Origin of the sequence: Thiomonas sp. X19, from assembly GCF_900089495.1 — a bacterium.
Lineage (GTDB): Bacteria > Pseudomonadota > Gammaproteobacteria > Burkholderiales > Burkholderiaceae_C > Thiomonas_A.
In genome coordinates this window covers 1,501,255-1,557,110 of sequence record NZ_LT605203.1, presented here as the reverse complement: position 1 = coordinate 1,557,110, position 55,856 = coordinate 1,501,255, and the positions used below count along the sequence as shown (strand labels likewise).

Here is a 55,856-nt window from a genome sequence, read left to right as displayed (position 1 = left end):
CGACAGCGCCTGGGACCAGGCGGCACGCGCGCGCATGTCCACCGTCTACATGCCCGGCGACAAAATCACCATGCTGCCCGACGCGCTGGTGCAGAGCTTCACCCTGGCCGAAGGCAGCAGCCGCCCTGCCGTGAGCCTGTATGTCACGCTGGACGCGAACCTCGCCATGCAGAGCCACGAGACGCGGGTGGAGCGCGTGCCCATTGCCGCCAATCTGCGCCACGATCTGCTGGACGCCGAAGTCACGGAAGCTGCGCTGAATGGCGTCGGCGCCGCACCCGGCTTTGCCTTCGCCACGGAGCTGGCGCTGCTGTGGCGCATCGCGAACAAGCTCAAGACGGGGCGCGAAGCGGTGCGTGGCCGGCCCGAGCGCCCGGGCGGGGTGGACTACGGCTTCCGCGTCACCGGCCTGGAGCAGGGCGAAGACGCGGCGCGGGTGGACATCGTGCCGCGGCGCCGCGGCGCGCCGCTCGACCTCATCGTCGCCGAACTCATGATTCTGGCCAACGCCACCTGGGGCGGCTGGCTGGCCGAGCTGGGCCTGCCCGGCATCTACCGCAGCCAGAGCGGCATGGGCGCCAACCTGCGCACCCGCATGGGCACCAAGCCGGCGCCGCACCAGGGCCTGGGCGTGGCGCAATACGCCTGGTGCACCTCGCCGCTGCGGCGCTACACCGACCTGGTGAACCAGGGCCAGATCATCGCCGCCGCGCGCCATGGCCGCACCGCCCTGCTGGCCGTGCCCTACAAGCCGAAGGACGCGCAGTTGTTCGCCATCGTCGGCGCGTTCGAAGACGCCTACAAGGCTTACGCCGATTTCCAGAACGGCATGGAGCGCTACTGGACCCTGCGCTATTTGCAGCAGGAAGGCATTGCCGAGCGCGAAGCCGCCGTGCTGCGCGACGGGCTGGTGCGGGTGGACGGCCTGCCGCTGGTGCTGCAGGCGCTGGGGGCGCAGGACCAGCCGCGCGGCACCCGCGTGCGCGTGCAGTTCGGCCAGCCCGACCTCATCACGCTGGAGCAGCCGTGCAAGGTGGTCGAGGTGCTGCGCGACGTGTCGGCTGCGGCTGGCGATGCGGCTCCAGCGGATGAGCCAGCCGAGGAAGAAGACGCCGCCCCCCTGGCCACGGGCCTGCATCTGGCCGTGGACGAAGCCGAGGTTGAAACCGAGGTCGCAGCCGAGCCGGGCGCCGACGCCGCCGTCAACGATGCTGCGGGGGCCCCGGAGGCGGCAAAGGATGCGGGTGCGGCCGGCGCCGCGGCCGGCGCCGCCTCCGCCGCTGCCTGATCCAGCCGGCCACCTCACCGATCTGCCCCGCGGCCAGCGTCACCCGCCCTTCCCCGCCAGCCCCTTGCGCATGTCCTCGCTCCGCGCCATTCATCTCAGCAAACTGCAGTGGGCGCTGCTCATTTCGGTGGCGGCGCACGCGGCGCTGCTGGCGCTGAAGGTGGGCGCGCCCGAGACCTTCAACCGCATGTTCCAGGACACGCCGCTGTCGGTGGTGCTGGTCAACCAGTCGTCCGCCGAAGCCCCCGAAAAACCGCAGGCGCTGGCCCAGGTCAACCTCGCCGGCGGGGGTGACGCGGCCAAAGGTCTGGCCACCACGCCGCTGCCGGCAACGGCCACCATGGCCGATGGCAACGCGCTGCAAAACCAGAGCCGCTCCCTGGCGCAGGACGAGCAGAAGCAGCGTGAACTCATCACCCAGGTGAAGAGCCAGATGGTGCAGTTGCAGCGCGTGGCCGCGCAGCAGACCAAGCCGGCGGCTGCGCAGGCGCTGGAAGATCAGCGCAAACGCCTGCTGGACCTGCTCGGCGCCATCGAGCGCCACATCGACCAGCAAAACGCCAAGCCGCGCCGCCGCTTCGTCGGCCCCAACACCCGCAGCGTGCCGTATGCGCTGTACTACGACCACATGCGGCAGAAAATCGAGCATCTGGGGACGATCGATTTTCCGCAACGCGACGGCAGCAAGCTCTACGGCAAGCTCATCATGGCCATCACCGTGGATGCCTCGGGACGGCTGGTCAAGAGCGAGGTGGTGCGCGGCTCGGGCAACCCACAGCTCGACCGCATGGCGCGGGCCATCGTCAACGCAGCCCAGCCCTATGGCCGCTTCAACGCCGCCATGCGACGCGATGCCGATCAGCTCGTCATCGTCGCCGGCTTCGACTTCACCCGTGAAGGCGGCCTGGAAACCCACATGCAGGCGCAGCCGGGGCAAGACGGCAGCCCCGCGCCATGAGCAGCCCGACCCCGCGCACACCCATGCCCATCGCCACGCACCTGCCCGACCTCTACGCCGTGCTCGGCAACCCGGTGGAACACAGCAAGTCGCCACGCATCCATGCGCTGTTCGCGGCGCAATGCGGGCTGTCCTTGCGCTATGAAAAGCGCCTGGTCGCGCTGGACGGCTTCGCGCACGGGCTGCAGGCCTTTCGTGCCGAGAGCGGGCACGGCTGCAACGTCACCGTACCGTTCAAGTTCGAGGCCGCGCGCGCTGCCCGCCGCCTGTCGCCACGCGCGGCCCTGGCCGAGGCCGCCAACACCCTGGGCTGGGGCGATGACGGCGAACTCTGGGGCGACAACACCGACGGCATCGGCCTGGTGCGGGATCTGACACGCATCTTGATGCGCGCGCCCGGAAGTCGGCAGGCGGCCAGTGCTGAAGCCCATCCGCTCGCGGGCAGAACGATGTTGCTGCTGGGCTCGGGCGGCGCCGCCAGCGGCGTCCTGGGCGCGCTGATCGAGGCCGGCGCGCAAGCCATTGCCGTGTGGAACCGCAGCGCCGACAAAGCCCACCTTCTGGTCGCGCGCCATGCCGGCGTCGCCCGCGAACATGGCGTGGCGCTCGCGGCCGTGACCGAGCCCGCGCCGGGGTTCGATCTCGTCATCAACGCCACCGCGTCCAGCCTGGGCGGCGCCACGCTGGAACTGCCGCCCGGCGTGCTGCGCCCCGGCATGTTGGCCTACGACCTGATGTACGCCGCGCAAGCCACCGCCTTCATCGCCCAGGCCCGCAAGGCCGGTGCCGATGCGCAAGACGGCCTGAGCATGCTGGTGGAACAGGCGGCGGAGAGCTTCTGGCTCTGGCACGGCGTGCGCCCCGACACCGCACCGGTTCTGGCCACGCTGCAGGCCGAGTTGCGCGGGCGTTCGGACTGACCGCCCCCTTTGCATCCCCAACTTCTCGCAAACACGCACCTGTCCTGCCATGGCCGAGCCATCCAAACGCTCCAGCTTGCGCCCCATCCTGTGGCTGTGTTTCTGGGCCATCGTCGTTCTGCAGGGCTATTTCGCGTTGCGCATTGCGCTGTGGACGGTGATCCCGCCGTCGAGCACGGCCTTCATGCGCGCCGCGCAGTTGCGCATTCTCAAGGGCGACCCAGGGGCGTCGCCCCAGCCGGCTGGGCGCCAAGACAGGCTGAGCGCGGCCCAGCGTTGGCTCGACGCGCCTTGGCTGCACGACTGGGTACCCTACGACCGCATCAGCCCCTGGCTCAAGCGCTCGGCCGTGGCCTCGGAAGACGCCACATTCTTGACCAACGACGGCGTCGACTGGACGGCCATTCAGCAAGCCTGGCAGAAAAACCACAGCCGCCGCGACGAGCGCCTGCACCGCATCATCGGCGGTTCGACCATCACCCAGCAACTGGCGAAGAACCTGTTCCTCTCACCGCAGCGCAGCTATGTGCGCAAGGCGCAGGAGCTGGTCATCGCCTACATGCTCGAAGGCATTCTGGGCAAGCGCCGCATCCTGGAGATCTACCTCAACAGCGTGGAGTGGGGCGAGGGCATTTACGGTGCCGAAGCGGCCGCGCAGCATTATTTCCATGTGTCGGCGGCGCGGCTGTCGCCTTCGCAGGCCGCGCGCCTGGCGGTGATGCTGCCGGCGCCGCGCTTTTTCCAGAACCACTTGTACGGTCCCTACATCAACGGCCGCACCGGGGTGATCGCCGCGCGCGCCTACCAGGTGCAGATTCCGCGCTGAAGCGCGGGCAGCGGCACTCAGGTTTTGGCAAGTTGCGCAAAGGCGGCGTCGGCGGCGTCCAGCGTGGCGGCAATGACGTCCGGCCCATGCGCGGCGGAAACAAAGCCGGCCTCGTACATGCTGGGAGCGAGATAGACCCCGCGGTCGAGCATGGCGTGGAAAAAGCGCTTGAAGGTTTCGACATCGGCGCCGGCAACGTCCGGGTAGTTGCGCGGCAAGGTGTCGGCGAAATAGAAGCCGAACATGCCGCCTTCACTGTCGGTGCGGAAGGTGATGCCGTGGCGCGCCGCCGCGGCGTCCAGCCCCTGCATCAGTTGCCGGGTGGTGGCAGCCAGACGGTCGTAAAAGCCGGGACGCTGGATGATGCGCAACTGCGCCATGCCGGCGGCCACGGCCACCGGGTTGCCCGACAGCGTGCCAGCCTGGTAGACGTTGCCCAGCGGCGAAAGCTTGTGCATCACATCGGCGCGGCCACCGAAAGCCGCCAGCGGCATGCCGCCGCCAATCACCTTGCCCATCACCACCAGATCGGGCTTGATGCCGTAGACCTGCTGCGCTCCGCCCAAAGCGACGCGAAAGCCGGTCATCACCTCGTCCCACACCAGCAGCGCGCCATGCTCGGTGCAGAGTTCGCGCAGGCGCTGATGCCACGCTTTCGAGCCACGGATGAAGTTCATATTCCCGGCAATGGGCTCGACCATGACGCAGGAAATCTCATGCCCGCGCGCTGCGAACAAGGCCTCGATCTGCGCGATGTTGTTGAACTCCAGCACCAGGGTGTGCTTGGCCAGATCGGCCGGTACGCCGCCGGAACTCGGGTTGCCGAACGTGAGCAGGCCAGAGCCGGCTTTCACCAGCAGGCTGTCGGCGTGGCCGTGGTAGCAGCCCTCGAACTTGACGATGGCGTCGCGCCCGGTGAAGCCCCGCGCCAGGCGGATGGCGCTCATCCCGGCCTCGGTGCCGCTGGACACCAGGCGCACCATTTCCACGGCCGGCATGAGCCTGCAAATGGCTTCGGCCATGTCGATTTCGTCGGCCGTCGGTGCACCGAAGCTCAGCGAGCGCGTGGCGGCGCGCTGCACCGCCTCGATGACTTCGGGATGGGCGTGGCCGGCGATCATCGGCCCCCAGGAGCCGATGTAGTCGATGAAGCGCGTGCCCTCGGCGTCGATCATGTACGGGCCTTCGGCGCGGTCGATGAAGCGCGGCACGCCGCCCACCTGACGGAAGGCGCGCACCGGGGAGTTCACCCCGCCGGGAATGGTGCGCTGGGCGCGGTCGAAAAGTTGGGCGTTGCTGGACATGGCGACTGCAAGAAAACGCCGCCCGGGGCGGGCGGCTGATTGGGAGAGAAAGGACGAGGCAGGAGGCTTACTGCAGACCCACCGGAGAGATGGAATCGTCGTCGGCCGCGGGGCTGGTCTGAGCCCAGAAAAAACGGTCGGGAACGAGATGGCCCATGCCCGGGCGGTAGGCGAAATCCAGGCTCTGGTCGAGGAACTCCAGCCCCTCATGCACCGCCTGATCGAGCTTGGCGCCCGTGCCCAGCAACGCCGCCACGGCGGCCGAAAGCGTGTCGCCGGCACCGGAGAAACCCGCATCGAACATCTCGAAGCGCTCGCGCAGCAACTGGCGACGCGGGCTCAGCAGCACGTTCTCCACATGGTTTTCGGGTACCAGAATGCCCGTCACCAGCAGGTATTGCACCCCCATGCCCTGCGCCTGATGCATCAGCGCCTCGGGCGTGGGCGGCTCTTCGCGCTCGACGTCGGGGAACAGGAACTGGGTGAGGGCCGTGATGTTGCCGCACAACACGCGGGTCTGCGGCAGCACCAGTTCCTGCATGGCCTTGATGTATTCCTCGGCCTGGCTTTCGTCGAACACCTGCAGATTGCCGACATAGGTGACCAGCGGCACCTGGGAGTAATCGGCCAGGAGTTCGGCCACGGCGCTGACCACCTCGACACTGCCGAGGAAGCCCACTTTCCAGGAGGCCAACTCCACGTCTTCCAGCACGGCGCGTGCCTGCTCGATCACGGCGTCGGCCTCGATCTCGACGATGTCGAAAATCTCGGCCGTGTCGCGCACCCAGATGGACGTGGTGACCGGCAGAGCGTGGCAACCCACGGCAGCGCAAACCGCCTGGTCCGCCGCCAGCCCTGCGGCACCGCTGGGGTCGGCGGCGTTGAAGGCCATCACGGCTGGTGGAGATTCGGGAGCTTCGGTCGGATTGGGCATGATGGGTTCGGGTGATGAAGCAAACGGGGGCGGCCAAACCCACAGCCGCGCTTGGTATGCAAGACGCCACAGCCCTGCACAACCTCTTCATAGAATGATTGAATCTTATGCCAGAGGGCGATACGCTGTGACACAACCTGACTACAAAACCTGGATGTGCTTGATCTGCGGCTTTATTTATAGCGAAGAAGAAGGCCATGCAGAAAGTGGCCTGGCCGCTGGCACACGCTGGGCAGACATCCCGATGAACTGGACTTGTCCGGAATGCGGGGCGCGCAAGGATGACTTCGAAATGGTGCAGATCTAGCTTCAAACTTCAAGCAGCTGCACGTCTTGACCCCTGCGTGCGGTTTTCTGTGCATTCACATCACCGCATATTCTCTGGAGACCCTGCTTGAGCACGGCCAATGGTTCATTCAAGGTGTTGGTGGTCGATGACAGCAACACCATCCGCCGCAGCGCGGAAATTTTCCTCAAACAGGCTGGCTACCAGGTGCTGTTGTCGGAAGACGGATTCGACGCCTTGTCGAAAGTCAACGACACCCTGCCCGACATGATCTTTTGCGACATCCTGATGCCGCGCCTTGACGGTTACCAGACCGTGGCCATCATCAAGCGTAGCCCGCGCTATGCAGGCATCCCGGTGATCATGCTTTCGTCCAAGGACGGTGTGTTCGACAAGGCTCGCGGCAAAATGGTGGGCGCAGAGGCCTATCTCACCAAACCCTTCACCAAAGACCAACTGCTCCAGGCGGTCGATCAATATCGCAACACTCCCTCAGGCGCCAACGCCGCACACCCATGAGCATCCAAAAAATTCTGGTCGTCGACGACTCCCGCACTGAGCTTTATTTTCTATCCGATTTGCTGAGCAAGAACGGTTACACCGTGAGCACCGCCGAAAACGGCGAGCAGGCGATGAGCGCGCTGGCCGCCGACAAGCCCGATCTGATTCTGATGGACGTGGTGATGCCGGGCCAGAACGGCTTTCAGCTCACGCGCCAAATCACCCGCAACCCGGCGTTCAGCGAGGTTCCGGTCATCATCTGCACCAGCAAGAACCAGGAGACCGACAAACTCTGGGCCATGCGCCAGGGCGCGCGCGACTTCGTCACCAAGCCCGTGGACCCGCATGATCTGTTGAGCAAGATCATGGCGCTGTCCTGAGCCGCGCCCACCACACGCCCTTGCCCCTCAGTCCAAGACATGGCACGCAGCAGTCTGATCGAATTCCAGAGCCAGCTTGCATCGCGCCTGCAGGCCGCGCAGTTGACGCAGAGCGAGTCGCGCTGGCTGGCTGTGGTCGCTGGCCAGCAGCGCATCTTGTTGCCCTTGTCGCAAGCGGGCGAAATCTCGGCTTATGAGCCCCCCATGCTTTTGCCGCATGCTCAAGCCTGGTTCGCCGGCCTGGTCAACTTGCGTGGCGTGTTGTGCGGCGTGGTCGACCTCGCGGCTTTTCTCGGTGCGCGCCTCGCCAGCAGCCCGCGCAGCAATGCCCAAAGCCGCTACATCCAGTTCACACCCCAGCTCGAAATCAACGCCGTGCTCCTGGTCGATCAACTTGCCGGCTTGCGCACCCCCGGACAATTTGTCATGGACGAGCACTCCCCCGCCGCCACGGAGCCCTGGCTCGGCCCGGGACTGCTCGACGCCTCGGGGCTGACCTGGCGCGAGCTGAACCTGGCCTTGCTGGCGGATGACCCCCGATTTCTTGCCGTGGTCTAGTGCGAGGTGCTCTGCATCGCGCCCATGCACTGACCGCCACTGACTGCCCGACTGCCTTCCCCGCTCACATTTCACACTAGACGTAACGCCGGAGTTCCCATGGCCCTGTTTCCCCTGTTCGGTTCCAAAAACCCCGTCGAGGCCCCCACGGCCATCGCCGAATCCAGCGTCTCCATATCGTCAACCGTCCAGATGGATCAGGACATGCAAGAACAGCGTCCACATCAGGAGACGCAAAACGCACTTCCCGTGATCGGCCACCTGCCCTTGCCCCAGCAGCAACGCGTGCTGGTCCTGCTGCTCATCGTCGCCGTGATCCTCGTCGGCCTGGGCTTGGCCGTGACTTTGCGCGTTGCCTCCAGTTCGGCCAAGTTGTTGGATACCACGGGCGACGCCATGATGCAGTCGCAGCTTGTCGCCAAATCCATCAGTGCATCCTTGCTGGGCTCGGAGAGCTCATTCGGTGAACTCAAGACTGGTGCCAATGCTTTGAGCACCGACTTCCAAGCGCTTGGCGGTGGCAATCCAGCTGCCAGTTCAGATCTGGCCGCGATTCAACCCTTGGTCGACGGCATGGTGAAGAACGCGCTGTCCGTGGTCAAGCTTGAACCGGTGCTGACACAAACGAACAAGTCCTTGCGCGCCGTGAACCGGCAGTCCGACAGCCTGCTTGAAACGACCGAAACCATCTCGTCGCTGATGCTGCAGGAAAACGCGCCGGCGCCCAATATCGCCGCGGCCAGCCAGCTCAATATGCTGACCCAGCGCATCGGCAAATCAGCCAATGAATTTCTGTCCTTCGAAGGCGTCAGCCCCGAGGCTGTTTTCGCCCTCGGCAAGGATCTGAACACCTTCAACGACTTGTCCAAAGGCCTGCTCGATGGCGACCCCAATCTGCAGCTGACCGCCGCCAAAACCCCGCAACTGCGCGCCCAGTTGCAAAACCTGGTGAAGCGTTTCGGCGAGACCCGCCAGCTCACCACCAGCATTCTGTCCAATCTGCAGGGCTTGAGCAGCGCGCGCATTGCTCAAGCCTCGGTGGTGAAAGACTCGGTGCCGCTGCTGGCCAAGCTGCAAACCTTGCAGAGTGAATACGCGTCGCATGCCGGCGTGAGCACACAGGCCCTGTTATTCCTGATTGCGATGGGGGTGCTGGCGCTGCTGGCGCTGGCTGGTTTGGCCAAGCTGTATGTGCAGGAAACGCGTCAACGCGCGAACCAGTCCGAGATGCAGCGCCAGTTGGCCGAACGCCAGGAGCTCGATGCCCGCCGCACCAACGAGGCCAACCAGTCGGCCATTTTGCGATTGATGAACGAACTGCAGAACGTGGCTGAAGGCGACCTGACCCAACAGGCAACCGTGACCGAGGACATCACCGGCGCCATTGCCGACTCGGTGAACTACACCGTGGAGGAGTTGCGCAATCTGGTGTCGCAAGTGCAATCCACCGCCGACCAGGTGAGCTACGCCTCATCACGGGCGCAAACCACGTCGGGCAACCTGCTCAAGACCTCCGAGCAGCAACTGGTGGAAATTCGTGAAACCGGCCAGTCGGTGCTGGATATGGCCGAGCGCATCAATGCCGTCTCGGCGCAGGCGCAACGGTCATCCGACGTGGCGCGCCAGTCACTCACCGCTGCCGAACAGGGCCTGCAGGCGGTGCGCAATTCCATCGACGGCATGAACGCCATCCGCACCCAGATCCAGGACACCTCCAAGCGCATCAAGCGCCTGGGCGAGTCGTCACAGGAAATCGGCGAAATCACCGAGCTGATTTCCGACCTGACCGAACAGACCAACGTGCTGGCGCTGAACGCCGCCATTCAGGCTGCTTCCGCGGGCGATGCCGGCCGTGGCTTCTCGGTCGTGGCCGAGGAAGTGCAGCGCCTGGCCGAGCGCTCGGCCGAAGCCGCCAAGCAGATCTCGGCGCTGGTGCGCGCGATTCAGACCGATACGCAAGACGCCGTGGCCGCCATGGAAAAGAGCACGCAAGGCGTGGTGGAAGGCGCCAAGCTCTCGGACAACGCCGGCACGGCGTTGTCCGAGATCGACCGCGTGTCGCGCCAGCTTGCCGAGCTGATTCAGCGCATTTCCGAGCAGACCCTGACCGAAGCGCAGTCGGCCAACAAGGTGGCCGGCAACATCCAGCACATCTTCGCCGTGACCGAGCAGACCAGCCAGGGCACGCGCTCCACCGCCGACCTGGTCGGCGAACTGGCACGCGTGGCCGAGGCGCTGCGCGAATCCGTGTCACGCTTCAAGATCGCCTGATCCGCCGCATCCTGCCTGCCAACTCCAGCCCGTCCAACGATCTCCTCTTCCTGCGCGCCCCAAGGCATGAACCTCGCTGTCTCGACACCGCTTCCCTCCCCGCAGCCGGACCCGGGGCCCCTGGCCTGGGTCATCGAGCAAGTGCGCGAGAACCTGCTCGCCGCGCAAGCTGCGGTGCGCAAGCAACTGCAACTGCGCAGCTTGGCCCAGAGCGACGACGCCCAGCCCGCAGCGGGTCATCTGCTGCAGGCGCGCCATCAGGTGCACCAAGCCGCGGGGGCCATCGACCTGCTCGGCTATTTTTCGGCGGCGCGCCTGGCCCAGGCGGCGGAGCGGGTGCTCACCCGTTTCATCGAACAACCGGCCGATTTCGACACCTCGGTCCAGGCCACGCTCGAATCCGGCCTGTACGCCCTCCTCGATTACCTTGAAACCCAGCGCGGCGGCAAGCGGGAACCGGCGCTGAAGTTGTTCAAGCAATACCGCGCCCTGATGGAACTGGCGGGTGGCGAGACCGCCCATCCGGCCGATCTTTGGGACATCGACTGGACCTGGCCCGATCTGCCTGATGTCACGGCGGCAAGCCCGATGCTGCAGCCCAACGACCGCACCAACTACGAGCGTGCCCTGCTCGACCTGCTGCGCCAGCGTGATCTGCCTCAGACGGCGCGCGCGCTGCAATCCGTGGCGCGGCGCGCCGCGGCAAGCGCAAGCGGGCATGAGCAGGCCCTGTGGTGGTTGGCCGAGGGCTTTCTTGAAGCTCTGGCCCTGGACCTACTGCCTGTGGACGTGTACGCCAAGCGCTTGTGCAACCGGCTCAATCTGCAGCTCAAGGGCCTCATGGCCGGGCAGCAGCAGCCATCCAGGCGCCTCGCCCATGAGCTGCTCTTTTTCTGCAGCCAGGCCCTGGCAAAGGCGCGTGCGCAAGGCGTGCAAGTTGAAACATTGAGCGCCATCCAGGCCCGCATGCGTCTCCCCGTTGCGGGGGTCGTGGACTACCAGCGCACCTACTTCGGCCTGGTCGATCCGTCACTCATCCAGCAAGTGCGCAAGCGTATCGGGCTGGTCAAGGAGGGTTGGTCGCAGCTCAGCAACGAAGATTTCACCCGCCTCGGCAAGTTGGTGGAAGGCACCCAGTTGCTGGGACAGGCGCTGCGCGAGATCGCCCCCGGCGCCGAGTCCCTGACCGCCACCATCGAGCACATGGTGCGCGCCGTCTCCGAGCGCCGCGACCTGCTGACTCCCGAGCGCGTGATCGAGGTGGCGACCGCCCTGCTGTTCCTGGAAGCCTCGTTCGGCCATTTCCAGGCTGACGATGCTGAATTCCTGCAGCGCGCCAGCGAACTCGCTCGCCGACTCGACCGCAGCGCCGAAGGCGTGGCCGCCGGCACTTTCGCACCATGGATGGAAGAGCTCTACCGCAAGTCGTCCGAGAGCCAGACGATGGGGACGGTGGTGCAGGAGCTGCGCCACGACATGAGCACCGTCGAGCGCCTGCTTGACGCCTATTTCCGCGATCCGGCCACCCAGTCGGAGCTCGCGCCCGTGCCCAAGCTGCTGGCGCAAATGCGGGGTGTGCTGTCCGTGCTCGGCATGGACGTTGCGGCCCAGGCGCTGGGGCATATTCGCCAGACGGTTGAAGACCTCATGCTCAGTCCCCCGGACGAGCACCAGGCCCGCGAACCCCGAGGCGTGTTCGATCGCCTCGCCGGGAACATCGGCACCCTGGGTTTTCTTGTCGACATGCTGGTGTACCAGCCCGAGCTGGCGAAATCCCTGTTCAGTTTCGATGCGCAGAGCGGCGAATTGCGCGCCATCGTTCCCAGCGCTCCGCACACCGCACCGCCCAGTACGCACCAGGACTTGCAGCACCAGGCGACGCAACTCGCCGACGCGCTCGACCACGGGCTCGACCCCGCGCAAGCTGCCGGCCAGTTCGAGCGTCTGCGCATGGAGGCTGCGCTGGCACAAGAAAGCACCCTGTCAGCCAAGCTGGCGCAGGCACGCGAACTGCTCGGCTCGGGGCAAGATGTCTCGGCCGCGGCCGAACTGCTGCGCGCCCCGTGGACGCAGGCAGCAGATGCCGCCACACCCGTTGCAACGGCCACACCGGTCACACCCGCCACTGCGGCGCCCGACGCGCCGGCCGCACCAAGCTTCGACGCCCCCACAGAGCCTGGTGGCGCAGATGGTGACGACGACCTGCTCGACATCTTTCTCGAGGAGGCTGACGAAGTCATCGCCGCAGGCCGGATTGGCGTGGCCCAGCTCTCCACCAACCCTTCCGACGACGGCACGCTCACTGCGGTGCGCCGCGCTTTCCACACACTCAAGGGCAGCTCGCGCATGGTCGGGCTCACCGATTTCGGCGAAGCCGCCTGGGCGCTGGAACAGGTCTTCAACCAGGTGCTGGCGGAGCAACTGCCCATCACAACACCCGCGCTCGAACTCGCGCAGCACACCTTGACCGAGCTGGACGCCTGGACGCGCGCCCTGCGCACGGGCACGGCTGCGCAGCATTCGAGCACCGCCATCTGCGCCGCAGCACGCCGTCTGCGCGGGCTGCCCGCGGAAGGCGCCGCGGTTGCGGCGCCGCTGACAGCGGCAACGGCAATGGCCAGCGCCGCAAGTCCGGTTGAAGCACAAGCACGAATGCCCGAGGTCGAGATTCCCGATCCCGACTTTGTCGATACTTGGTCCACAGGCTTACCTCCAGTTGTTGAAGAGGATGATGCTGGCGAGGATCAGGCTGCGACCCACATGCCGATGCCCGTCGCTGAGGCGAATGGTTTCACCGACGCATCGGCAAACTTCGAGCTGACGCCGTGGACCGCGCCTGAACAGCCGGAGCAGCAAGCCGTAGACATTGCGCTGCAGCTGCAACCCCTGGACTTGCCGGCGCTCGATCTGCACCTGCCTGACGCCGCGCTCCTGGATCTCGACTTCACTCCCACGGCTGCCGAGGCCCCGGCGGTGAAGCCGGCGGAGCCCGCCGCCGGCCATGAGCATGCAAGCGCTACGCCAGCAAGCGAAGCCTCTGCCACGGTTGAAATGCAGGAACTTGATGCGCTGGCCTTCGACCGTCTGTTCCCCGGCGCGCCCGGCTTCGATTCACAACCTTCGACCGCGCCGACCGATCTTCTCACGCCGCAAGCATCGACCTTCGTCCATCGGCCCGACGCTGCCGGCGAGGCCGCAGACACGCCCAGCGCCGCAAATGCGGAACAACACGACGCGGCACAAACCGCTGCCCATGTTGCGCAGCCCACGTCGCCGCCGCATGTCCCCCATGCGCCTGACGCACCGCTGGCGCAGGTCTACACGCTCGACGTCCATCGCCCCACCCAGCCGACTCCGGACGAGAACATCAAGGTCGTCGGCGATCTGCGCATCCCCATCCCGCTCTACAACATCTACTTGAACGAGGCCGACGAACTGGTGCGCCGACTCGGCGCCGACATCGCCGCCTGGTCATTGCAGCCATCCAGCCTCGTGACTGAAGACGTCACCGCCCTGGCCCATCAACTGCGCGGCAGTTCCCGTACCGTGGGCCTGCAAAGCGTGGGGCAGTTGGCCGAGCAGATGGAAGAGGCGCTGCGCTTGCAGCACGGCCACCCTGCCGCATTTGGATCGGCGGACGTCGAACTGCTGGTTCAAGCCACCGAAGAAATACGCCGCCTGCTGCACCAGTTCGCTGCAGGTTTCCTGCGCCCAGCCCAGCAAGATATGGTCGAGGCACTGCAAGCGCTGGTGCACCGTATGCAGCATCTCGGCGCCCAACCCAAGGCTGACGCGCACGAAGCCGGCACGGCGCAAAGCGGCGATGGCGCTGATGACGGTGACAGCACCGCGCATGCCGATGTGGAAGCGAATGTGGCGGTGACGAAGCACGCTGGGGACGTGGCACCCATTGCGGCAAGCGAGCTTGCCGAGGCCCTGGAAGAGCTGGGCAGCGCAGTTGCGCCCATGGCGCCCTCTGAAAGTACGATGACGGCCGCCGCCGACCCCACCCAGCGCGACAGCATCGACCCCGAGCTTTTCCCCATCTTCGAGGATGAGGCTTCCGAGTTGCTGCCTGGGCTTTCAGCTGCGCTGCGGCAATGGGAAAACAACCCGCGCGACCTCGCCGCGCCGAAGCAGGCCATGCGCCTGCTGCACACCTTCAAGGGCAGCGCGCGCATGGCTGGAGCCATGGCGCTCGGCGACCAGGCGCACAGCCTGGAGTCCGACATCGAAGCTCTGCTGAGTCTGGACACCGAGGCGCTGATCGAGTCCGATCTGATCGAACTCATCGCGCGACAAGATGCGATGAACACCCGCTTCGAGCGCCTGCGTGAAGCCAGCAGCCGCGGCGAAGCCGAACTGGGCGAGATTCACATCGAGCAGGGCTTGCAGGATGAAGCCGTGGAGCAGGCCACTGCGGCTCTGCACGCCACGTCTGCAGCGGCCGCTGCCCAAACCTCGCCGCCGGCGGCGAAGGTGGCCGCAGCATCCACATCCAATGCGCCAGAAGGCAAGGCAGCACCCCAGCCTCTGGCGATGACGCAGGCCGCACCCAGCGCCGGCCGGGTCGCCGCGCAGCCGGTGCGCGTGCGTGCCGCCCTGCTCGACCGCTTGGTGAACCAGGTGGGCGAGGTCAGCATTGCCCGCTCCCGCCTGGACAACGAGTTCGGCCTGATCCGTTCCAGCACCCGCGACCTCGGCGACAACCTCGAACGCCTGCGCACCCAGGTGCGCGACATCGAGTTGCAGGCCGACGCGCAAATGGCGGCGCGCGCGCAATCCGCACGCGAAGATGGCCGCGACTTCGACCCGCTCGAGTTCGACCGTTTCACCCGCTTCCAGGAACTCACCCGCATGATGGCCGAGTCGGTGAACGACCTGGCGCTGGTGCAGACCACCCTGAGCCGCACGCTGCAATCCACCGACGACAACCTGGCCCGCCAGGCACGGCTCACACGCGAGTTGCAACGCGACCTGCTGCGCACCCGCATGGTCGAGTTCGACAGCATTTCCGAGCGGCTGTACCGCACCGTGCGCCAGGCCGGCAAGGACGCCGGCAAACCCGTGCGCCTGGACATCCTCGGCGGCAATATCGAAATCGACCGTGGCGTGCTCGACCGCATGGCCGGCACCTTCGAGCACATCCTGCGCAATGCCGTGGCCCACGGGCTGGAGAGCGCCGCAAAGCGCGAAGCTGCGGGCAAGCCGGCTGCCGGCACCATCACGCTCAAGCTGCGCCAGGAAGGCAGCGAAGTCGTGGTGTCCATCGCCGACGACGGCGCCGGGCTTGACTATGCCGCGATCGAGCGCAAGGCCCGCGCCACCGGCCTGCTCGGCAGCGACGAGACTGCCGACGAAGCCCACCTGCGCGAACTCATTTTCCGCCCCGGTTTTTCCAGCATGGAACAAACTTCGGAGATCGCCGGGCGTGGTGTCGGGCTGGACGTGGTGCGCACCGACACGCGCGCCCTCGGTGGCCGTGTCGAGCTTGAATCCAAGCCCAAGCTGGGCAGCACCTTCACCTTGGTGCTACCGCTGACCACGGCCGTCACCCAGGTTGTGCTGCTGCGCGCCGGCACCAAAGTGTTTGCCGCTCCCGCCAGTCTCGTGGACCTGGTGCTGCGTCTGAAACCGGCCGATGTGGCAGCCGCGGCCGCACGCCAGCAACTGCTGCATGCCGGCCAGGATCTGCCCTTCTTCTGGCTCGGCGCCCTCACGGCCGACTCGGGTGCGAGCACCGAAGCCCCCGGCCGCACCATTCCGATCGTGCTCATTCGCAGTGCGGCGCAGCGCCTGGCGCTGCAAGTCGATGAAGTGCTGGGTAACCAGGAAGTGGTGGTCAAGAACCTGGGGCCGCAGCTCTCACGCGTGTCCGGCGTGGCCGGCATTTCCGTGTTGCCCAACGGCAATCTGGTGCTGATCTACAACCCCGTTGCGCTGGCCGCGGTTTATGGCGAACAAGCTGTGGGCCTGATGGCACAGGCCGCGAGCGCGCAAACCGCAGCAGCGCCTGCACCCACGGCGCCGTCGCCATCGTCCTCCACGCCTGTTCTTGCCGGGACCGCCGCTCCTGCCGTGCCGGCGCACGCTGCCGGCAACACCGTGCTGGTGGTGGACGACTCCATCACCGTGCGCCGCGTCACCCAGCGTTTCCTCAGCCGCAACGGCTACACCGTGGTGCTGGCCAAAGACGGGTTGGACGCGCTGGAGCAGTTGCAGGGCGCGTTGCCCGACGTGGTGCTCACCGACATCGAAATGCCGCGCATGGACGGCTTCGACCTCACGCGCAACATTCGCGCCGACGAACGCACCCGCCACCTGCCGGTCATCATGATCACCTCGCGCATTGCCGACAAGCATCGCAACTACGCGCAGGAACTGGGCGTGAACCACTACCTCGGCAAGCCCTATTCGGAAGACGAACTCCTGGGCTTGATTCGGCGCTACATGGCCCAGACCCTGCTGCACTGACGCTGGAGCAGGCCTGGTCGGCGCGCCGCAGCGGCGTGCGCTGCCGCCTCGAGCGAAGTCAACTCAGCTCCGGCTTTTGTCCTTCACCACGGCATAGCGCTGCAAGGTGCGGGCGCGGGCCTCGGCATGGTCCACCACTGGGGTGGGATAGTTCACGCCCAGCCGCACGCCAGCCTGTTGCAGCGCCAGCGGCGCGGCCAACCACGGGGCATGGATGTCCGCGTCCGACAGGCCCGCAAGCTCGGGCACGTAGCGCCGGATGAAGCGCCCTTGGGCGTCAAATTTCTCGCTTTGCGCTACCGGGTTGAAGATGCGGAAGTACGGCTGCGCGTCGCAACCCGTGGAGGCCGCCCATTGCCAGCCACCGTTGTTGGCCGAGAGGTCGTAGTCGTTGAGCTTGAGGGCGAAATAGCGTTCGCCCAGGCGCCAGTCCAGCCCCAGGTCCTTGGTGAAAAAGCTGGCCGCCACCATGCGCAGCCGGTTGTGCATATAGCCCGTGGTGTTCAGTTGGCGCATGGCCGCGTCCACCAGCGGGTAGCCGGTGCGGCCCTCGCACCAGGCGGCATGTAAGGCGGGGGCGTGGTCCCAGGCGATGCGGTCGTACTCCGGCTTGAAGGCATGGCCCACCACCTGGGGGTGGTGGTGCAGGATCTGGACGTAGAAATCGCGCCAGATCAGCTCGCTCAGCCAAGTGGCAGCTCCCTGGCTGCCGGCCTGCGCCCGCTGCCAGGCCGCACGCGCCAGTTCGCGCACGCTGATGGTGCCAAAGCGCAGATGCACCGACAGATAGCTCGTGCCCTTGACGGCGGGATAGTCGCGCGCCTGGGCGTAAGCGTCGATGCGCGGCAGGAAGTCCGCGAATAGGGCCTGCGCCCCGCTGGCCCCTGCAGGCAGGCCCGGAGGCAAGCTGGCGGCCGCGAAGCCCAGTTCGTGCAGGCTTGGCATGGACTGCGCTGCCGAAACGGGCCAGAGCTGATGCGGCAGGCGCACCGCGTCGCGCGCCGCCAGGTCTTGCGGCCCCACGCCCTTGAGCCACGCATTTTTGTAGGGCGTGAATACGCTGTAGGGCTTGCCCTGGCCGGTCAGCAGCGCGTCGGGCTGCAGCAGAACCTGGTCGTGAACGCCGTGAAACTCCACCCCCTGGCCGGCGAGCAGGCCGGCAACCTCGGCGTCGCGCTGTACGGCGCTGGGTTCATCGTCGCGGTTGGCGTACACCGCCCTCGCGCCAATGCGGGCGGCCAGGCGCGGGATGCAGTCCACCGCCCGTCCGTGCTCCACCAGCAAGGCCGAACCCATCTGGCGCAAGGCCAGGTCCAGTTCGTGCAGGCTTTGGTGGATGAAGGTCAGGCGCCGATCCGCCTTCGCGCCCTGCTGCAGCAAGGGCTGGAGGATGTCGGTATCGAACACGAAGCCGAACGCCACTTGCGCGCCCTGCGCCAGCGCGCGATGCAAGGCGGTGTGATCGCTCAGCCGCAGATCGCGCCGCAGCCAGACCAGATTGGGCCCACGCACCTGGGAAGCGGTCTGGGTAGGCGGCATGGACATGATGGTTGTAGCCTGCTTGGCAATCGTGCGCCGCGATAATATGGCGGCATGAATCCCCGTGCCGACGCCTCCAATCTGAGCCACCAGTTTCTCATCGCCATGCCCGGCATGGCTGGCTCCACTTTCTCCGGCAGCGTCATCTATGTCTGCGAGCATTCATCGCGCGGCGCGCTCGGCCTGGTGGTGAATCGCCCGACCGACATCGCCCTGAAAGACTTGTTCGACCGCGTCGACCTGCCGCTCGACCAACCTCAGCTCGCGTCGCAGACGGTGTATTACGGTGGCCCGGTGCAAACCGAACGCGGTTTCGTACTGCACGATCCCACCGACAAGAGCTACGCCTCCACCCTGCCCATCCCCGGCGGCCTGCAGATGACCACCTCGAAGGACGTGCTGGAGCACATCTCCGCGGGCGATGGCCCGGCGCGCTTCTTCGTCGCCCTGGGCTACTCGGGCTGGAGCGCCGGGCAGTTGGAAGACGAAATCGCCCACAACGGCTGGCTCACCGTGGAGGCAGATGCCGCCATCGTGTTCGACATTCCGGTGGAGCACCGCTTCGAGGCAGCCATGTCGCTCATGGGCATTTCCACCTTGAGCCTGTCGCAAACGGCCGGACATGCCTGAAACCCTGGCAGCCGCCGGCAGCGGCAGCCCGCCTGCCGCTGTCATCACCGGCGTGGTCATGGGTTTCGATTTCGGCGAAAAGCTCATCGGCGTGGCCATCGGCAACACCATCACCGCCAGCGCCCGGCCGCTGCAAAGCGTGCGGGCCGAACGGCGCGAGGCCAAATTCGACGCCATCGGCCAGCTCATCGCGCAATGGGAGCCGGTGCAGCTCGTCGTCGGCCTGCCCCTGTCGCGCGAAGGCGGGGAACAATTGCGCACCACCCAGGCACGCCGCTTCGCCAACCAGTTGCACGGCCGCTTCAAACTGCCGGTGGCGATGGTCGACGAGCGCTACACCTCGCGTGGCGCCGAAGACGCCGGCGCGCAGGATGTGGATGCGGAATCCGCCCGCCTGATTCTGGAACAATTTCTCCAAGCCACGCCATGACGATGCCCAACCCGCCCGACGCCGAAGCCCTCTACGCGCACCTGCTGGCGTTGGTGCGCGTCTGGGCGGTGCAGCAAAGCGCGGAGCCCGCCATCGTCGGCATCTACTCCGGCGGCGCCTGGCTGGCCGAGCGCCTGCATGCCGATCTGGCGCTGTCCACTCCTTTCGGCGTGGTCTCGTCCACCTTCCATCGCGACGATTTCGCCACCCGCGGCCTGCACCCCAGCGCCAACCGCACCACCCTGCCCTTCGACGTCGACGACCGCGCCATCCTGCTGGTGGACGACGTGCTCTACACCGGCCGCACCACCCGCGCGGCGATCAACGAGCTGTACGACTTCGGCCGTCCGGCACGCGTGGACCTGGCCGTGCTGGTGGACCGCGGCGGGCGCGAATTGCCTATCTGCGCCCAGCTTTGCGCCGCCCACATCGAGCTGCCCGCAGCCCACATGCTGGCGCTGGAGCGCGACGAAACCCAGGCCGAGGCCATGCGCCTGGCCTTTCGCCTGGAGTCCAAGGCTTGAACACGATGCCCCCTCAACTCAACAGCCACGGCGAGTTGCGCCACCTGCTCAGCACCGAAGGCCTGCCGCGCGAGGTGCTGCTGCGCATCCTCGACACCGCCCAGGGCTTCGTCAGCTTCGGCGACCGCGAGGTGAAAAAAGTCCCGCTGCTGCGGGGCAAGAGCGTGTTCAACCTGTTTTTCGAGAATTCCACCCGCACCCGCACCACGTTCGAGATCGCGGCGCAGCGGCTCTCGGCCGACGTGTTCAACCTCGACATCCAGCGCTCCAGCGCCTCCAAGGGCGAGTCGCTGCTCGACACCATCGCCAACCTGGTGGCGATGGACGCCGACATCTTCGTCGTGCGCCACGCCCAGAGCGGCGCGCCCTACCTCATCGCCCAGCACACCCCGCCGCATGTGCATGTGGTCAACGCCGGCGACGGCCGCCACGCCCATCCCACGCAGGGGCTGCTGGACATGACCACCATCCGCCACTACAAGCCCGACTTCACGGCGCTCACCGTGGCCATCGTCGGTGACATCGTGCATTCGCGCGTGGCGCGCTCGGCCATCCACGCCCTCACCACCCTGGGCGTGCCGGAGGTTCGCGCCGTGGGACCGAAAACCCTGGTGCCCGGCGACCTGCGCCCGATGGGCGTACGCGTGTGCCACGACATCCGCGAGGGACTGCGGGACGCCGACGTGGTGATGATGCTGCGCCTGCAGAACGAACGCATGTCCGGCGGACTGCTGCCCTCGGCCAGCGAGTTCCACATGATGTACGGCCTCACGCCCGAGCGCCTGGCGCTGGCCAAGCCCGATGCCATCGTCATGCACCCGGGCCCGATCAACCGCGGCGTGGAAATCGACTCGTCGGTGGCCGACGGCGGCCAGAGCGTCATCCTGCCGCAGGTGCGCTTCGGCATCGCCGTGCGCATGGCGGTGCTGTCCATCATCGCCAACGCCAGCGCCTGAGGCCGCCATGACCCATCCCCATCACATCCTCGTCCGCGGCGGCACCCTCATCGACCCGGCCAGTGGCCTGCAAGCTGCCGGCGATGTCGCCATCGCCGGCGAAACCATCGTCACTGTCGGCCGCGCGCCCGAGGGCTTCGTGCCCGACCAGACCATCGACGCCCGCGGCTGCCTGATCATGCCGGGCCTGGTGGATCTGTGCGCCCGGCTGGGCGAGCCCGGCGGCGAGGCGGCCGGGCTGCTGGATTCCGAACTCGCGGCAGCGGCTGCCGGCGGCGTCACCCGCGTGGTCTGCCCGCCCGACACCGACCCCGTGCTCGACGAACCCAGCCTGGTGGAAATGCTGCGCTGGCGGGCACGGCGCATCAAGCGCTCACGGGTGTACCCGCTCGGCGCGCTCACCGTGGGGCTCAAAGGCGAACGCCTGGCAGAAATGGCCTCGCTGGTGAAGGCCAGTTGCATCGGGCTGTCCCAGGCCGACATGCCGGTGGCCGATACGCAACTGCTTTACCGCGCCCTGCAATACGCTAGCACCTTCGGCTACAAGGTCTGGCTGCGCCCGCTGGATGCCCACCTCGGCCGCGGCGTGGCCGCAAGCGGCGCCTACGCCCAGCGCCTGGGCCTCGCGGGCGTGCCGGTGATGGCCGAGACCATCGCCCTGCACACCCTGTTCGAGCTGGTGCGCGCGACCGGCTGCGCCGTGCATGTCAGCAAACTGTCGAGCGCCGCCGGCGTGGAACTCCTGCGCCGGGCCAAGGCCGAGGGGCTCCCGGTGACGGCCGACGTGTCGATGCACAACCTCCTGCTCACCGACCTGGACATCGGCTATTTCGACGCGCGCATGCGGCTCGACCCCCCGCTGCGCCAGGAAGCCGACCGCGCCGCGCTGCTGCAAGGCCTGGCCGACGGCACCATCGACGCCCTGTGCTCCGACCACACCCCGGTGGGCAGCGACGACAAGATTCTGCCCTTCGCCGAGGCCACGCCCGGCGCCACCGGACTCGAACTGCTGCTGCCCGCCGTGCTGGCTTATGCGCGGCAAAGCCGGCTCGGTCTGCCCCAGGCGCTGGCGGTTGCCACCAGCCGCGCCGCAGCGGCCGCCAGGCTGGCGCCCTTGCAACTGCAGCCCGGTGCGGCGGCGGAACTCATCGTCGTCGACCCCGAAGCCCGCTGGCATGCCACCCCGGAGCAATTGCGCAGCGGCATCAAACACACCCCACTGGCCACGCTGGAACTCAGCGGCCGGGTACGCACCACCATCATCGACGGACGCATCATCTTCGATGCTCCGGCCGCTAACGCGTTGCGCAATGAGCGCAACAACCCATCGCACGGCGCGCAGAACACACCCTCGGGCGCTGCAACCCACCCCGATCCCGCCGCATGAGGGGCGCGCTGCGCCTGGTGTGGATGCTGTTGCGCATCGCCGTGCTGATGACCCGCGGGGTCATCAGCCTGCGGCGCTTTTCCATGCGCACGCCGCAACAGCAGCAAGACGCCATCCGCGATTGGTCGCAGCGCATGCTGCGTGCGTGCCGCGTCGAGATTGAAACGCGAGGCCAGCTGCAGCCGCCGCCCTGCCTGCTCGCCATCAACCATGTCTCGTGGCTGGACATCATCGCCCTGAACGCCATCCAGCCCACCCGCTTCGTCGCCAAGTCCGACATCGACCGCTGGCCCCTGCTCGGTACGCTGGCGCGCGGTGCGGGCACGCTGTTCATCGAGCGCGAACGCCCGCGCGACGCCATGCGCGTCATGCACCACATGGCCGAGGCGCTGCGCCAGGGCCAGCGCCTCAGCGTCTTCCCCGAAGGCACCACGTCCGACGGCCGCGAAATCCTGCCGCTGCACGCCAACCTGTTCCAGGCCGCCGTCAGCAGTTGCACCCCGGTGCAACCCGTGCTGCTGCGCTACCTCGACGCGCGCAGCGGGCGCTATGCCCGCGCTCCGGCCTATGTGGGCGACGAAACCATGCTCGGCACCCTCTGGCGCATGGCTTGCGCCGGGCCGCTGCGCGTCCAGATCCAGTTCCTGAGCGCACTTGAAAACACCGACCGCCGCGCCCTGTCCGAGGCCGTGAAGTCAGCATTGAGCCAGGCTCTGGCGAGCGCGCACAACGCCGCGCCTGGCAAGCATCACCCTCTACAATCGCCGCCTGCCTCGCCGTAGTTCAATGGATAGAACGGGCCCCTCCTAAGGGCCAGATGTGGGTTCGATTCCCGCCGGCGAGACCATGCTCGAGCCAAGCACCCAGGCCCAGGGGAACCGCACGATCAAACCCCCACTTGCCCCGGAATCGGCGGCACGTCGATGCGCACGTCCCCGCATTGCGCACGATGCCGCAGCGCATGATCCATCAGCACGATGGCCAGTAGTGCTTCGGCGATGGGCGTGGCGCGTATGCCCACGCAAGGGTCGTGGCGGCCGAAGGTTTCCACCACGGTGGGCTGGCCCGCGCGGTCGATGGAGCGACGCGGCAAACGAATGCTGGAGGTGGGTTTGATGGCGATCGACACCGTCACCGGCTGGCCGCTGCTGATGCCACCCAGCACGCCGCCGGCGTGGTTGCCGACGAAGCCTTGCGGCGTGAGTTCGTCGCCATGCTCGCTGCCTCTTTGCGCGACACTGGCAAAGCCGGCGCCGATTTCCACGCCCTTCACCGCGTTCAAGCCCATCATGGCATGGGCGATGTCGGCGTCGAGCTTGTCATAGAGCGGCTCGCCCCAGCCTGCCGGCACGTTCAGCGCCTCCACGTAAAGCCGCGCGCCGCAGGAGTCGCCGGCCTTGCGCAGCTTGTCCATATAGGCCTCGAGCTCGGGCACGATGACGGCGTTGGGGGCGTGGAACGCATTGCCGGGCACGTCGTCCCAGTTGACGAAGGGAATGCTCACCGTGCCCACTTGCTGCATGCAGCCACGCACCTGAATGCCATGATGCGCCTGCAGCCATTTTTTCGCGATAGCCCCGGCAGCGACGATGGGCGCGGTGAGCCGCGCCGACGAGCGCCCACCGCCACGCGGGTCGCGCAGGCCGTATTTGCGCCAGTAGGTGTAGTCCGCATGGCCAGGACGGAAGGAATCGAGAATGTTGCCGTAGTCCTTGCTGCGCTGGTCGGTGTTGCGGATGAGCATGGCGATGGGCGTGCCGGTGGTCTGGCCCTCGAACACGCCGGAGAGGATTTCGACCTGGTCGGCCTCCTGCCGCTGCGTGACGTGGCGCGAAGTGCCGGGACGACGACGGTCGAGGTCGGGCTGGATGTCGGCCTCCGACAGCGCCATGCCGGGCGGGCAGCCGTCGACGACACAGCCAATCGCGGGGCCATGGGACTCACCAAAGGTGGTGACGGCGAAGAGCAAACCGAGCGTGTTTCCGGACATGCGGGCATTGTAGGCAGGCGCTCCCGGCGGCCAAATGGTCACGCCCAGCCGAGCAATCGCGTGCCTTGATAGAACGCCAGCGACACCATCCAGGCCAGGCCCAGCGACCAGCCCAGACTGAGCCAGGTGTAGGCATTGCTTTTCGACTCGCTGCGCAATGCGGCCACCGTGGACAGGCAAGGCGTGTAGATCAGCGTGAACAGCATGAAACTGTAGGCCGCGGCGGGGGTGATTTGCGCGGCAACGGCGTGCTGCAAGGCGTCGCCCTGCAGGCCGTAGATCACGGCCAGCGAGCCAATGACGATTTCCTTGGCGACGAAGCCGAAGATGAGGGCGATGATCAGTTCCGGCGGAATGCCCAGCGGCGCGAAGGCCGGATGCAGCGCATGCCCCACCCAGCCGGCCAGGGTGTGGGGTCCGGCGGTAGGCTGACCCGGCGGCAGGTTGGTCAGCATCCACACCAGCACCACGCCGATGACGATGAACTTGGTGGCGCGGTGCAGGAAGTGGTGAATTTCGCCCCAGGCACGCAACAGAATTTGTCGCATCGTGGGCAGGCGGTACGGCGGCAGCTCCAGCACGAAGGGTTCGTTACTGGGGTAGCGCTGCTTGAACAACAGGGCCGAGGCGAACGTAGCAGCGAAGCTCACGCCGTAAAGGCTCAGCAGCACCCAGGGCGCCACGCGCGGCGAGAACAGCGCGGCAATGATGAACAGGAACACCTGCAGCCGCGCCGAGCACAGTGAGAACGGAATGATGAGCATGGTGAGCAGGCGCAGGCCGCGCGAGCGCATCACCCGCGTGCCCATGAGCGCCGGCACATTGCAGCCGAAGCCCATGAGCAGCATGACGAAGCCGCGCCCGTCCAGCCCCATGCGCGACATCAAGCTGTCGGTGAGGAAGGCGGCGCGCGAGAAATAGCCGCTCTCCTCGATCAGGGTCATGAACACGAAGAACAGCATGATGACCGGCACGAAGGCCGCCACCGTGCTCAAGCCGTTGTAGATGCCGTCGAGCAGCAGGCCGCTGAACCAGGCCGGTGCTGCGGCCAGGGTCGGCGCCAGAACCTGCACGCGCAGCTGGTCGAACACCCAGCCCAGACCCTCCTGCAGCGGTGCGCCGAGCGTGAACACGGCGTTGAACACCAGTGCCATGAAGGCCAGGAATAGCGGCGGCCCGATCCACGGATGCATCACCCAGTGGTCGATGCGCTGGGCCCAGGTGTCGGGCAGGCGGGTTGGCAGTTGCACGGCCGCCGATAGCGCCGCCCGGGCACCTTCTTGCCCGTCCCGCCGCTGCTCGAGTCCGGCACGGGCTTGCTCGAGCGCAAGGGGGGTGGAGGTCTCCAGGGCCTGCCCCAGCAGTTGCAGCGCCTGGGGATAACCGCGACCGTATTTGGCGCTGAGGCTGGCCACCGGCACACCCAGCGCGGCTTGCAGCTTGACGGGGTCGATGCCCACGCCATAACGCTCGGCCTCGTCGGCCATGTTCAACAGCACGATGCAGGGAAAGCCGCTGTCACGGACCTGCACGGCCAGGGCGAGTTGACGGTCGATCTGCGTGGCATTGATGACGACGGCGACGAGATCCACGCTCTGGCTCTGCAGAAAACGCTGCACCGCGTTTTCGTCTTCGGTCAGGCCTTGCAGATCGTAGATGCCGGGCAGATCGACGATCTGCGCCATGTGGCGGCCCAGAGGTATGCGCGCAGAAGCGAGCTCGACCGTCAACCCGGGCCAGTTGCCGACCCGCGCCGAAGCACCGGTGAGCCGGTTGAACAGGGTGGACTTGCCCGTGTTGGGCATGCCCACCAGGGCGATGCGCTTCATGCTCGGGGCGACGCGATCGACGGCACGGGGCGCGAGGCGCCCGCGGACGCTGTTTGCATCACGTGAGACGGAACGACCTCGACATGGCGCGCGTCGGCACGGCGCAGGAAGAGTTCCGTGGTGCCAATACGCACATGGATGGGCCCGCGAAAACGGGCCTGGCGCAACACCAGCAGTTGATTGCCGGCGCGCAAACCCAGTGCGGCCAAGCGGTGCATCAGTGCGCCTTCGGCACGCACCTCGGTGACGATGGCCAGTGCGCCGGGGTGCAGCGATGCGAGCGTGTTCATGGTGGCTGGACGGTTTGCCGGTTGCGCGCGAGGCCGAGAGCGCTCCGCGGTGTTGAATCATGCCAAGAGAATGCGAATGATTCTTATCCTATCAGGGCCGTCAGCCATACGCCATGATTCCGGTCAAACAAAAGGGGCTTGGCGGCAATCCCGCTCACCTGCCCTGCGGGTTAGGGCCTGTTCACGCTATTGCTGCACCCGAAGTCGACCGCGCCTGCAAGGCCTGCAAAAGCTTGGCGTGAATGCCGCCGAAACCACCATTGCTCATCACCAGAATGTGGTCGCCGGGTTGGGCTTCACGAGTGACGTCGGCCACCAGCGCACCGAGATCGGCATGCGCGCGCGCACGCGGTCCCAACGGGGCCAAGGCCTCCGCCAGATCCCAGTCCAATCCCCCGCTGTAGCCGAAGCTCAGGTCAGCCTCTTGCAGGGCTTCGGGCAACCGGCTCTTGATGATGCCCAGCTTCATGGTGTTGGAACGCGGCTCGAACACCGCCAGGATGCGGCCGCGCCCGCGGGTGCCGCGGCGCAAACCGGCGATGGTGGTGGCGATGGCCGTGGGGTGATGGGCAAAGTCGTCGTACACCGCCACGCCGCCGGCTTCGCCACGCCATTCCATGCGGCGCTTGACGCCGCCGAACACACTGAGTGCCTCGCAAGCAAGCCCTGCCGACACGCCAGTGTGGCGCGCAGCGGCAATGGCGGCGAGGGCATTGGCGCGGTTGTGCGCGCCCATCAGGCGCCAGCGCACTTCGCCTTGGCGCTGGCGTTGCCAGAACACGCGGAAATCCTGTTCACCGCCTTCGGCGCTCCAGCCCTGCTGGGCGGTGGCGTCAAAATGTTCCACCGCGCTCCAGCAACCCCGCGCCAACACCCGATCCAGCGCCGCACTGCCGGCCTGCACCAGCAGTTTTCCGCTGCCGGGCACAGTACGCACCAGGTGGTGAAACTGGATTTCGATCGCCGTCAAGTCAGGAAAGATGTCGGCGTGGTCATACTCCAGATTGTTGAGCACGGCGGTGCGCGGACGGTAATGCACGAATTTGGAGCGCTTGTCGAAAAACGCGGTGTCGTATTCGTCGGCCTCGACCACGAAAAACGGGGCCTCGCCAAGGCGCGCGGTCTCGCCGAAGTCCACCGGCGCGCCACCAATGAGAAAGCCCGGTTTCAAACCAGCATGCTCCAAAATCCAGGCCAGCATCGAGGTGGTCGTGGTTTTGCCGTGGGTTCCGGCCACGGCCAGGGTCCAGCGTCCGGCCAACACATGCTCGGCCAACCATTGCGGGCCGCTGGTGTAGGGCTGGCCGGCGTCGAGAATGGCTTCCAGCAGCGGGTTGCCGCGCGACACGGCGTTGCCGATGACCCAGAGGTCGGGCTGCAGCGCCAATTGATCGGCACCGTAGCCCTCGATCGACCGGATGCCCAGTTGTTCGAGCTGCTCGCTCATGGGGGGATACACATGGGCGTCGCAGCCTGTGACCCGATGACCGCAAGCCTGCGCCAGCGCGGCGATGCCGCCCATGAACGTGCCACAAATACCGAGAATATGGATATGCATCGGGCCATTGTAGAAAGCGCCCAGGCCGGTTCCAGGCCATGATTCCCCAGCAAACTCCGAGCAGACGCGTCAGCCGACATAGGCGGATACACTGCCCCGCATGAATGCTTTACGGGAAGAACTCGCGGCCACTGCCGCCCGGCTCATCGTGGAAGATGGGCTGGATTACCTCACCGCCAAGCGCAAGGCCGTTCACCAACTGTTGGGCGCCGGCGCCCACCCCGAGGCGCGGCCTGACAACGACGATGTGCAGGCCCAGGTTCAGCTGTATCTGGCCCTGTTCCATGGCGATGAACACCCCAGGCTGTTGTGGAATCTGCGCCGCGCCGCGCTGCGACTGATGGAGGAATTCGCCGAATTCAGGCCGCATCTGGCTGGCGCCGTATGGAACGGAACCGCCACCGCGCACTCTGCCCTGCATCTGCTGCTGTTCTCGGACGACGCCAAGGCCGTGGAAATCCACTGCATCAACCGCAACATCCCTTACCACGTGGGCGAGGCGCCCCACTTCGCCGGCAAACAACCCGTGGAACGACTGGATTTTGAATGGCCTTTGCACGCTGATGGAGTTTCCACGAAGCCTTCCACCGTGACCGCCACCCTAAGTCTCTATCCGCTCAAAGACGAGCGTGGCGTCCTCCTGCGCGCCTCCCGGTCCAGCAGCAAACAAGCCGAGCGCGGCACGCTGCAGGCGGTGCGCGCACTCGTCGCGGCCGGTCCCGTCTCAACGAACACAGAAGGAGTTCAACTTTGAAACAGACGAAAACTTGGGCGTTGACCATCCTGATCGCGAGTATCGGCACTGCGGGCGCCTATTGGTTGACCGCGCGTCAATCCGCACGCGAGGCGGCTGAACGTTCGCTCGCCTCGGTCACCCAACTCACGTCCGCGGCCGACGCGGCAATCAGAGCCGCGCCAGGCGATGCGCATGCCTTGTTCGCCAGTTCGCTCGACAATCTGGCGGGCCAGAGCGTCAAACTCAGCCAGTACAAAGGCAAGACCCTGATCGTGAATTTCTGGGCAAGCTGGTGCCCGCCCTGCATTGCGGAAATGCCCGAGTTGTCGCGCTTCTACAAGGATCATGCCGGCAAGGGCGTCGAAATGGTGGGCATTGCAATCGATAATCCAACTTCAGTCCGCCACTTCCTGAAAGAACACAACGTCAGCTACCCTGTCCTGCTGGGCGGCATGGGTGGCGCGGACTTGAGCATCAAGCTTGGCGACAGCCAAGGGGGCCTGCCGTTCACGGTTGTCATTGCGCCGAATGGCAAGATCGTCTACCAAAAACTGGGGCAGACCTCGTACACTGAGTTACAAGATCATTTGCCTGGAAAACCATCATAAATCGCATTAATTTGGCTCGAAAGCATGAATTCTCCACGCATCCTGGTGTTGCACGGCCCGAACCTGAATCTGCTGGGAACGCGTGAGCCCGAGGTCTACGGCCATATCACGCTGCCCGACATCGACCAGGGCCTGGCCACGTTGGGCAGGGAACTCGGGTTGGACGTGCAAGTTTTCCAGAGCAACCATGAAGGCGCCTTGATCGACCGTCTGCATGCTGCACGCGCCGATGGCACCTGCTTCGTCATCATCAATCCTGCTGCCTACACCCATACCAGCGTGGCCCTGCGAGATGCGCTGGCGGCCATCGACAAACCTTTCGTCGAGGTGCATCTGTCGAACGTCTACCGCCGTGAAAGCTTTCGCCACCAGTCCTATTTCTCAAGCCTCGCCGAGGCTGTGATCAGTGGTTGCGGTGCGCTGGGCTACAGCCTTGCGCTGCGCTACGCTGCTGACAAGTTGTCGGCAAAAGCCTGAATTTGGTAGGATTCCGATCCCAATTCGCCACAAATCACAGCGACACCATGGATTTGCGCAAACTCAAGACCCTTGTCGACCTCGTCTCGGAATCGAACATTTCGGAACTCGAAATCACCGAGGCTGAAGGCAAGGTTCGCATCGTCAAAACGCCGCCGGTTCTTGCCCAACAGGCCCCGGTGCAGTACATCGCCGCACCCATGTCCGCACAACAGGGCGCCCCCATGGCACCTGCCACCGGCATCGCCGAAGCGGCAGCGTCTGTGCCCCCTGCGCCCAGCGGCAAATTGATCAAATCGCCCATGGTCGGCACCTTCTACCGCTCCTCCGCGCCGGGCGCCAAGCCGTTCGTCGAAGTGGGCGACACGGTGAAGCAAGGGCAGGCGGTATGCATCGTCGAGGCGATGAAAATTCTCAACGAAATCGAGTCGGACATCGACGGCGTGGTCAAGGAAATCCTGGTCGACAACGGCCAGGCAGTCGAGTACGGCCAGCCTTTGTTCGTGCTTGAGTGATGTCGGTGTTGTCGGCACCCGCTGAACCTTGCCGTACAGCTCGCCCCCACGGGGCTTTTTTCTTGCATGCCAACGCGTCACGCTGAGGCCGAAGCCACCATGTTCAAAAAAATCCTGATCGCCAATCGCGGTGAAATCGCGCTGCGCATTCAGCGTGCCTGCCGTGAACTGGGCATCAAGACCGTGATGGTCTATTCCGAAGCCGACCGAGACGCGAAATACGTCAAATTGGCCGACGAAGCCGTGTGCATCGGCCCGCCCCCCTCCGGCCTGAGCTATCTGAACATGCCGGCCATCATCTCCGCCGCGGAAGTGACCGACGCCGAGGCCATCCATCCCGGCTACGGTTTCCTCTCCGAGAACGCGGATTTCGCCGAGCGCGTGGAGCGCTCGGGCTTCACCTTCATCGGCCCGCGACCCGATTCCATTCGCCTAATGGGCGACAAGGTCTCGGCCAAGCAGGCCATGATCAAGGCTGGCGTGCCTTGCGTACCCGGATCGGAAGGCGAGTTGCCCGACGACCCGCGCGAGATCACGCGCATGGCGCGTGCCACCGGCTATCCCGTCATCATCAAGGCGGCGGGCGGCGGCGGTGGGCGTGGCATGCGCGTGGTGCATACCGAAGCCGCGCTGCTCAACGCCGTGGCCACGACCAAGGCGGAGGCGCAAGCCGCCTTCGGCAATGCCGCGGTGTACATGGAGAAATTCCTCACCAACCCGCGCCATATCGAAATTCAGGTGATGGCCGACGAACATGGCAACGCGCTGTGGCTGGGCGAGCGCGACTGCTCGATGCAGCGCCGTCACCAGAAGGTGCTGGAAGAGGCTCCGGCGCCGGGCATCGCGCGCAAACTGATCGAGCGCATCGGCGCGCGTTGTGCCGATGCCTGCCGGAAAATCAGCTATCGCGGCGCCGGCACCTTCGAGTTTCTCTACGAGAACGGCGAGTTCTATTTCATCGAGATGAACACCCGCGTGCAGGTGGAGCATCCCGTCACCGAGCTCACCACCGGGGTGGATATCGTGGTGCAGCAAATTCTGGTCGCGGCGGGCGAAAAGCTCACGCTGCGCCAGCGCAGCATCGTGGTCAATGGCCACGCCATCGAGTGCCGCATCAATGCCGAAGATGCCGTGAAGTTCACGCCCAGTCCCGGGCGCATCACCACCTGGCATATGCCGGGCGGGCCAGGCGTGCGGGTGGATTCGCATGTCTACGCCGGCTATTTCGTGCCGCCGAACTACGATTCGATGATTGCCAAGATCATCGTCCATGGCGCCACGCGCGAACAAGCCCTGGCGCGCATGCGCACGGCCTTGTCGGAAATGGTGGTGGACGGCATTGCCACCAATATCCCACTGCACCGCGAACTCCTGGTGGACGCACGCTTCCTGGAAGGCGGCACCAATATCCACTATCTGGAAGAGTACATGGCGGCCCGCCACGGCTAAGGTCACGGCCCCGGGCCGTTGCCCACGGTTTCCCTCCTCTCCAACCGCTCCTGCCATGGCCTACCGTGAAGTCACCATCCCCGCCGACGACACCCAGGCCGAGGCCCTTTCCGACGCGCTCATGGAACACGGCGCCCTGAGCGTCGCGGTGGAAGACCAGGAAGCCGGCACCGCAACGGAACAAGCGCTGTTCGGCGAACCCGGCATGCCCACGCCCCGCGAGGCCTGGCAGCACAACCTCGTGCGCGCCCTGTTCAACTCCGAAGCCGATGCCGATTCAGCCTTGCTGGCCCTGCTGGGCGATGGTTTGTTGGCCGATTTGCGGGGTGTGCAACAGGCCGAAATCCACGACCAGGACTGGGTGCGCCTGACCCAGTCGCAATTCCAGCCCGTGTGCATCGAGAACCGCATGTGGATCGTGCCGAGCTGGCACAGCGCGCCAGCCGGTGCGCAGTTGGTCATCCAGCTCGATCCGGGGCTGGCCTTCGGCACCGGCACCCACCCCACCACCCAGCTCTGCCTGGGCTGGCTGGTGCGACAAGCACCCCTCGCGGGGTTGGATGTGCTGGACTACGGCTGCGGCTCCGGCATCCTGGCCATTGCCGCCGCGCAACTGGACGCGCAGTCGGTCAGCGCCGTGGACATCGACCCTGCCGCCGTGAGCGCCAGCCAGGCGAACGCCGCAAGCAACGGCGTGGCGCTGGCGCATTGTTGCCATGTCGACGAACTCCCCGCGCAGCACTTCGACGTGGTGCTGGCGAACATTCTGGCCGCGCCGCTGCGCCTGCTCGCCCCGATGCTGGCAGCGCGTGCCAGGCCCGGAGGCTGGCTGGTGCTTTCGGGCATTCTCAGCCGACAAGCCGACGTACTCATCGCCGCCTACGCGCCGCACGCACGCCTGCAAGTGCATGCCGAACGCGACGGCTGGGTCTGCCTGGCGGGCACCACGCACGCCACGTTGAGCGCGGCGCCGGCGTGAGGGCGGCGCACCTGCCCGAAACGCGTCCTGCGGGCAGGCGTGTTACCTGCCCGCTGCTGTTTTTATACTGAGCGCCCATGCCTCTCGCCACTCGCTGCCCGCATTGCGGCACCGCTTTCAAGCTGGTGCGCGACCAGTTGCTCCTGCGCCAGGGCTGGGTGCGCTGCGGCCGTTGCGGCGAAGCCTTCAACGCGGCCGATCATGCGTTCGAGCATGCCTTTGAGCGGCCCCATGCCGTACCCGCGGGCCCCGAGCCTGCAGCGGAACTTCGGCCCACGGCGCCCTCGCCAACGCCGGCTGAGGCTGAGGCGCTCCCGAACGCCGAGACGGTTGTGTCCCCGGCAGCGGCGGCCCAGCCGTCCATCGGCGCGGCCTACCACGCCGCCATCACTGCAGCCTTGCCGGCGCAAGCAATCCCCGTGCGTCCTGGCGTGGAGATCACCAGCAGATCGCCCTGGCAAAGCGGTGCCTTCGCTGACTCGGTTCCCGTCCCAGCCTTTTTTGTCTCCGCCGATCCCGCACGGCCCGACACGGATGACCGGACGCCGGTTCCACAGGCTGCGCCCCAGGCAAGCGAACACGAAACAGTTGCTGAACCCCTCGCCATACCTGAAGACCTCATCCAGGCGGAACAGGACGAAGAGGACGGACAACAGCAGATCGAGGCTGCGGCCGAAGAGTCGCTGGAGCTGCCCTCAACGCCGGGCCCAGATGACGCAGCTTGGGCAGAACACGAAGTTTTTCCGGCCATTGAACAGGCGCAAACGCCAAGCAGCACGGCAGCCCTGGACGCGGCACCCGAAGCCGGCGCCGCGCCCGATCATCCGGGCGGGATCGAAGGCTCAGACGACGAGGAGCTTGCCAGCTTCTCGGCCGAAGCCGAGGCGGCATTGCGAAACGATGGCGCAGCAGCCGGCGCACCCCCGCCGCCCGCGCCATTCGAAGAGTTGCTGCGCGCCGCCAAGGAAGAGGCCCTACTCGCAGCAGCCGATCGAGCACCCGAGGCAGCACGCCACGGTGCAAGGTTCGAACTGGAGCCCTTGGCCGACAAAACCGACGCGCAGGCCGCAGCAGGCGCAGGGGAAACGGACTCGCGCTTCGACCTCGGCGCCGTGTTGCACTACGAATTCGGGCCCGACACCGGAGCCGGAACGGAAATGGGAGCCGAGACTCGGGAACCTGAACCATCCCTGGATGCCGTGACGCCCCATGCCGATGGAGCCGCGGCTGCCCAGCCCTTCATGTCGGATGCGCTGGCGAGCGCCGCGCCCAATCTTCTTGATGGCGTCGTGGCCGAACCCGGGTTCCTGCGCCAGGCGCGCGCGCAGGAACGTTGGCAGCAGCCTGGCGTGCGTGCCGGTCTGGCTGTGGTGGCCATGCTGCTCATCGTCATGGGTGGCGCGCAAGCGGCTTGGACCTGGCGCGACGCACTGGCCGCGAATTGGCCGCAAACCCGTCCCGTGCTGGTGCGGCTCTGCGCCGTGGCCGGCTGCAGCTTGACGGCACCGCGCAGGCCACGCAGCCTGGTGATCGACACCTCGTCCATGTCACCGGGGAGTGATGGGCTGCTGCAGCTCGACGCATCGCTGCGCAACCGCAGCGGCGAGGCCGTCGCCTACCCTGCGCTGGAACTCACACTGACGGGAACGCAGGATCAGATCGTGGTGCGCAAAGTCATTCAGCCTGCGCAATACCTGGCCACCGGCAAGCTGGCAAACGATGCCGCCGCCCTGCAGCAACGGGTGCGACGGGGCCTGGCTGCCGACGCCGAGCTGCGCATTCAACTCAAGCTGCAATTGCGCAAGGACGAAGCCAGCGGCTACACCCTGTACGCCTTCTATCCCTGAGGACGCCCACCTGCCTCGCCATGCCCGGCAGTCGCGACACCGTGCGCCGTCAGATTCGCGCGAGGTCGTCGAGCGCGGCGAGATAAGCCGGGCTGCGCATCAGCGCATCCCAAGGTTGCGGCGGACGCGAGGCCAGCAGGGCCAGGCGTCGCGGCTCGCTGGCTGCATCGGCCTGCCATTGCCCGCTGACGAGCGCCTGCTGCAAACCTCGCAGCACCGCGTCGATCGGGCCCCCCTGGTCCACCTGACTCTGGTTGCACAACAAGGCAAGGTCGCAGCCGGCGTTCAGCGCCTGGACCACGGCGGAGGTGTCGTCATCCGCCTGGGCGCGCGCGCCCTGCATGCTCAGGTCGTCGCTGATGATGGCACCGTCGAAACCGAGTTGGCCGCGCAGAATGTCTTGCAACCAGCGCGGGCTGAAGCCCGCCGGGTTGGCATCCACCTTGGGGTAGATCACATGGGCCGGCATCACCGCCTGCAGGCCGTGGCGCAGCCAGCCATAAGGCGCGGCGTCGTGCTGCAGGATGTTGCGCAGGCTGCGCGTGTCGCGCGGCGCATCGACATGCGAATCCGCCTGCGCCCAGCCGTGGCCCGGGAAATGCTTGGCGCAATGCGCCAGGCCGGCGCGTTGCAGGCCGGCCATCAAGCCTTGCGCCAGCAGGCTGACGACGCGCGCATCGGCATGGAATGCGCGGCTGCCGATCACACCCGAACGCCCCCAGTCCAGATCGAGCACGGGCGTGAAGCTCAGGTCCACGCCGCAGGCACGCAACTCGGCCCCCAGCACCAGGCCACAGGCGCCAGCCACCTGCACCGCAGTCATGGCATCGCGCATCCACAAGCGGCCGAGTTCGGCCATGGCCGGCAGCAATGTGAAGCCGCCTTCACGGAAACGCTGCACGCGGCCACCTTCATGGTCGACCGCCACCAACAGATCGGCACGGACGGCCTTGATGCTGGCAACCAGGGCGACGAGTTGCTCGCGCGAAGCCCAGTTGCGGGTGAACAGGATGACGCCGCCGACCAGCGTGTTTTTCAGACGTCTGCGCTCATGGGGAGCGAGCGTGGTGCCGGCGATATCGATGATGAAAGGGGCTGTGTGCATGCTGTTTGAAAAGATGGAGGGTTCAATTCGGAAGGGAGACTTCGGCAATGACAAAGGCCACGGCGGTGAGCACTTCGTCGGATACGGACACATGAAAACGTAGCTGCCGCGCCGCGCACCAGACAGCGAGTTCGCCATGCAGAACCATGCTTGGGCGCCCTCCGGTGGCGTTCAGAATTTCGCAAGCGCGCCAGGTCATGGGCATGTGGATGCCCAGGCCGATAGCCTTGGAAAACGCCTCTTTGGCGGCGAAGCGCGTGGCCAGATAACGCTCCCCGCGCGCCGGTGCCCGCGCGTGTCGCTGGCCGAAGACTTCGAGTTCCTGCTGGCCCAGAATGCGCTCGGCGAAGCGCTGGCCGTGGCGTTTCCAGGCGCTGCGGATGCGACCGATCTCGCAGACGTCGGTGCCGATGCCGTAGATGCTGCTCATCGCGATGCGGCTGCGGCGCGCGCCAAGCTGGCACGCACGATGGCCGCCTTGAAATCGCGCACCGACTGCTCCATGCCGACGAACAGCGCGTGGCCCACCAGCGCATGGCCAATGTGCAGTTCGCTCACCTCGGGCATGGCGGCAATGCTGCCGGTGCTGGACAGCGTGAGCCCATGCCCCGCATGGGTTTGCAGGCCAAGTGCGCGCGCCGCGGCCATACCCTGTTGCAGGCGTTCAAGCTCGTGCTGCGCAAGGGCTGCATCGCCCGCCTCGCAGGCATTGGCGTAGGCGCCGGTGTGCAATTCCACACAGGGCGCACCGGCGCGGGCCGAAGCCTCGATTTGCGCGCGGCTGGCTTCGATGAACAGGGAAACCTGGCAGCCAGCGGCCGCCAATCGGGCGCAGACGCCCTGCACGCGATGAAACTGGCCAGCGACATCGAGCCCGCCTTCGGTGGTGATTTCCTGACGGCGTTCAGGCACGAGGCAGACGTTCTCGGGCTGGACTTGTTCGATGATGCCCAGCATCTCATCGGTCACCGCGGCCTCGAAGTTCAGCGCCACCCCGATCTCCGCCTTGATGCGCTGCACGTCCGCGTCGCGGATATGGCGGCGGTCTTCGCGCAGATGGAAGGTGATGATGTCGGCACCGCCATCCACGGCCGCGCGGGCGGCAAGCACAGGGTCTGGATGGCTGCCGCCGCGGGCATTGCGCAAGGTTGCGATGTGGTCGATATTCACACCCAGCAAGGGGCCTGACACTGCGGCGAAAACGTGGGGATTCATAGCTGGTGGAGGTCGATCAGCAACTGCCGAGTGCGCAGCGGCTGGGTGCCGAGATGATAGTGAAGCAGTTCGCGCATCAGCGTCTTGGCGGCACGCGCCGCACCGGCTTGCGCCCAGTCGCCCGACTCCATCGCCAGCAACTGCGCCCCCAGGTAAAGGCCGCCCCCAAGCCGGGCCGAATCAAGCTCGGCATGGGAACCGTCCGTGGGCTTGGTGGGCAGCACCCCGAGTTGCGGGTCCACGGTGTAATAGGCATCGGCGCGCACCGGCTGGTCCGATTGGCTTTCACGGTCGAGCGGCGGGAGATAGCCCAACTCGCGCAGCAGGCTGATCTCGAAGCGCCGCAGCATGGGCTCGACACCCGCCGTCAAGCCACGCGGGTCTGCACCCAGTTGCATCACGGCGGCGTGGTAGGCGTCGAACAAGGTCTCGTGCGCGTCCTCGCGCGCGAGCAGGCGCACCAGCAATTCGTTGAAGTAAAAACCGCACAACAGGGGCAGCCCGGCCAGCGGCGCCACGCCTCCGCTCCAGTCCGCACGGGTGAGCGTGCGCACCTCGCCGCGCCCGCTCCAGCTTGCGGCAAAGGGCTGAAACCCCAGCAGCACCGTGCGCAGTTGCGAAGTTGGCCGCTTCGCCCCTTTGGCCACCAGCGCCAGGCGACCGTGATGGCGGCTGAACACGTCGAGAATCAGGCTGGTTTCCTTCCACGGGTGCGCGTGCAGCACATAGGCGGGCTCGTCATGCGCCCGCTCGATGCGCCCGCGTGGGCGGGGCTTGTGCGGTGTTGTCCCGATTGGAGTGGCGGCAGCGTTCAACTCCGCCTGGGGTGCGGCGGGCAAGGCGTGCGGCAAAAGCAACGGGTCCATGAAGCAGGTCGCTGGCGTTGAATCCGGTCAGGCTCTGGCACGCGCGAACGAAGCGGCTGAACGCATGGCGCCAGGCTAGTCTTCGTAGCCGAAAGCGCGTACGGCGCGCTGGTCGTCGGCCCAGCCTGAGCGTGTTTTCACCCACACCTCCAGGAACACAGGGGCGTCGAACAGGCGCTGCATTTCCATGCGAGCTTCCGTGGAAATCCGTTTGAGCCGTTCGCCTGCAGCACCGATGACCATGGCCTTATGGCCGTCGCGCTCGACCACGATGGCGGCGGCGATGCGGCGCAGATCACCCTCCTGTTCGAAGCGCTCGATCAGGACCGCGCTGGTGTACGGCAACTCGTCCCCGGTCAGGCGGAACAGTTTTTCGCGCAGAATTTCGGCGGCGAGAAAACGCTCGCTGCGATCGGTGAGGGCGTCGGCGTCATAGCCCCATTCGCCTTCGGGAAGATAGGGCGCAATGATGGCCAGGAGGCGCTTCGCATCGGCCGGTTTGCGCGCCGACAGCGGCACGATCTCGGCCAGATTTTTGTGAGCGCCAAGGCCTTGCAGCCAAGGCAGCAGCTTCTCGCGGGATTGCACGCGGTCGAGCTTGTTGGCCACGAGGATGACGGGCTTGCCGGGTGGAATCAACGCGCCCACGCGCTCATCCTCGGGGCCGAGTTGCCCAGCTTCGATCACCCACAAGACCACATCCACCTCGGCCAGCGCCGCTGTCACGGTGCGGTTCATCGCACGGTTGAGCGCGCGCGTGTGGCGCACCTGAAAGCCGGGCGTGTCGACGAAGGCGAACTGCACCGAACCCTCGGTGTGCAGACCCAGCAGGCGGTGGCGCGTGGTCTGCGCCTTGTCGGAAGTGATGCTGAGTTTTTGCCCGATCAGGCTGTTGAGCAGGGTCGACTTGCCCACGTTCGGCCGCCCGACGATGGCGACGGTGCCGAAGCGCCTGGGCAGCGGCGGGATGACGGCGTCGGGTTGCATGCTGGTGTCACTCACGGTTTGGGCGGCGCGCCGGGACGGCAAGGCTTGCGCCCGGAGGGAATCTCTGACTGCAGGCGCTCGATCATCTGCTCCGCTGCCTGTTGCTCGGCTGCGCGTCGGCTGCCGCCGTCGCCCTGGGTACGCAAGTCCAGTTCGGCCACTTCGCACTGCACCTGGAAATGCTGCAGATGGGCCGGGCCGCTGGTGGCTGTGACGACATAGACCGGCACCTTCAATTTTCGACCTTGCAGGATTTCCTGCAGGCGCGTCTTCGCATCCTTGGCGCTGGCCTGGGTATCGAGGTTGCGCAGACGGTCGCGGAACAGTCGCTCGGCCAGGTCTTGCGCCGCGGCGAAGCCACCATCCAGGAACACGGCGCCCATCACGGCCTCCAGCGCATCGGCCAAGATGGACGGGCGCATGCTGCCGCCGCTGCGCAACTCGCCTTCGCCCAACAGCAGACAGGCGCCTAAGCCGAGTTCTTGCGCCAGACCGGCCAAGGTTTCTTCACGCACCAGGCTGGCTCGCCAATACGAGAGGTTGCCCTCGCTGGCCTGGCCATCGCCATACAGCAACGACGCAATGGCCAGGTTGAGCACGGAGTCCCCGATGAACTCAAGCCGCTCATTGTTGTGCGCGCCGTGGCTGCGGTGGGTCAGTGCCTGACGCAGCAGTGCCGGATCGCGAAACGCGTAGTGCAGGCGCGCTTGCAGGTCAGCGTCGGACGACATGCGTTGGGGCCCGTGCTTGCGTTGCCGGAAAACCTCGCCCGGTGCCAGCTTGGGTGCAGCAATCAGTTGGAATGCCCTGCGAACTTCAGCAGCAGATAAGCTGGGCCGAACAGGTGGATTTCCTTGTTGTAGGCATAGGAAACAACCACGCGGCCGTTCACTTTGGTGATGTCGAGATCCTTGCCGGACACCATGCTGATGTAGTCGACCGAGGCCGTCTTATCGAATGAGGTGCGGATATCGCCCACCGTCGGCCCAGCCTTGGCAGCCTTGTCCACCGCATTTTGCACGGCGAAAGACTCCTGCACCGCAGGCACGGCCTGCATGCCGACCACCACCAGGAAGGCAATGATCGCCCCCCAGAAGATCAGGCCAATCAGGGTGATGCCACGTTGTTTTGAAGCACGGGTCATATCAACCACCTTATTGGAAAAACATTGCCAAACACCACGGAGCGGTCAATGAATGGGGCCGATATTCTTCAGCCCGCCAAAATTCATCCAGACAAAAAAGGCCTTGCCCACAATATTGCGCTCGGGCACGAAGCCCCAGTAACGCGAATCCAGTGAATTATCGCGGTTGTCGCCCATGACGAAATACATGCCGGGTGGAACCTTGCAGACAAAGCCTTCGGCGTTGTAATGGCAGTTGCCGCGATGAGGGAAATTGTCGGGGCCGCCGATGACATAGGTCGGCGCTTGCGGATTGATGAGAATGCGGTGTTCGGTTTTGCCCAGCATCTCCTGGTACTGCTGGTAATACACCATGGAGCGGGGATCGAACCACTCGCCATCGGCCTTCTCGGCGACCGGCACGCCATTGATGACCAGATGCTTGTTCTCATACGACACCGTATCGCCCGGCGTGCCGACGATGCGCTTGATGTAGTCGATGGCTGGATCTTTTGGCAGGCGAAACACGATGACATTGCCGCGCTGCGGACTTTCGCCGGGGGTGATGCGCTCGTGCACCAAGGGCAGACGCAGGCCGTAGATGAATTTGTTCACCAGGATCAGGTCGCCCGGCACCAGCGTGGGCTCCATCGACCCGGATGGAATTTTGAACGGCTCGGCCACGAAGGAGCGCAGCAGGAAGACGAAGGCAATGACAGGGAACAGCCCGGCCGTCCATTCCAGCCACCAGGGCTGGCGCAACAGGCGTTCGCGGGTGGCAAGGATTTGCTCGTCGCTCAGGCTGGCGTCGGGGGCGATGCCCTGCTTGTGCAACTCGTCGCGGCGTGCGCGCAGCCCTGTGGATGCAGCATTGGCGGCGGCGATGCGCTGGCGGGAAAAACGAAATTTCTCGGCAATCCAGAAAACGCCGGTGACCAGCAGGAGGATGAAGAGAAGGAGGGTGAAATTAACGGCCGGTGCTTCCATGTGAACAGGGTGTGTGCTTTAGTTTTCGACTTTGAGAATGGCCAGAAACGCTTCCTGAGGGACTTCGACAGTGCCGATTTGTTTCATGCGTTTTTTGCCGGCTTTTTGTTTTTCCAGCAGTTTGCGTTTGCGCGAAATATCGCCGCCATAGCACTTGGCCAGCACGTTCTTGCGCAGGGCTTTGATTGTCTCACGCGCAATGATGTTCGCCCCGATCGACGCCTGCAGGGCCACGTCGAACATCTGGCGCGGAATGAGCTCGCGCATTTTTGCCGTGACCTCGCGCCCGCGGTACTGGCTTTGGGCGCGGTGCACGATGAGCGAGAGGGCGTCGACCCGCTCGCCGTTGATCAGGATATCGACCTTCACCACGTCGGCGGCGCGATATTCGAGGAAGTGGTAATCCATCGACGCATAGCCGCGCGAGATGGATTTGAGCTTGTCGAAAAAGTCGAGCACGATTTCGGCCAACGGCATCTCGTACGTGAGTTGTACCTGGCGGCCCATGTAGGCCATGTTTTTCTGTGCGCCACGTTTGACGTTGCACAGCGTCATGACCGGACCCACATAGTCTTGCGGCATGAACAACTTGACGGTCACGATGGGCTCGAGGATCTGCTCGATGCGCCCAACCTCGGGCATGCGCGACGGGTTATCCACGGTCAGCTCCGTGCCGTCGCGCAACTGCACCTTGTAGACCACCGAAGGTGCGGTGGTGATGAGATCCATGTCGTACTCGCGCTCCAGGCGCTCCTGCACGATGTCCATGTGCAGCAGCCCGAGGAATCCGCAGCGGAAACCGAAGCCCAGCGCCGACGAGACCTCCGGCTCGAACTGCAGCGCGGCATCGTTGAGCTGCAACTTTTCCAGCGCGTCGCGCAGCGCCTCGTACTGGTTCGACTCCACCGGGAACAAACCGGCGAACACCTGCGGCTGGACCTCCTTGAAGCCCGGCAGCGCGGCTGCGGCCGGACGCTGTGCCAAAGTGACGGTGTCGCCCACGCGCGCGCCCTTGAGCTCCTTGATGGCGGCGATGATGAAGCCCACCTCGCCCGCCTCCAACTGCTGACGCGCCAATGACTTGGGCGTGAACACGCCAAGTTGTTCGCATTGATACTGCGCGCCGGTGGCCATCAACTGGATTTTGTCGCGCAACTTGAGCACACCGTCGACCACGCGCACCAGCATCACCACGCCGACATAACTGTCGTACCAGGAGTCGATCACCAGCGCCTTGAGCGGCGCGTCTGGGTCGCCCTTCGGCGCCGGTATGCGGGCAATGACGGCCTCCAGGATGTCGTCGATGCCCATGCCGGTCTTGGCGCTGGCCAGCAAGGCGTCGGAGGCGTCGATGCCGATCACTTCTTCGATCTCCCGGCGCGCACCTTCCGGGTCGGCCTGCGGCAAATCCATCTTGTTGAGCACGGGCACCACTTCCACGCCCAGTTCGATCGCGGTGTAGCAGTTGGCCACGGTCTGCGCTTCCACGCCCTGGCTGGCATCCACCACCAGCAGCGCGCCCTCGCAGGCCGACAGCGAGCGACTGACCTCATAGCTGAAGTCCACATGCCCAGGCGTGTCGATGAGGTTGAGCCGGTAGGTCTGACCGTCGCGCGCCTTGTAGGACAGGGCCGCGGTCTGCGCCTTGATGGTGATGCCGCGCTCGCGCTCCAGGTCCATGGAATCAAGCACCTGGTTATCCATTTCGCGGTCGGACAAGCCGCCGCAACGCTGAATCAGCCGGTCTGCAAGGGTCGACTTGCCGTGGTCAATATGGGCAATGATGGAAAAATTGCGGATCAGTTGCATGCGCTCTCGGTTCGACTCGCAGACGGCCTGCGCTCGGGTTGGCCCTGCGTCCCAGCGACCGCAACAAAGGGCAGCAAGACTCGCGGACCACTGGGGTTTGCGGGGTGGAGCAGGCCAAAAAAAAGGCGCGGCATTCAGGTCGCGCCTACCAACAAAAACTGTTTGGCAACTGCTTGTTGGACCTCTATTTTAAGCGCGGCGGAGGCTCCGGCCAGGCGAAGATCGGGCCATTCCCGGTGAAATTTGCATCGAATCTTGAGATGAAACGACTATATAGATTATAAAATCCATATTTCTGAAAAAATTAGCTGAAAATCAAGCGAAAATGGAATGGAGATCAATAATCATTCCCCGACTGCCTTGGGCCGAATCAGAATGAATTGCGCCGCATCGCCACGACGCACCAGCAGTGCAACCGGTTTGCCGGCGGGCAAGGTGGCCGCCAGATCCCTGAACTGCTTGGCGCTGGTGATTTCAACATTGTTCATCGTCGTCACCACATCGCCCACACGCAAGCCGTCACGTCCGGCCGAAGCTTGCACGGCCTCGACCAACACGCCGGACTTCACTCCCAACTCCTTTTTCTGCGCGTCGTTCAGATCAACCACTGCCACGCCGATGGGGCTCTTCTCGGCGCCCGACTTCAGGGCGGGCGTGGGTTTCTCGCTGGCCGTTTTTGTTTCCTTGGCCCATTCGCTCACGGTCACTTGCAGGGTGCGCTCGGCACCGCGACGGAACACCTGCATCGGCACACGGGTACCGGGTTTGACCTCGCCGACGATGCGGGGCAGGTCGGTTGCGCGCTCGATGGTTTTACCGTCGAACCTGGTGATGATGTCGCCCGCCTGAGCCCCTGCCTTGTCGGCTGCGCCGCCCGCTTCCACACTGCGCACCAGCGCGCCTATGGGTTTGCCCAGGCCGATGGACTCGGCGAGTTCGCGGCTGACGCTGTCGATCGCCACGCCGATCTTGCCGCGCACGACAAAGCCTGTGGTTTTGAGTTGATCGACCACGCGGATCGCCTCGTCGATCGGAATGGCGAAGGAGATGCCCATGAAGCCACCGGTGCGGCTGTAGATCTGCGAGTTGATGCCGATGACCTGACCCTGCATATTGATCAGCGGCCCACCCGAATTGCCCGGATTCACGGCGACATCGGTCTGGATGAAGGGGGTGTAGTCGCCGGTGTCGCGCCCCTTGGCGCTGACGATGCCGGCGGTCACGGTGTTCTCCAAGCCGAACGGCGAACCGATGGCCACCACCCATTCACCGACCTTGATCCTCTTCGAGTCGCCAATGCTCACAGCGGGCAGATTCTTGGCGTCGATCTTCACCACCGCCACATCGGTGCGCTTGTCAGCGCCGATCAACTTCGCCTTGAACTCGCGCTTGTCGGTGAGTGTGACCATGATCTCATCGGCACCATCCACCACGTGAGCGTTCGTCATCACATAGCCGTCGGCACTCAGAATGAAGCCCGAACCCACGCCGGTGGGTTTTTCTTCGCCCTCGCCCTTCGGCGCGGAACCGCCGCCGGGAGGCGCAGCGGGCGGCACGGGAACACCGAAGAATCGGCGCAGGAATTCACGCGTCTGGTCATCCATCTGCGGCCCCTGATCTGCCGAGACCTTTTTGAAGGTGCGGATGTTGACGACGGAGGGGCCGACCTTTTCGACCAGCCCCGTGAAGTCCGGCAGGCCACACGTGCCCGGGCAGTTCGCTGCAGCGACCGGGGCGGCAACAGCCGTGGCGCCGATGGGGGCAAGCATGCCGAGACTCAGGGCAACGGCAAAGGCAACAGCGGTGAAACGTGTGTCCACAAAAGACTCCATCACAAGTAGGTGCAGGTGGATAACCGAGCGCACAGCATATACCATGCGTCAAAATGCAACCTATTGTGAATGAAGCCGTCTCTCAGTGAAGTTGCTTCAGCGAATCGGCAAAAAGCTGAAGGGTTTTTGCCGGAACCGCCCCGATCACAATGACCGACCATGCACCCTTGCGAGCGAGCAGCGCGTTGGTATCGCCCATGTGCAGACTGGCACCCGCCTGCTGCGAATCTGCGCTGGGGCCGGCAAACAGCGAAACCGAAGCCAAGCCGTCACTGAACAGCCACTGCGTGACCTCTGCCGGCTTGCCATGCAGCATGAGACGGCGCTTGTAAATGCCCACGGACTCGAAGCCGGGAATCGGTTGACTCAAGCCCCAGCCTTGCGCCTGGGGCGTGCTCAGGCTGGCACGCATATGCTCGATCTGATAGCCAGAGGTGCCTTGCAGTGCCTTGGAAACCAAGTCGGGCCTGGGCTTGGGGTTGAGGTCGAGTTGGGTAAACGCCACCTGGTCGAGTACCTTGCCCTGATCATTCAGCGTTTGCGCCTTCACCAGCAGGCCCGATCTCCGCTCGGTCCAAAGCCGGTAGCCGTAACGCAAATCGTCCCGCGGGATGATGCGCGTGACGTCGCAAACATAGCCGGCGCAGCGCTCATGTCCCTCTTGTTTGAGTTTGTAGTGCGTTGCATAGTCCGCATGCGGCGTCTTCAGCATGCGGGGAAAACTGTAGTCGGTGTGGTGATCCTCGACCACGATCAGGCGGGCATCGGGCAAAATCGTCCGAGTCTCGGCGTTGTGGCACACCAGGATGCGGCGCTGGCCGTCGAGGGTTTCCACACGCTCAAGGGTGTTGCCATGCACCACATAGTGGTCGATCGTTGAAGTCACGATGCGGCCGCCGGATTGCACCACGAAAACGCCCGAGTAATTGCGGTCCTTCGCTGCCTGGCTGACGCGCTGCAACCAGGATTGCAAGGAGGCTTCCTGATGCTGGGGCTTGGGGTGCGAGCCGCTCGCCGAGGCTGCAGCGTCGCCCTTTTGCGCAGGATTGAGCGGCAGCGCCGCGGCCTGGGTTCCAGCGCCTGCCGCAAGGTCTTGCCTGGCAGTGGCCGAGGCGATGGCGGGGATCAGCCACAGCGCGCAGCACGCCGCGGCGCATTGCATCCGGGTTCGCGAGAAACCTCGCGAGAAGCGCGCCATCGGCTTAATGCGTAAGGGCCACACGGAAATCCGCTTCATGAATGCCGGCTGGGGTATAGGGCAGCACGCTCCCGGCCAGTTGTTGATGGGCCATCAGATATTGCGCCCAGATGGCGGGCATCTGGCCCCCCATCTTGTCGACGACCGGGATTTGCCCAGGCTGCGCATGCAGCGCGATGTGCTGCGGCGCAGCCGCTTGTTCCGGCAATCCGACGGGCGCTTGCGCGGCCATCTGCGCAGGCTGCCGGATAGGCAAGGATGGCAAGGACGAGAAGGTCACCAAGGCCACAGTCGCCACGCTCGCAACGGCTGCGCCCGCCGCCGCCCAGCGCGCGCGCGGTCGTTTGGGCTGTTGCGCAAGAGCCTGAGCAGCTGGGGAGAATTGCACCGGTTCCTGACGCAGCCGCTCGGAAAAACGCTGCAGAAAGACCTGCTCCCGCTGCAGTGGCGCGAGTTCGGAGGAGCGCAGCAAATCGCCAATCTGGTGGTATTGCAGCCAAGCCTGTCGCGCCTCGGCGTCGGCGGCTAACGCGTGCCAAACAGCGTCATGCCGTCCTGCGCCTGACGCGTGCTCATCCGCACCCGCCTCCCCATCCATCAGCGCGGATATGCGCGCTTGCATCGCCGCTTCATTCATGTCCGATGACTCCATCACAACACTCCAGATATAGCGTGGCTGCTCATGCCTCACCACCGCTCGCCCGATTTGGTGCCCAGCAAAGGGCGAAGTTGCCTGGCAATGGCCTCGCGCGCCCGGAAAATGCGCGAGCGCACGGTGCCGACCGGGCAACTCATGGCCTGCGCAATATCCTCGTAACTCAGGCCTTCGATTTCGCGCAAGGCGATGGCTGTGCGCAAATCCTCCGGCAACGCATCCATGGCAGCATTGACTGTTCTGGCAATTTCCCGGCTCGCCAACACGGCTTCCGGGGTTTCCATGTCACTTAGTTGCTCGCCGGAAACAAAAGTTTCGCCATCGTCAGAAATGGTGGATGACTCGCGGATGACGGGGTCGCGCGCGCTGTCGGCAATGGCTTTCTTCGCCGTATTGACGGCAATGCGATAAAGCCAGGTGTAGAACTGGCTGTCGCCACGGAACTGGCCGATGGCGCGGTAGGCGCGCAGAAAGGTTTCTTGCGACACGTCTTCGGCCAAGGCCGAGTCGCGGATGAAGCGTGAGATGAGCCGGAAAATGCGGCGCTGGTATTTGGCCACCAGCAACTCGAAGGCTTTCTGGTCGCCAGCCTGAACTCGCTGGACCAGCAACTGATCGGGCGTCGGCTCCACGAGAGCTGTCACAACGCCAGCCGGGTCCGTAGCTCTCGCCAGGCAGTCGGGGAAATGTCGGATGACACGGGAAGCACCACACGACCCTGCGCGCTCGTCCCCAACACCAGGAGTTGGCCGGGCAGGCTCAAGCCTCGAACTTCGGCAAGATCCCGCTGCTGGCTACCTTGCAGCAATTTCCAGCCGCTGGCGCCGTGTACCAAGGTGAACGCACGCGTTTTCCAGTAGGGAAATTGGGCCGCCAGCACCAGAAGGAATACTGCCAGGGACAAACCGCCCATGACTCCAACCTCACTATGCCCACGCCATTGCCAGACATTCCAGACGGCGGCCAGCGCGACGGCGAGATCGAACCCAGTGAGCAGTGCATGCCAGCGGGCGAAGCGCTCCACATGGAGCTGAAATTGTGCTGTAGCCTTCATGGCGGAGCTTGGCCGGAATCAGACGCGGCGGAAGACCAGCGAACCGTTGGTTCCGCCGAAGCCGAAGTTGTTCTTGAGCGCGTATTCGATCGGCATCTGGCGTGCCGTGTTGGCACAGTAGTCCAGGTCGCAGTCTGGATCCGGCGTCTGCAAGTTGATGGTGGGTGGTGAGATTTGGTGGTGCAGTGCCAAGACTGTGAACAACGACTCCAAACCACCAGCGCCACCCAGCAAGTGTCCGGTCATAGACTTGGTGGAATTGACCACGAGCTTGTGGGCATGGGCGCCGAACGCTGCCTTGATGGCATCGGTCTCGTTCTTGTCGCCAAGCGGAGTGGATGTGCCATGCGCGTTGAGGTATTGCACCTGATCCACGGCAATCTCGGCATTGCGCATGGCGGCCAACATGCATTGGCGCGGTCCGTCGACATTGGGTGCAGTGATGTGGTGCGCGTCGCCGCTCATGCCGAAGCCGACGAGCTCGGCATAGATCTTGGCGCCGCGCTGGGTAGCGTGTTCCCAGGCTTCGAGCACCATGACGCCGGCGCCCTCACCGAGGACGAAACCGTCACGGTCTTTGTCCCAGGGGCGGCTGGCCGCGGTGGGGTCGTCATTGCGCGTGGACAGGGCCCGGGCCGAAGCGAAGCCGCCGATTCCCAAGGGACAGACGGTGGCTTCGGAGCCGCCCGCCACCATGGCATCGGCATCGCCACCCTCGATGAGTCGTGCGGCCAGGCCGATGGCATGCAAGCCGGTGGTGCAGGCCGTGACCACGGAAAGATTGGGGCCCCTGAATCCATATTCGATGGACACATGGCCGGAAATCATGTTGATGATGGAAGCCGGGACGAAAAACGGCGAAATGCGCCGCGCGCCTCGGTCGATGAAATCTTGGTGAGTCTGCTCGATCATGGGCAGACCGCCGATGCCCGAGCCCACCAAAACGCCGACACGCTCGGGGTCCAGGCCGGCATCGGCCAAACCGCTGTCGCGCACGGCCTGCATGGAGGCCGCCACGCCATAGTGGATGAAGGTGTCCATATGGCGCGCTTCCTTCACCGGGATGTAGGCGCCGATGTCGAAGTCGCGCACCTCGCCGGCGATTTGCGCCGAGAACGTCGAGGCGTCGAACTTGGTGATGCGTCCGATGCCGGACTTGCCGGCAACCAGATTGCCCCAGGCGACTTCAACCGTGTTGCCAATTGGAGAGATGGCGCCCAGGCCGGTGATGGCGATACGTCGACGCAGACTCATGGGGAAAGGGGTCGCAAGGCGGGATCAGGAATCGGAAGTGCTGGCAGCCGTGGCGGCTGCACAGCCGTGAAAGCTCAGGCCGCGAATTTAGGCCTCAAATTTCAGTGCGACTCGGCAAGCAAACGCAAGAGCCAGCCGCGACGGGTACGGCAGAACGCCGAGTCGGACGGACGGCTCAGGCTTTGTGGTGTTGCTTGGCGTAGTCAACGGCCAATTGCACGGTGGTGATTTTTTCGGCGTCTTCATCGGGGATCTCGATGCCGAATTCATCTTCCAGCGCCATCACGAGTTCCACGGTGTCGAGCGAGTCAGCGCCCAGGTCGTTGACGAAGGATTTCTCATTCGTGACCTGATCTTCAGCCACCCCGAGTTGCTCGGCAATAATTTTTTTGACGCGCTGTTCAATATCACTCATGTAATTCTCCAGAAAAAAGGCAATCGAATTCTAGCAATCCGGATGACGGCATCCGGGGATTCAAATCATGTACATACCGCCATTCACGTGCAACTCGGCACCCGTGATGTAACCGGCAAGCGGGCTGGCCAGGAAGCCTACCGCATGGGCGATGTCTTCGGGTCGACCGAGCCGGCCAAGCGGAATGCGCGCCAGCAGGACCTGCGAAGCGGCCTCGGCCAATCCGCGCGTCATATCGGTGTCGATGAAGCCGGGCGCCACACAGTTGACGGTGATGTTGCGGCTGCCCAGTTCCTGCGCCAGGGCGCGGGTCATGCCAGCCACGCCAGCCTTGGCGGCGGCATAGTTGGCCTGACCCGGATTGCCCGATGCGCCCACCACCGAAGTGATGCTGATGATCCGTCCTGCACGCTGTTTCATCATCGGCCGGATGGCAGCGCGCGACAGGCGGAATACGGAACTGAGATTGGTGTCGATGACCGCAGCCCAGTCGTCGTCCTTCATGCGCAAGGCCAGGGTATCGCGGGTGATACCGGCGTTGTTGACCAAAACATGCAGGCCGCCCTTGTCGCGCACCAGGCGGTCGATCAAGGCTGCGCCGGCTTCGGCGTCATTCACGTCGAGCACCACGCCCTCGCCACCGGCGCCCAGCGCTTCGGCAATGCGTTGTGCGCCGGCTTCGCTGGTGGCGGTGCCGACGACATAAGCTCCCTGCCGTAGCAGTTCGGCGGCGATCGCCTGGCCGATGCCGCGCGTGGCGCCCGTGACCAAGGCAATCTGGCCGGCCAGAGTGGATGGTTGAGTCGTCATGCCAAAGCCTCCTTGATGCTGTGTGCGCTGCTTGCGTCGGTCAGGGCATGGCTGCCCAGATTGGGGTCGATGCGGCGTGTCAGACCGGCCAGCACCTTGCCAGGCCCGCATTCCACGATGTCGGCGCAGCCTGCAAGCGCCAGGGCCCGGACACATTCCACCCAGCGTACAGCGCCGCTGGCCTGGGCCGCCAGCGCCTGGCGGATGGCCTGCGGCTCAAGGTGCTGGGCCACATCCACGTTATGCACTACGGGCACTGCAGGACTTCGGATCGGCACCTGTTCCAGGTATGCGGCAAGCCGATCCGCCGCCGGCTTGAGCAAGGTGCTGTGGAAAGGGGCCGACACCGCCAGCGGCAGCGCACGCTTGGCGCCACGCGACTTCAAAAGTGTGCAGGCCAGATCGACCGCCGCCTTGGTGCCGGCAATGACCACCTGCCCGGGCGCGTTGAAGTTCACCGCCTCCACCACTTCCCCGCTTTGCGACGTCGCGTCGCTGCAGACCTCGCGCACCGCAGCATCGTCCAGACCCAGCACCGCAGCCATGCCGCCACTGCCCACGGGAACCGCCTCCTGCATCGCCTGGGCACGAAAGCGCACCAGGGGCAGGGCATCGGCAAAGGCCAGCGAGCCAGCGGCGACCAGCGCCGTGTACTCGCCCAGACTATGCCCCGCCATGGCCTGTGGCATGGCACCACCCTCGGCCAGCCACAAGCGCCAGAGGGCGATGCCAGCCGTCAGCATGACCGGCTGGGTGTTGGTGGTGAGATTGAGTTTCTCGGCTGGCCCTTGTGCAATGAGTGCGGCCATGTCCTGGTGCAGCGCGTCACTCGCCTCTTGCAGAGTCTGGCGCACCGCCGGATGCTCGGCACATGCATCGAGCATGCCCACGGCCTGGGAGCCTTGACCGGGGAAAACAACAGCGAAGGGTTTCATGAATGGTGTGGCGAATCGGCAATCGGGTTGTGTTGGATTGATGCAGCCAAGGGGGCACAGCCAGGGCTGGCGTGCAAGACGGCCGGCGCCTGGCGGCGAGTTCCTCAGTAATCCAGGAGTGCAGCGCCCCAGGTCAAACCACCGCCCACGGCTTCAAGCAACAGGGTGTCGCCTCGCTGGATGCTGCCGGCACGCACGGCAACGTCCAAGGCCAGCGGGATGGAGGCCGCCGAGGTGTTGCCGTGCTCCGCCACGGTCTGCACCACTTTTTCGGCAGGCAGCCCCAATTTTTTCGCCGTGTGCAACATGATGCGGATATTGGCTTGATGCGGCACCATCCAATCGATGTCCTGCGGCGTGCGGCCGGACATCGTCAGCACCTCGCGTGCCACATCTTCCAGCACATGCACGGCCTGCTTGAACACAGCCTGGCCGTCCATCTTGAGATAGGGGTGGCCCGCCACTTCGCCCCCGGAAACCCGGCCGGGTGTGCACAGAATGCCGGCCTTGCGGCCATCGGCGTGCAAGGCCGACGCCAGCAGCCCAGGCTCGTCGCTTGCGGCCAGCACGACCGCGCCGGCACCGTCGCCAAACAGCACACAGGTGGTGCGATCCTTGAAATCGAGAATTCGCGAAAACACTTCGGTACCGATGACCAGGGCATGACGGGCCATGCCGCCGCGCACGAATTGGTCGGCCACAGCCAGGGCATAGACAAAGCCGGCACACACGGCTTGCACGTCGAACGCCGCGCCACCCGGCACGCCGAGGCGGCCCTGGATGAGCGCCGCATTCGACGGAAAAATCATGTCCGGCGTTGAGGTGGCGACGATGATCAGGTCGACGTCGGCAGGCGTCAGTCCTGCGGCATCGAGCGCATGGCGTGCCGCCTGCTCACCCAGATCCACGCTGGAGGTTGCCGGGTCGGCGAAATGGCGGAAGCGGATGCCGGTGCGCTCGACGATCCAGGTATCGCTGGTCTCGACGCCGTCACGCGCCAGTTGCGCAGCGAGTTGCGCGTTGCTGACGCGATTCGGCGGCAGGTGGCTGCCAGTGCCGATGATGCGGGAATAGCGCGACATAGGTGCAGATTTTTGGAAATGAGAAGTGCCGTGATTCGATCATCGGAGGGACGCAAACTGGGGAACTGCACGGGCCATGAGCGCGTCGGGTCCCAGCCCGCTGCCCTTCAATGCCCGTTCGCCATGATCTGCGGGTGTGAAGTTTGCGCCGGAGCTGCGGCTTCGTCTGGAAGGGATGGGGCAACGGCCGGATCAGGCGCGGTGGCCTGCGTGTGCAGCACGGCCATGATGCGCTCGATTTCCTGGACCACCTGCCAGACCGCCGCCTCGTGCGCTCGCTCCAGCGCTTGTTGAAACGAGAACGCATCGGCCGAGCCGTGGCTCTTCACCACCAAGCCGCGCAAACCCAGCAGCGCGGCGCCGTTGTAGCGCCGGGGATCCACCCGTTTGCGGAAATGTTTGAGCACCGGCATGGCGGCGAAGGCCATGAGCTTGGTCAGCGGCGTGCGGGTGAATTCCTCGCGAATCATGCCTGTCAGCATCTGTGCCAATCCTTCGGAGGCCTTGAGTGCCACATTCCCCACGAATCCATCGCAAACCACGATGTCGGCCGTGCCCTTGAAGATGTCGTTGCCTTCGACATTGCCGAAGAAATTCAGGCGGCCCGCGGCATGCGCCCCGCGCAGCAGCTCGCCGGCCTGCTTGATCATCTCGTTGCCCTTGAGGACCTCCTCGCCGATGTTCAGCAGTCCCACCCGCGGGTTGGGATGTCCGCCAGCTGAGGCGAATGCCGTGCCCATGACGGCGAACTGCAACAGATGCTCGGCCTCGCAATCCACATTGGCGCCCAGGTCCAGCATCAGGGTGCCGGTGCCCCGGGCATTGGGCAAATAAGTGGCAATGGCCGGGCGGTCGATGCCGGGCAAGGTTTTGAGCACATAACGCGCCACGGCCATGAGGGCGCCCGTGTTGCCCGAGGACACGCAGGCATGCGCCGAGCCATCCTTGACCAACTCGATGGCGCGACGCATGGACGAGTCTTTCTTGCGGCGCAGCGCCACCTCGACCGAATCATCCATCGTGACCACTTCGGTCGCCGGCACCACTTGTGCGCGTGGGTGATCGGCCAGGCCATGCTGGCGCAAACCGGCCTGCATGGCCTCGAGCTGACCGACCAGCAGAACGCGGCTCTGCGGATGCAGGTCGAGCAGAGCTCGGCAGGCAGGCAGGGTGGCGGACGGCCCGTGGTCGCCGCCCATTACATCGACGGCCAGACTAGCGGTCATGGGCTGCATACAATGAAAAGGAAGCGCGAACTCCGGCCAAGCCGGCTCAGGCCGGCCGGATCAGTTCAGGCAGCACCGAACGCGCGTACGCTGGACAAACATGATTGCATCAAAGCAACCGCGATCAGGCGAACATTCACGCTTCGGACTTGGTCTTGACGACCTGGCGCCCACGGTAAAAGCCGTTCGGGCTGATGTGGTGACGCAGATGCACTTCACCCGTGGTCGGTTCGACCGCAACCGGCGGTTGCTCCAGATGCTGGTGCGAGCGATGCATGCCGCGCTTGGACGGCGATTTCTTGTTCTGCTGTACGGCCATGGTGCTACCCCGTGCGAAAAATCGAAAGATTGTACACGCCCAGCCGCCGAGGCCGGACGGCTATTTGCCCTTTTTGAGACTGGCCAGGGCCGCGAACGGCGACGCGCGGGCGGGTAAATCAATCGGCTGGGCCTCCAGCCCTGCCACCACGATGGGCTGGGGGCAAACCTCGTGCATGGGCACCAGCGGTAGCGCGAGCAGCATCTGGTCTTCCACCATGGCTTGTATGTCGACCGCCACTCGCACGCACAGTGCTTCGTCCTCGGCTTCCAGTTCCTCTTGCGTGAGTCCGGGCTCCTGCTCCACCAAACGGAACAGCACCTTGTCCTGCACCCGTTGCAATGCTGGCTGCAAGCAGCGCTGGCACAACAGAGGCAATACGGCGGAGACCTTCAACTCGATCATGGGCTGCACGTCCCCACCGGGTTGTGCGTGCGTGTAGCCGCGCACACGCCAGTCCACCTGACCCGTTTGAACCGCCGCATGTCCAGCAACGAGGGCGGAAAGCAGACGCGTCAAGTCACGCAAGGCCAACTGCCCTTGCTCGGTGCGCTGCTCGCGCGCGAGTTCGTGCAAATTCAAGCGCAGCACAGGCAATTGACTGAGGTGATCCACGGGCTCATCGGGCTTGTTTTCCATCATTGAATGAGTGTAGTTGCGCATACCTTCGCTTACGCATTTGCCGCGGCAATACTCCTAAACTGGACAATCCAAGCCTTGCATTGGAGACGCGGCGGCCGATTGAAAACCCTGCTGCGATCCCTGGTGGCAAGGGTAAAACGTTGAATTCGAGGACGCGAGGACATGGATTGGATTGCACAATGGTTTCCCCAAGGATGGGTTCATTTTTTAGGAGGCGGCATTGCCATCGGCCTGGGTGTCAGCCTGCTGTTCCTCTTGACCGGTTTCGTCGGCGGGGCCAGCACCACCTATAGCGCCGTGTGGTCGTATTTCAGCAAATGGCCGCATTTCCAGCATCCCAAATTCGTCATCACCCGCAACTGGCGTCTGGTCTACGCCCTGGGCATGATTGCGGGTGCCGTCGTCTTCACCTTCGCTGTGAACCGTGGCGAGGGTTTCGTCACCCATGTACCTGTCTGGCAACTTCTGGCCGGCGGGGTGGTTGGCGGCTTCGGCGCGCGCATGGGCGGCGGTTGCACTTCGGGCCATGGCATCTGCGGCCTGGGATCGTTGCAACTGCCCTCGCTCTTGGCCGTGATCACCTTCCTCGTCACTGCCGTGGGCACGGCGCACATCGTGCGCGCGTTCGGGGGGTTCTGACATGACGAAGCATGTGCGCCCCGTTCCCGTGCTGTTGTCGGCGTTACTCGCCGGTGGTCTGTTCGGCTTCGGCCTGGCCTGGTCCACCATGGTCAAGCCCGAGGCCATCCTCCAGTTCTTGCTGTTGCAGAACATGGGCCTGCTGCTGGTGATGGGCGGTGCTGCCCTCACGGTGATGCTGGCCTATCGTCTCATCCCCAAACTGATGCGCACCCCGGTGTTCGGCCTGGGCTGGGGCGTGCATCCATCGCACCTGAATGCGCGCACCATCGTCGGCTCAGCCTTGTTCGGCGTGGGCTGGGGGTTGAGCGGTGTCTGTCCAGGCCCGGCAATTGCCGGTCTGGGGGTCGGAAACTGGCCGCTGCTCTACGTCATCGTCGGCATCCTGATCGGTGCGTGGATCGAAGGTCGGTTTTTCGAGAAGGCTTGAAGATGTCATCAGCCAAGCAGGCCGACTCTCGTTTGCCAGCGCCTCTCGTTTTGGCGTCCACTTCGGCTTACCGGCGCGCACTGCTTGAGCGCCTGCGCCTGCCCTTCACGGTGCAGAGTCCACAGACGGATGAAACACCACTGCTGGGCGAGGCACCGCTTGCACTGGCTCTGCGGCTCGCCGAAGCCAAGGCAAGGGCCGTGGCTTCGGCCGCGCCAGGCAGCTGGGTGATCGGCTCGGACCAGGTCTGCACCTGCGAGGGCCGCATTCTGGGCAAGCCCGGACATCACGCCGCGGCCGTCGGGCAACTGCAAATGCTGCGCGGTCGAAACTCCGTGTTTCATACCGCGCTGGCACTCGTGGCGCCAGACGGCAGCGCGCAAGTGCGCGAAGTCCCGACCACGGTGCGCGTGCGTGCGCTGACCGATGCGCAGATCGAGGCCTATTTACTGGCCGAGCAACCGTACGACTGCGCCGGCAGCGCCAAGTCCGAAGCGCTGGGCATCGCGCTGATGGAGTCCATCCACAGCGATGACCCGACCGCCCTGGTCGGCCTGCCGCTCATCGCTTTGTGCGACATGCTGCTTTCCAGTGGCTACCCCCTACTGCGGCCGGCACCTTGATGCAAACCCCGTCCAAGCCCAAAGGCCGCTTGCTGCTGGTTCCCACGCCGCTTGCTGAAGTCACACTGACGCCGCTGTCCGACATCCTGCCTCAGGCCAGCATCGCCGCAGCTGCCGTGCTGCAGCATTGGGTCGTGGAAAACGCCAAGACCGCGCGCGCCTTCCTCGGTGCCGTGAACGCCGTGCAGCCGCTACGCGTTCCACTG

56 protein-coding genes and 1 tRNA gene (2 of these 57 only partly in view) are annotated in these 55,856 nt (G+C 65.1%); 28 read left to right on the top strand and 29 right to left on the bottom strand.

Annotation, left to right across the window (positions count from 1 at the left end; genetic code table 11):
* From THIX_RS07310 to mtgA, 4 genes are all read left to right on the top strand, one after another.
* Nucleotides 1–1,288: the 3' portion of a ribonuclease catalytic domain-containing protein gene (locus tag THIX_RS07310; protein ID WP_112488237.1), read on the top strand. Its footprint begins 803 nt before the window's first position; 1,288 of the gene's 2,091 nt are visible here — the last part of the coding sequence; the start codon falls outside the window, past its left edge; the stop codon is at nt 1,286–1,288.
* Between the two features lie 70 nt (nt 1,289–1,358).
* On the top strand, nt 1,359–2,246 hold the full coding sequence (locus THIX_RS07305) for an energy transducer TonB (RefSeq protein ID WP_112488236.1): 888 nt from the start codon (nt 1,359–1,361) through the stop codon (nt 2,244–2,246).
* On the top strand, nt 2,243–3,166 hold the full coding sequence (gene aroE, locus THIX_RS07300) for a shikimate dehydrogenase (protein WP_233224444.1): 924 nt from the start codon (nt 2,243–2,245) through the stop codon (nt 3,164–3,166). The genes THIX_RS07305 and aroE overlap by 4 nt, the downstream gene beginning before the upstream one ends.
* 49 nt (nt 3,167–3,215) lie before the next feature.
* The gene (mtgA, locus tag THIX_RS07295) at nt 3,216–3,992 is read left to right on the top strand and encodes a monofunctional biosynthetic peptidoglycan transglycosylase (RefSeq protein WP_112485700.1); all 777 of its coding nucleotides are present in this window, start codon (nt 3,216–3,218) and stop codon (nt 3,990–3,992) included.
* A gap of 17 nt (nt 3,993–4,009) precedes the next feature.
* Here mtgA and hemL read toward each other — a convergent pair whose 3' ends face one another.
* Complete coding sequence (hemL, locus tag THIX_RS07290) at nt 4,010–5,296, bottom strand: glutamate-1-semialdehyde 2,1-aminomutase (RefSeq protein ID WP_112485699.1); 1,287 nt, start codon at nt 5,294–5,296, stop codon at nt 4,010–4,012.
* A gap of 67 nt (nt 5,297–5,363) precedes the next feature.
* On the bottom strand, nt 5,364–6,230 hold the full coding sequence (locus THIX_RS07285) for a bifunctional hydroxymethylpyrimidine kinase/phosphomethylpyrimidine kinase (protein WP_233224443.1): 867 nt from the start codon (nt 6,228–6,230) through the stop codon (nt 5,364–5,366).
* A gap of 154 nt (nt 6,231–6,384) precedes the next feature.
* Between THIX_RS07285 and THIX_RS07280 the strand changes: the two genes are divergently transcribed.
* The 6 genes from THIX_RS07280 to THIX_RS07255 all read left to right on the top strand — a co-directional run bounded on the left by THIX_RS07280 (nt 6,385) and on the right by THIX_RS07255 (nt 16,700).
* Nucleotides 6,385–6,537, top strand: a complete 153-nt coding sequence (locus THIX_RS07280) for a rubredoxin (protein WP_112488233.1) — start codon at nt 6,385–6,387, stop codon at nt 6,535–6,537.
* Nucleotides 6,538–6,624: 87 nt separating this feature from the next.
* A complete protein-coding gene (locus THIX_RS07275) occupies nt 6,625–7,035 on the top strand; it encodes a PleD family two-component system response regulator (protein WP_112485698.1) in 411 nt (136 codons plus the stop codon).
* Nucleotides 7,032–7,397 carry a PleD family two-component system response regulator gene (locus tag THIX_RS07270; RefSeq protein ID WP_112485697.1) on the top strand — a complete coding sequence of 122 codons (366 nt, stop codon included), beginning with the start codon at nt 7,032–7,034 and terminating at the stop codon, nt 7,395–7,397. The genes THIX_RS07275 and THIX_RS07270 overlap by 4 nt, the downstream gene beginning before the upstream one ends.
* Before the next feature lie 39 nt (nt 7,398–7,436).
* The gene (locus THIX_RS07265; protein WP_112485696.1) at nt 7,437–7,955 is read left to right on the top strand and encodes a chemotaxis protein CheW; all 519 of its coding nucleotides are present in this window, start codon (nt 7,437–7,439) and stop codon (nt 7,953–7,955) included.
* 99 nt (nt 7,956–8,054) lie between these two features.
* Nucleotides 8,055–10,226 carry a methyl-accepting chemotaxis protein gene (locus THIX_RS07260; protein WP_112485695.1) on the top strand — a complete coding sequence of 724 codons (2,172 nt, stop codon included), beginning with the start codon at nt 8,055–8,057 and terminating at the stop codon, nt 10,224–10,226.
* 66 nt (nt 10,227–10,292) lie between these two features.
* Nucleotides 10,293–16,700: an Hpt domain-containing protein gene (locus THIX_RS07255; protein ID WP_112485694.1), complete on the top strand. Its 6,408-nt coding sequence runs from the start codon at nt 10,293–10,295 to the stop codon at nt 16,698–16,700.
* A gap of 63 nt (nt 16,701–16,763) precedes the next feature.
* Here THIX_RS07255 and THIX_RS07250 read toward each other — a convergent pair whose 3' ends face one another.
* Nucleotides 16,764–18,245, bottom strand: coding sequence for a deoxyribodipyrimidine photo-lyase (locus THIX_RS07250; protein ID WP_112485693.1), 1,482 nt, complete (start codon nt 18,243–18,245; stop codon nt 16,764–16,766).
* A 48-nt stretch (nt 18,246–18,293) separates the two neighbouring features.
* Here THIX_RS07250 and THIX_RS07245 point away from each other — a divergent pair, with 48 nt between their 5' ends.
* The 7 genes from THIX_RS07245 (at nt 18,294) to THIX_RS07215 (ending at nt 23,013) form a co-directional block, all read left to right on the top strand.
* A complete protein-coding gene (locus THIX_RS07245; protein WP_112485692.1) occupies nt 18,294–18,869 on the top strand; it encodes a YqgE/AlgH family protein in 576 nt (191 codons plus the stop codon).
* Nucleotides 18,862–19,299, top strand: coding sequence for a Holliday junction resolvase RuvX (gene ruvX / locus THIX_RS07240; RefSeq protein ID WP_233224442.1), 438 nt, complete (start codon nt 18,862–18,864; stop codon nt 19,297–19,299). Before THIX_RS07245 ends, ruvX begins: the two co-directional genes overlap by 8 nt.
* Entirely contained in the window at nt 19,296–19,823 is a 528-nt protein-coding gene (gene pyrR / locus THIX_RS07235; RefSeq protein ID WP_112485691.1) for a bifunctional pyr operon transcriptional regulator/uracil phosphoribosyltransferase PyrR, read from the top strand. The genes ruvX and pyrR overlap by 4 nt, the downstream gene beginning before the upstream one ends.
* A 5-nt stretch (nt 19,824–19,828) precedes the next feature.
* Nucleotides 19,829–20,779 (top strand): aspartate carbamoyltransferase catalytic subunit, encoded by a 951-nt coding sequence (locus THIX_RS07230; RefSeq protein WP_112485690.1) that lies wholly within the window; start codon nt 19,829–19,831, stop codon nt 20,777–20,779.
* 7 nt (nt 20,780–20,786) lie between these two features.
* Complete coding sequence (locus THIX_RS07225) at nt 20,787–22,166, top strand: dihydroorotase (protein ID WP_112485689.1); 1,380 nt, start codon at nt 20,787–20,789, stop codon at nt 22,164–22,166.
* A complete protein-coding gene (locus THIX_RS07220; RefSeq protein WP_112485688.1) occupies nt 22,163–22,948 on the top strand; it encodes a 1-acyl-sn-glycerol-3-phosphate acyltransferase in 786 nt (261 codons plus the stop codon). Before THIX_RS07225 ends, THIX_RS07220 begins: the two co-directional genes overlap by 4 nt.
* Nucleotides 22,939–23,013, top strand: a tRNA-Arg gene (locus tag THIX_RS07215). The genes THIX_RS07220 and THIX_RS07215 overlap by 10 nt, the downstream gene beginning before the upstream one ends.
* A 39-nt stretch (nt 23,014–23,052) precedes the next feature.
* On the opposite strand, the gene aroC is transcribed toward THIX_RS07215, so the two are convergent.
* The 4 genes from aroC to mpl all read right to left on the bottom strand — a co-directional run bounded on the left by aroC (nt 23,053) and on the right by mpl (nt 27,833).
* On the bottom strand, nt 23,053–24,156 hold the full coding sequence (gene aroC, locus THIX_RS07210; RefSeq protein WP_112488231.1) for a chorismate synthase: 1,104 nt from the start codon (nt 24,154–24,156) through the stop codon (nt 23,053–23,055).
* A gap of 38 nt (nt 24,157–24,194) precedes the next feature.
* A complete protein-coding gene (feoB, locus tag THIX_RS07205) occupies nt 24,195–25,985 on the bottom strand; it encodes a ferrous iron transport protein B (protein ID WP_112485687.1) in 1,791 nt (596 codons plus the stop codon).
* The gene (locus THIX_RS07200) at nt 25,982–26,275 is read right to left on the bottom strand and encodes a FeoA family protein (protein ID WP_112485686.1); all 294 of its coding nucleotides are present in this window, start codon (nt 26,273–26,275) and stop codon (nt 25,982–25,984) included. Before THIX_RS07200 ends, feoB begins: the two co-directional genes overlap by 4 nt.
* 181 nt (nt 26,276–26,456) lie before the next feature.
* Nucleotides 26,457–27,833 carry a UDP-N-acetylmuramate:L-alanyl-gamma-D-glutamyl-meso-diaminopimelate ligase gene (gene mpl / locus THIX_RS07195; protein WP_112485685.1) on the bottom strand — a complete coding sequence of 459 codons (1,377 nt, stop codon included), beginning with the start codon at nt 27,831–27,833 and terminating at the stop codon, nt 26,457–26,459.
* Between the two features lie 100 nt (nt 27,834–27,933).
* Between mpl and THIX_RS07190 the strand changes: the two genes are divergently transcribed.
* The 7 genes from THIX_RS07190 to THIX_RS07160 all read left to right on the top strand — a co-directional run bounded on the left by THIX_RS07190 (nt 27,934) and on the right by THIX_RS07160 (nt 34,444).
* Entirely contained in the window at nt 27,934–28,587 is a 654-nt protein-coding gene (locus THIX_RS07190; RefSeq protein ID WP_112485684.1) for a hypothetical protein, read from the top strand.
* Between the two features lie 20 nt (nt 28,588–28,607).
* Complete coding sequence (locus THIX_RS07185) at nt 28,608–29,177, top strand: TlpA disulfide reductase family protein (protein ID WP_233224441.1); 570 nt, start codon at nt 28,608–28,610, stop codon at nt 29,175–29,177.
* Nucleotides 29,178–29,201: 24 nt separating this feature from the next.
* On the top strand, nt 29,202–29,654 hold the full coding sequence (aroQ, locus tag THIX_RS07180) for a type II 3-dehydroquinate dehydratase (protein ID WP_112485683.1): 453 nt from the start codon (nt 29,202–29,204) through the stop codon (nt 29,652–29,654).
* Between the two features lie 47 nt (nt 29,655–29,701).
* The gene (gene accB / locus THIX_RS07175) at nt 29,702–30,169 is read left to right on the top strand and encodes an acetyl-CoA carboxylase biotin carboxyl carrier protein (RefSeq protein ID WP_112485682.1); all 468 of its coding nucleotides are present in this window, start codon (nt 29,702–29,704) and stop codon (nt 30,167–30,169) included.
* Nucleotides 30,170–30,268: 99 nt separating this feature from the next.
* Nucleotides 30,269–31,618 carry an acetyl-CoA carboxylase biotin carboxylase subunit gene (gene accC / locus THIX_RS07170; RefSeq protein WP_112488229.1) on the top strand — a complete coding sequence of 450 codons (1,350 nt, stop codon included), beginning with the start codon at nt 30,269–30,271 and terminating at the stop codon, nt 31,616–31,618.
* Nucleotides 31,619–31,673: 55 nt separating this feature from the next.
* Nucleotides 31,674–32,597: a 50S ribosomal protein L11 methyltransferase gene (gene prmA, locus THIX_RS07165; RefSeq protein WP_112485681.1), complete on the top strand. Its 924-nt coding sequence runs from the start codon at nt 31,674–31,676 to the stop codon at nt 32,595–32,597.
* Nucleotides 32,598–32,674: 77 nt separating this feature from the next.
* Entirely contained in the window at nt 32,675–34,444 is a 1,770-nt protein-coding gene (locus THIX_RS07160) for a DUF3426 domain-containing protein (RefSeq protein ID WP_112485680.1), read from the top strand.
* Nucleotides 34,445–34,493: 49 nt separating this feature from the next.
* Here the strand turns inward: THIX_RS07160 and nagZ are convergent, their stop codons facing one another.
* The 22 genes from nagZ to THIX_RS07050 all read right to left on the bottom strand — a co-directional run bounded on the left by nagZ (nt 34,494) and on the right by THIX_RS07050 (nt 53,955).
* Nucleotides 34,494–35,549 carry a beta-N-acetylhexosaminidase gene (nagZ, locus tag THIX_RS07155; protein WP_112485679.1) on the bottom strand — a complete coding sequence of 352 codons (1,056 nt, stop codon included), beginning with the start codon at nt 35,547–35,549 and terminating at the stop codon, nt 34,494–34,496.
* 22 nt (nt 35,550–35,571) lie between these two features.
* Nucleotides 35,572–35,979 carry a holo-ACP synthase gene (gene acpS, locus THIX_RS07150; RefSeq protein ID WP_112485678.1) on the bottom strand — a complete coding sequence of 136 codons (408 nt, stop codon included), beginning with the start codon at nt 35,977–35,979 and terminating at the stop codon, nt 35,572–35,574.
* Nucleotides 35,976–36,764: a pyridoxine 5'-phosphate synthase gene (locus THIX_RS07145; RefSeq protein ID WP_112485677.1), complete on the bottom strand. Its 789-nt coding sequence runs from the start codon at nt 36,762–36,764 to the stop codon at nt 35,976–35,978. The genes acpS and THIX_RS07145 overlap by 4 nt, the downstream gene beginning before the upstream one ends.
* A complete protein-coding gene (gene recO, locus THIX_RS07140) occupies nt 36,761–37,630 on the bottom strand; it encodes a DNA repair protein RecO (RefSeq protein ID WP_112485676.1) in 870 nt (289 codons plus the stop codon). The genes THIX_RS07145 and recO overlap by 4 nt, the downstream gene beginning before the upstream one ends.
* Nucleotides 37,631–37,705: 75 nt before the next feature.
* On the bottom strand, nt 37,706–38,617 hold the full coding sequence (era, locus tag THIX_RS07135) for a GTPase Era (RefSeq protein ID WP_112488228.1): 912 nt from the start codon (nt 38,615–38,617) through the stop codon (nt 37,706–37,708).
* 11 nt (nt 38,618–38,628) lie between these two features.
* On the bottom strand, nt 38,629–39,348 hold the full coding sequence (rnc, locus tag THIX_RS07130) for a ribonuclease III (protein ID WP_112485675.1): 720 nt from the start codon (nt 39,346–39,348) through the stop codon (nt 38,629–38,631).
* A 62-nt stretch (nt 39,349–39,410) separates the two neighbouring features.
* Entirely contained in the window at nt 39,411–39,761 is a 351-nt protein-coding gene (locus THIX_RS07125) for a DUF4845 domain-containing protein (protein ID WP_112485674.1), read from the bottom strand.
* Nucleotides 39,762–39,806: 45 nt separating this feature from the next.
* Nucleotides 39,807–40,727, bottom strand: a complete 921-nt coding sequence (gene lepB, locus THIX_RS07120; RefSeq protein ID WP_112485673.1) for a signal peptidase I — start codon at nt 40,725–40,727, stop codon at nt 39,807–39,809.
* 18 nt (nt 40,728–40,745) lie between these two features.
* Nucleotides 40,746–42,536, bottom strand: coding sequence for a translation elongation factor 4 (gene lepA, locus THIX_RS07115; RefSeq protein ID WP_112485672.1), 1,791 nt, complete (start codon nt 42,534–42,536; stop codon nt 40,746–40,748).
* A 344-nt stretch (nt 42,537–42,880) separates the two neighbouring features.
* Nucleotides 42,881–44,368 carry a Do family serine endopeptidase gene (locus tag THIX_RS07110; protein WP_371412882.1) on the bottom strand — a complete coding sequence of 496 codons (1,488 nt, stop codon included), beginning with the start codon at nt 44,366–44,368 and terminating at the stop codon, nt 42,881–42,883.
* An 82-nt stretch (nt 44,369–44,450) separates the two neighbouring features.
* Nucleotides 44,451–45,605: a MucB/RseB C-terminal domain-containing protein gene (locus tag THIX_RS07105; protein ID WP_112485671.1), complete on the bottom strand. Its 1,155-nt coding sequence runs from the start codon at nt 45,603–45,605 to the stop codon at nt 44,451–44,453.
* Entirely contained in the window at nt 45,571–46,203 is a 633-nt protein-coding gene (locus tag THIX_RS07100) for a sigma-E factor negative regulatory protein (RefSeq protein ID WP_158540822.1), read from the bottom strand. The genes THIX_RS07105 and THIX_RS07100 overlap by 35 nt, the downstream gene beginning before the upstream one ends.
* Before the next feature lie 50 nt (nt 46,204–46,253).
* Nucleotides 46,254–46,865 carry an RNA polymerase sigma factor RpoE gene (rpoE, locus tag THIX_RS07095; protein WP_112485669.1) on the bottom strand — a complete coding sequence of 204 codons (612 nt, stop codon included), beginning with the start codon at nt 46,863–46,865 and terminating at the stop codon, nt 46,254–46,256.
* Nucleotides 46,862–47,275: a hypothetical protein gene (locus THIX_RS07090; protein ID WP_112485668.1), complete on the bottom strand. Its 414-nt coding sequence runs from the start codon at nt 47,273–47,275 to the stop codon at nt 46,862–46,864. Before THIX_RS07090 ends, rpoE begins: the two co-directional genes overlap by 4 nt.
* A gap of 18 nt (nt 47,276–47,293) precedes the next feature.
* Entirely contained in the window at nt 47,294–48,529 is a 1,236-nt protein-coding gene (fabF, locus tag THIX_RS07085) for a beta-ketoacyl-ACP synthase II (protein WP_112485667.1), read from the bottom strand.
* Nucleotides 48,530–48,704: 175 nt separating this feature from the next.
* Nucleotides 48,705–48,944, bottom strand: a complete 240-nt coding sequence (gene acpP / locus THIX_RS07080) for an acyl carrier protein (protein WP_031407857.1) — start codon at nt 48,942–48,944, stop codon at nt 48,705–48,707.
* A gap of 60 nt (nt 48,945–49,004) precedes the next feature.
* A complete protein-coding gene (gene fabG / locus THIX_RS07075; RefSeq protein ID WP_112485666.1) occupies nt 49,005–49,754 on the bottom strand; it encodes a 3-oxoacyl-ACP reductase FabG in 750 nt (249 codons plus the stop codon).
* Nucleotides 49,751–50,689: an ACP S-malonyltransferase gene (gene fabD, locus THIX_RS07070; protein WP_112485665.1), complete on the bottom strand. Its 939-nt coding sequence runs from the start codon at nt 50,687–50,689 to the stop codon at nt 49,751–49,753. The genes fabG and fabD overlap by 4 nt, the downstream gene beginning before the upstream one ends.
* A 104-nt stretch (nt 50,690–50,793) precedes the next feature.
* Nucleotides 50,794–51,771: a beta-ketoacyl-ACP synthase III gene (locus THIX_RS07065; RefSeq protein WP_112485664.1), complete on the bottom strand. Its 978-nt coding sequence runs from the start codon at nt 51,769–51,771 to the stop codon at nt 50,794–50,796.
* 107 nt (nt 51,772–51,878) lie between these two features.
* Entirely contained in the window at nt 51,879–52,997 is a 1,119-nt protein-coding gene (gene plsX, locus THIX_RS07060; protein ID WP_112488226.1) for a phosphate acyltransferase PlsX, read from the bottom strand.
* A 136-nt stretch (nt 52,998–53,133) separates the two neighbouring features.
* Nucleotides 53,134–53,316 (bottom strand): 50S ribosomal protein L32, encoded by a 183-nt coding sequence (gene rpmF / locus THIX_RS07055; protein WP_112485663.1) that lies wholly within the window; start codon nt 53,314–53,316, stop codon nt 53,134–53,136.
* Between the two features lie 60 nt (nt 53,317–53,376).
* Nucleotides 53,377–53,955, bottom strand: coding sequence for a DUF177 domain-containing protein (locus tag THIX_RS07050; protein WP_233224440.1), 579 nt, complete (start codon nt 53,953–53,955; stop codon nt 53,377–53,379).
* Nucleotides 53,956–54,120: 165 nt separating this feature from the next.
* On the opposite strand from THIX_RS07050, the gene THIX_RS07045 reads away from it, so the two are divergent.
* The 4 genes in view from THIX_RS07045 to THIX_RS07030 are tightly spaced (at most 2 nt apart) and all read left to right on the top strand, a layout consistent with a single transcriptional unit that may run on beyond the window.
* Nucleotides 54,121–54,597 carry a YeeE/YedE family protein gene (locus tag THIX_RS07045; RefSeq protein ID WP_112485661.1) on the top strand — a complete coding sequence of 159 codons (477 nt, stop codon included), beginning with the start codon at nt 54,121–54,123 and terminating at the stop codon, nt 54,595–54,597.
* A 1-nt stretch (nt 54,598) separates the two neighbouring features.
* The gene (locus tag THIX_RS07040; RefSeq protein WP_233224439.1) at nt 54,599–55,027 is read left to right on the top strand and encodes a DUF6691 family protein; all 429 of its coding nucleotides are present in this window, start codon (nt 54,599–54,601) and stop codon (nt 55,025–55,027) included.
* Nucleotides 55,028–55,029: 2 nt separating this feature from the next.
* Entirely contained in the window at nt 55,030–55,650 is a 621-nt protein-coding gene (locus THIX_RS07035; protein ID WP_112485660.1) for a Maf family nucleotide pyrophosphatase, read from the top strand.
* A protein-coding gene (locus tag THIX_RS07030; protein ID WP_112485659.1) for an SAM-dependent methyltransferase crosses the window boundary here: on the top strand, nt 55,650–55,856 show its beginning. It continues 549 nt past the right edge of the window; only the first 207 of its 756 coding nucleotides appear in the window; it begins with the start codon at nt 55,650–55,652; the stop codon falls past the right edge of the window. Before THIX_RS07035 ends, THIX_RS07030 begins: the two co-directional genes overlap by 1 nt.

Excerpts from the sequence above, each read along its gene's own strand:
- THIX_RS07305 (WP_112488236.1), top strand. The coding sequence starts at position 1,359 with ATGTCCTCGCTCCGCGCCATTCATCTCAGCAAACTGCAGTGGGCGCTG.
- aroE (WP_233224444.1), top strand. The coding sequence starts at position 2,243 with ATGAGCAGCCCGACCCCGCGCACACCCATGCCCATCGCCACGCACCTG.
- mtgA (WP_112485700.1), top strand. The coding sequence starts at position 3,216 with ATGGCCGAGCCATCCAAACGCTCCAGCTTGCGCCCCATCCTGTGGCTG.
- hemL (WP_112485699.1), bottom strand. The coding sequence starts at position 5,296 with ATGTCCAGCAACGCCCAACTTTTCGACCGCGCCCAGCGCACCATTCCC.
- THIX_RS07285 (WP_233224443.1), bottom strand. The coding sequence starts at position 6,230 with ATGCCCAATCCGACCGAAGCTCCCGAATCTCCACCAGCCGTGATGGCC.
- THIX_RS07280 (WP_112488233.1), top strand. The coding sequence starts at position 6,385 with ATGTGCTTGATCTGCGGCTTTATTTATAGCGAAGAAGAAGGCCATGCA.
- THIX_RS07270 (WP_112485697.1), top strand. The coding sequence starts at position 7,032 with ATGAGCATCCAAAAAATTCTGGTCGTCGACGACTCCCGCACTGAGCTT.
- THIX_RS07265 (WP_112485696.1), top strand. The coding sequence starts at position 7,437 with ATGGCACGCAGCAGTCTGATCGAATTCCAGAGCCAGCTTGCATCGCGC.
- THIX_RS07260 (WP_112485695.1), top strand. The coding sequence starts at position 8,055 with ATGGCCCTGTTTCCCCTGTTCGGTTCCAAAAACCCCGTCGAGGCCCCC.
- THIX_RS07255 (WP_112485694.1), top strand. The coding sequence starts at position 10,293 with ATGAACCTCGCTGTCTCGACACCGCTTCCCTCCCCGCAGCCGGACCCG.
- THIX_RS07250 (WP_112485693.1), bottom strand. The coding sequence starts at position 18,245 with ATGTCCATGCCGCCTACCCAGACCGCTTCCCAGGTGCGTGGGCCCAAT.
- THIX_RS07245 (WP_112485692.1), top strand. The coding sequence starts at position 18,294 with ATGAATCCCCGTGCCGACGCCTCCAATCTGAGCCACCAGTTTCTCATC.
- ruvX (WP_233224442.1), top strand. The coding sequence starts at position 18,862 with ATGCCTGAAACCCTGGCAGCCGCCGGCAGCGGCAGCCCGCCTGCCGCT.
- pyrR (WP_112485691.1), top strand. The coding sequence starts at position 19,296 with ATGACGATGCCCAACCCGCCCGACGCCGAAGCCCTCTACGCGCACCTG.
- THIX_RS07230 (WP_112485690.1), top strand. The coding sequence starts at position 19,829 with ATGCCCCCTCAACTCAACAGCCACGGCGAGTTGCGCCACCTGCTCAGC.
- THIX_RS07225 (WP_112485689.1), top strand. The coding sequence starts at position 20,787 with ATGACCCATCCCCATCACATCCTCGTCCGCGGCGGCACCCTCATCGAC.
- THIX_RS07220 (WP_112485688.1), top strand. The coding sequence starts at position 22,163 with ATGAGGGGCGCGCTGCGCCTGGTGTGGATGCTGTTGCGCATCGCCGTG.
- aroC (WP_112488231.1), bottom strand. The coding sequence starts at position 24,156 with ATGTCCGGAAACACGCTCGGTTTGCTCTTCGCCGTCACCACCTTTGGT.
- feoB (WP_112485687.1), bottom strand. The coding sequence starts at position 25,985 with ATGAAGCGCATCGCCCTGGTGGGCATGCCCAACACGGGCAAGTCCACC.
- THIX_RS07200 (WP_112485686.1), bottom strand. The coding sequence starts at position 26,275 with ATGAACACGCTCGCATCGCTGCACCCCGGCGCACTGGCCATCGTCACC.
- mpl (WP_112485685.1), bottom strand. The coding sequence starts at position 27,833 with ATGCATATCCATATTCTCGGTATTTGTGGCACGTTCATGGGCGGCATC.
- THIX_RS07190 (WP_112485684.1), top strand. The coding sequence starts at position 27,934 with ATGAATGCTTTACGGGAAGAACTCGCGGCCACTGCCGCCCGGCTCATC.
- aroQ (WP_112485683.1), top strand. The coding sequence starts at position 29,202 with ATGAATTCTCCACGCATCCTGGTGTTGCACGGCCCGAACCTGAATCTG.
- accB (WP_112485682.1), top strand. The coding sequence starts at position 29,702 with ATGGATTTGCGCAAACTCAAGACCCTTGTCGACCTCGTCTCGGAATCG.
- accC (WP_112488229.1), top strand. The coding sequence starts at position 30,269 with ATGTTCAAAAAAATCCTGATCGCCAATCGCGGTGAAATCGCGCTGCGC.
- prmA (WP_112485681.1), top strand. The coding sequence starts at position 31,674 with ATGGCCTACCGTGAAGTCACCATCCCCGCCGACGACACCCAGGCCGAG.
- THIX_RS07160 (WP_112485680.1), top strand. The coding sequence starts at position 32,675 with ATGCCTCTCGCCACTCGCTGCCCGCATTGCGGCACCGCTTTCAAGCTG.
- nagZ (WP_112485679.1), bottom strand. The coding sequence starts at position 35,549 with ATGCACACAGCCCCTTTCATCATCGATATCGCCGGCACCACGCTCGCT.
- acpS (WP_112485678.1), bottom strand. The coding sequence starts at position 35,979 with ATGAGCAGCATCTACGGCATCGGCACCGACGTCTGCGAGATCGGTCGC.
- THIX_RS07145 (WP_112485677.1), bottom strand. The coding sequence starts at position 36,764 with ATGAATCCCCACGTTTTCGCCGCAGTGTCAGGCCCCTTGCTGGGTGTG.
- recO (WP_112485676.1), bottom strand. The coding sequence starts at position 37,630 with ATGGACCCGTTGCTTTTGCCGCACGCCTTGCCCGCCGCACCCCAGGCG.
- era (WP_112488228.1), bottom strand. The coding sequence starts at position 38,617 with ATGCAACCCGACGCCGTCATCCCGCCGCTGCCCAGGCGCTTCGGCACC.
- rnc (WP_112485675.1), bottom strand. The coding sequence starts at position 39,348 with ATGTCGTCCGACGCTGACCTGCAAGCGCGCCTGCACTACGCGTTTCGC.
- THIX_RS07125 (WP_112485674.1), bottom strand. The coding sequence starts at position 39,761 with ATGACCCGTGCTTCAAAACAACGTGGCATCACCCTGATTGGCCTGATC.
- lepB (WP_112485673.1), bottom strand. The coding sequence starts at position 40,727 with ATGGAAGCACCGGCCGTTAATTTCACCCTCCTTCTCTTCATCCTCCTG.
- lepA (WP_112485672.1), bottom strand. The coding sequence starts at position 42,536 with ATGCAACTGATCCGCAATTTTTCCATCATTGCCCATATTGACCACGGC.
- THIX_RS07110 (WP_371412882.1), bottom strand. The coding sequence starts at position 44,368 with ATGGAGTCTTTTGTGGACACACGTTTCACCGCTGTTGCCTTTGCCGTT.
- THIX_RS07105 (WP_112485671.1), bottom strand. The coding sequence starts at position 45,605 with ATGAAGCGGATTTCCGTGTGGCCCTTACGCATTAAGCCGATGGCGCGC.
- THIX_RS07100 (WP_158540822.1), bottom strand. The coding sequence starts at position 46,203 with ATGAATGAAGCGGCGATGCAAGCGCGCATATCCGCGCTGATGGATGGG.
- THIX_RS07090 (WP_112485668.1), bottom strand. The coding sequence starts at position 47,275 with ATGAAGGCTACAGCACAATTTCAGCTCCATGTGGAGCGCTTCGCCCGC.
- fabF (WP_112485667.1), bottom strand. The coding sequence starts at position 48,529 with ATGAGTCTGCGTCGACGTATCGCCATCACCGGCCTGGGCGCCATCTCT.
- acpP (WP_031407857.1), bottom strand. The coding sequence starts at position 48,944 with ATGAGTGATATTGAACAGCGCGTCAAAAAAATTATTGCCGAGCAACTC.
- fabG (WP_112485666.1), bottom strand. The coding sequence starts at position 49,754 with ATGACGACTCAACCATCCACTCTGGCCGGCCAGATTGCCTTGGTCACG.
- fabD (WP_112485665.1), bottom strand. The coding sequence starts at position 50,689 with ATGAAACCCTTCGCTGTTGTTTTCCCCGGTCAAGGCTCCCAGGCCGTG.
- THIX_RS07065 (WP_112485664.1), bottom strand. The coding sequence starts at position 51,771 with ATGTCGCGCTATTCCCGCATCATCGGCACTGGCAGCCACCTGCCGCCG.
- plsX (WP_112488226.1), bottom strand. The coding sequence starts at position 52,997 with ATGACCGCTAGTCTGGCCGTCGATGTAATGGGCGGCGACCACGGGCCG.
- rpmF (WP_112485663.1), bottom strand. The coding sequence starts at position 53,316 with ATGGCCGTACAGCAGAACAAGAAATCGCCGTCCAAGCGCGGCATGCAT.
- THIX_RS07050 (WP_233224440.1), bottom strand. The coding sequence starts at position 53,955 with ATGGAAAACAAGCCCGATGAGCCCGTGGATCACCTCAGTCAATTGCCT.
- THIX_RS07045 (WP_112485661.1), top strand. The coding sequence starts at position 54,121 with ATGGATTGGATTGCACAATGGTTTCCCCAAGGATGGGTTCATTTTTTA.
- THIX_RS07040 (WP_233224439.1), top strand. The coding sequence starts at position 54,599 with ATGACGAAGCATGTGCGCCCCGTTCCCGTGCTGTTGTCGGCGTTACTC.
- THIX_RS07035 (WP_112485660.1), top strand. The coding sequence starts at position 55,030 with ATGTCATCAGCCAAGCAGGCCGACTCTCGTTTGCCAGCGCCTCTCGTT.